This window comes from Mesorhizobium qingshengii, from assembly GCF_027563465.1.
GTDB lineage: Bacteria > Pseudomonadota > Alphaproteobacteria > Rhizobiales > Rhizobiaceae > Mesorhizobium > Mesorhizobium qingshengii_A.
This window is the reverse complement of sequence record NZ_JAPFQA010000028.1, coordinates 1-44147: the sequence shown is the minus strand read 5'-3', so window position 1 is coordinate 44147 and position 44147 is coordinate 1. Positions and strand designations below refer to the sequence as shown.

40 protein-coding genes and 4 pseudogenes are annotated in these 44147 nt (G+C 61.8%); 22 read left to right on the top strand and 22 right to left on the bottom strand.

Going from position 1 to position 44147, the window contains the following annotated elements; genetic code table 11:
• Together OOJ09_RS30385 and OOJ09_RS30380 are read left to right on the top strand one after the other, a co-directional pair.
• The coding region (locus OOJ09_RS30385) for a GGDEF domain-containing protein (protein WP_269908739.1) at positions 1–872 on the top strand (872 nt) is incomplete at its 5' end.
• Between the two features lie 1012 nt (positions 873–1884).
• Complete coding sequence (locus OOJ09_RS30380; RefSeq protein ID WP_269908738.1) at positions 1885–2799, top strand: glycoside hydrolase family 26 protein; 915 nt, start codon at positions 1885–1887, stop codon at positions 2797–2799.
• 126 nt (positions 2800–2925) lie between these two features.
• Here OOJ09_RS30380 and OOJ09_RS30375 read toward each other — a convergent pair whose 3' ends face one another.
• The 8 genes and pseudogenes from OOJ09_RS30375 to OOJ09_RS30340 form a co-directional block, all read right to left on the bottom strand.
• Positions 2926–3894 carry a glycoside hydrolase family 26 protein gene (locus tag OOJ09_RS30375; protein ID WP_269908737.1) on the bottom strand — a complete coding sequence of 323 codons (969 nt, stop codon included), beginning with the start codon at positions 3892–3894 and terminating at the stop codon, positions 2926–2928.
• Positions 3891–4472, bottom strand: a complete 582-nt coding sequence (locus OOJ09_RS30370) for a DUF995 domain-containing protein (RefSeq protein WP_269908736.1) — start codon at positions 4470–4472, stop codon at positions 3891–3893. Before OOJ09_RS30370 ends, OOJ09_RS30375 begins: the two co-directional genes overlap by 4 nt.
• 83 nt (positions 4473–4555) lie before the next feature.
• The gene (locus OOJ09_RS30365) at positions 4556–6394 is read right to left on the bottom strand and encodes a glycosyltransferase family 2 protein (protein WP_269908735.1); all 1839 of its coding nucleotides are present in this window, start codon (positions 6392–6394) and stop codon (positions 4556–4558) included.
• Positions 6391–6798, bottom strand: a pseudogene (locus tag OOJ09_RS30360) (NAD-dependent epimerase/dehydratase family protein); the annotation flags it as partial. The gene OOJ09_RS30365 and the pseudogene OOJ09_RS30360, both read right to left, overlap by 4 nt.
• Positions 6799–6974: 176 nt before the next feature.
• Positions 6975–7424, bottom strand: a pseudogene (locus tag OOJ09_RS30355) (ParB/RepB/Spo0J family partition protein); the annotation flags it as partial.
• 178 nt (positions 7425–7602) lie between these two features.
• A pseudogene (locus OOJ09_RS30350) lies at positions 7603–7972 on the bottom strand (DUF2958 domain-containing protein); the annotation flags it as partial.
• Positions 7969–8931 carry an ArdC family protein gene (locus OOJ09_RS30345; protein ID WP_269908734.1) on the bottom strand — a complete coding sequence of 321 codons (963 nt, stop codon included), beginning with the start codon at positions 8929–8931 and terminating at the stop codon, positions 7969–7971. The pseudogene OOJ09_RS30350 and the gene OOJ09_RS30345, both read right to left, overlap by 4 nt.
• A 461-nt stretch (positions 8932–9392) precedes the next feature.
• Positions 9393–9713: a hypothetical protein gene (locus OOJ09_RS30340; RefSeq protein ID WP_269908733.1), complete on the bottom strand. Its 321-nt coding sequence runs from the start codon at positions 9711–9713 to the stop codon at positions 9393–9395.
• A 307-nt stretch (positions 9714–10020) separates the two neighbouring features.
• Here OOJ09_RS30340 and OOJ09_RS30335 point away from each other — a divergent pair, with 307 nt between their 5' ends.
• Positions 10021–10764, top strand: a complete 744-nt coding sequence (locus tag OOJ09_RS30335; RefSeq protein ID WP_269908732.1) for a hypothetical protein — start codon at positions 10021–10023, stop codon at positions 10762–10764.
• A 382-nt stretch (positions 10765–11146) separates the two neighbouring features.
• Here OOJ09_RS30335 and OOJ09_RS30330 read toward each other — a convergent pair whose 3' ends face one another.
• Both OOJ09_RS30330 and OOJ09_RS30325 read right to left on the bottom strand, forming a co-directional pair.
• Positions 11147–11740, bottom strand: a complete 594-nt coding sequence (locus OOJ09_RS30330) for an SOS response-associated peptidase (RefSeq protein WP_269908745.1) — start codon at positions 11738–11740, stop codon at positions 11147–11149.
• Positions 11741–11811: 71 nt separating this feature from the next.
• A complete protein-coding gene (locus OOJ09_RS30325) occupies positions 11812–12042 on the bottom strand; it encodes a DUF982 domain-containing protein (RefSeq protein WP_269908744.1) in 231 nt (76 codons plus the stop codon).
• 358 nt (positions 12043–12400) lie between these two features.
• Between OOJ09_RS30325 and OOJ09_RS30320 the strand changes: the two genes are divergently transcribed.
• From OOJ09_RS30320 to OOJ09_RS30290, 7 genes are all read left to right on the top strand, one after another.
• Positions 12401–13180, top strand: coding sequence for a FadR/GntR family transcriptional regulator (locus OOJ09_RS30320; RefSeq protein WP_269908731.1), 780 nt, complete (start codon positions 12401–12403; stop codon positions 13178–13180).
• Positions 13180–14730 carry a sugar ABC transporter ATP-binding protein gene (locus OOJ09_RS30315; protein WP_269908730.1) on the top strand — a complete coding sequence of 517 codons (1551 nt, stop codon included), beginning with the start codon at positions 13180–13182 and terminating at the stop codon, positions 14728–14730. Before OOJ09_RS30320 ends, OOJ09_RS30315 begins: the two co-directional genes overlap by 1 nt.
• Entirely contained in the window at positions 14727–15710 is a 984-nt protein-coding gene (locus OOJ09_RS30310; RefSeq protein WP_269908729.1) for an ABC transporter permease, read from the top strand. The genes OOJ09_RS30315 and OOJ09_RS30310 overlap by 4 nt, the downstream gene beginning before the upstream one ends.
• An 81-nt stretch (positions 15711–15791) precedes the next feature.
• Positions 15792–16763, top strand: coding sequence for a sugar ABC transporter substrate-binding protein (locus tag OOJ09_RS30305; RefSeq protein WP_269908728.1), 972 nt, complete (start codon positions 15792–15794; stop codon positions 16761–16763).
• A 56-nt stretch (positions 16764–16819) separates the two neighbouring features.
• The gene (locus tag OOJ09_RS30300) at positions 16820–18001 is read left to right on the top strand and encodes an iron-containing alcohol dehydrogenase family protein (protein WP_269908727.1); all 1182 of its coding nucleotides are present in this window, start codon (positions 16820–16822) and stop codon (positions 17999–18001) included.
• 11 nt (positions 18002–18012) lie between these two features.
• Complete coding sequence (locus OOJ09_RS30295; protein WP_269908726.1) at positions 18013–19554, top strand: aldehyde dehydrogenase family protein; 1542 nt, start codon at positions 18013–18015, stop codon at positions 19552–19554.
• Positions 19555–19567: 13 nt separating this feature from the next.
• Positions 19568–20875, top strand: a complete 1308-nt coding sequence (locus OOJ09_RS30290; protein ID WP_269908725.1) for an amidohydrolase — start codon at positions 19568–19570, stop codon at positions 20873–20875.
• Between the two features lie 176 nt (positions 20876–21051).
• Here OOJ09_RS30290 and OOJ09_RS30285 read toward each other — a convergent pair whose 3' ends face one another.
• Positions 21052–21282, bottom strand: coding sequence for a hypothetical protein (locus tag OOJ09_RS30285; RefSeq protein WP_269908724.1), 231 nt, complete (start codon positions 21280–21282; stop codon positions 21052–21054).
• A 202-nt stretch (positions 21283–21484) separates the two neighbouring features.
• Here OOJ09_RS30285 and OOJ09_RS30280 point away from each other — a divergent pair, with 202 nt between their 5' ends.
• On the top strand, positions 21485–22306 hold the full coding sequence (locus OOJ09_RS30280) for a thermonuclease family protein (RefSeq protein ID WP_269908723.1): 822 nt from the start codon (positions 21485–21487) through the stop codon (positions 22304–22306).
• Between the two features lie 461 nt (positions 22307–22767).
• On the opposite strand, the gene OOJ09_RS30275 is transcribed toward OOJ09_RS30280, so the two are convergent.
• From OOJ09_RS30275 to OOJ09_RS30255, 5 genes are all read right to left on the bottom strand, one after another.
• Positions 22768–23451, bottom strand: a complete 684-nt coding sequence (locus OOJ09_RS30275) for an SGNH/GDSL hydrolase family protein (RefSeq protein WP_269908722.1) — start codon at positions 23449–23451, stop codon at positions 22768–22770.
• A 95-nt stretch (positions 23452–23546) separates the two neighbouring features.
• Positions 23547–24500 (bottom strand): ABC transporter permease, encoded by a 954-nt coding sequence (locus OOJ09_RS30270; RefSeq protein ID WP_269908721.1) that lies wholly within the window; start codon positions 24498–24500, stop codon positions 23547–23549.
• A gap of 3 nt (positions 24501–24503) precedes the next feature.
• Positions 24504–25466, bottom strand: coding sequence for an ABC transporter permease (locus OOJ09_RS30265; protein WP_269908720.1), 963 nt, complete (start codon positions 25464–25466; stop codon positions 24504–24506).
• 8 nt (positions 25467–25474) lie between these two features.
• A complete protein-coding gene (locus tag OOJ09_RS30260) occupies positions 25475–26986 on the bottom strand; it encodes a sugar ABC transporter ATP-binding protein (protein ID WP_269908719.1) in 1512 nt (503 codons plus the stop codon).
• Between the two features lie 87 nt (positions 26987–27073).
• Complete coding sequence (locus tag OOJ09_RS30255; protein WP_420107572.1) at positions 27074–28120, bottom strand: substrate-binding domain-containing protein; 1047 nt, start codon at positions 28118–28120, stop codon at positions 27074–27076.
• Between the two features lie 359 nt (positions 28121–28479).
• Between OOJ09_RS30255 and OOJ09_RS30250 the strand changes: the two genes are divergently transcribed.
• From OOJ09_RS30250 to OOJ09_RS30210, 9 genes and pseudogenes are all read left to right on the top strand, one after another.
• Entirely contained in the window at positions 28480–29130 is a 651-nt protein-coding gene (locus OOJ09_RS30250) for an SGNH/GDSL hydrolase family protein (RefSeq protein ID WP_269908717.1), read from the top strand.
• 57 nt (positions 29131–29187) lie between these two features.
• Positions 29188–30282, top strand: coding sequence for an ROK family transcriptional regulator (locus OOJ09_RS30245; RefSeq protein ID WP_269908743.1), 1095 nt, complete (start codon positions 29188–29190; stop codon positions 30280–30282).
• A gap of 462 nt (positions 30283–30744) precedes the next feature.
• Entirely contained in the window at positions 30745–31767 is a 1023-nt protein-coding gene (locus OOJ09_RS30240; protein WP_269908742.1) for an aminopeptidase, read from the top strand.
• A gap of 2 nt (positions 31768–31769) precedes the next feature.
• Positions 31770–32090: pseudogene (locus OOJ09_RS30235) on the top strand (helix-turn-helix domain-containing protein); the annotation flags it as partial.
• Between the two features lie 1362 nt (positions 32091–33452).
• Complete coding sequence (gene repA, locus OOJ09_RS30230; protein WP_269908716.1) at positions 33453–34655, top strand: plasmid partitioning protein RepA; 1203 nt, start codon at positions 33453–33455, stop codon at positions 34653–34655.
• A 76-nt stretch (positions 34656–34731) separates the two neighbouring features.
• Positions 34732–35697 carry a plasmid partitioning protein RepB gene (gene repB, locus OOJ09_RS30225; RefSeq protein WP_269908715.1) on the top strand — a complete coding sequence of 322 codons (966 nt, stop codon included), beginning with the start codon at positions 34732–34734 and terminating at the stop codon, positions 35695–35697.
• Between the two features lie 155 nt (positions 35698–35852).
• The gene (repC, locus tag OOJ09_RS30220; RefSeq protein ID WP_269908714.1) at positions 35853–37073 is read left to right on the top strand and encodes a plasmid replication protein RepC; all 1221 of its coding nucleotides are present in this window, start codon (positions 35853–35855) and stop codon (positions 37071–37073) included.
• Positions 37074–37229: 156 nt separating this feature from the next.
• Entirely contained in the window at positions 37230–37619 is a 390-nt protein-coding gene (locus OOJ09_RS30215) for an antitoxin Xre/MbcA/ParS toxin-binding domain-containing protein (protein ID WP_269908741.1), read from the top strand.
• Positions 37616–38134 carry an RES family NAD+ phosphorylase gene (locus OOJ09_RS30210; RefSeq protein ID WP_269908713.1) on the top strand — a complete coding sequence of 173 codons (519 nt, stop codon included), beginning with the start codon at positions 37616–37618 and terminating at the stop codon, positions 38132–38134. Before OOJ09_RS30215 ends, OOJ09_RS30210 begins: the two co-directional genes overlap by 4 nt.
• Positions 38135–38294: 160 nt before the next feature.
• Here the strand turns inward: OOJ09_RS30210 and OOJ09_RS30205 are convergent, their stop codons facing one another.
• From OOJ09_RS30205 to OOJ09_RS30190, 4 genes are read right to left on the bottom strand one after another with little or no spacing between them, the layout of a single operon-like run.
• Entirely contained in the window at positions 38295–39464 is a 1170-nt protein-coding gene (locus tag OOJ09_RS30205; protein WP_269908712.1) for a site-specific integrase, read from the bottom strand.
• Entirely contained in the window at positions 39464–39859 is a 396-nt protein-coding gene (locus tag OOJ09_RS30200; protein ID WP_269908711.1) for a type II toxin-antitoxin system VapC family toxin, read from the bottom strand. The genes OOJ09_RS30205 and OOJ09_RS30200 overlap by 1 nt, the downstream gene beginning before the upstream one ends.
• Entirely contained in the window at positions 39859–40098 is a 240-nt protein-coding gene (locus OOJ09_RS30195) for a type II toxin-antitoxin system VapB family antitoxin (protein ID WP_269908710.1), read from the bottom strand. The genes OOJ09_RS30200 and OOJ09_RS30195 overlap by 1 nt, the downstream gene beginning before the upstream one ends.
• Before the next feature lie 24 nt (positions 40099–40122).
• Complete coding sequence (locus tag OOJ09_RS30190) at positions 40123–40476, bottom strand: hypothetical protein (RefSeq protein WP_269908709.1); 354 nt, start codon at positions 40474–40476, stop codon at positions 40123–40125.
• A gap of 17 nt (positions 40477–40493) precedes the next feature.
• Here OOJ09_RS30190 and OOJ09_RS30185 point away from each other — a divergent pair, with 17 nt between their 5' ends.
• Positions 40494–41510, top strand: coding sequence for a DUF1403 family protein (locus OOJ09_RS30185; RefSeq protein WP_269908740.1), 1017 nt, complete (start codon positions 40494–40496; stop codon positions 41508–41510).
• Positions 41511–41515: 5 nt separating this feature from the next.
• Entirely contained in the window at positions 41516–42226 is a 711-nt protein-coding gene (gene scpB, locus OOJ09_RS30180) for an SMC-Scp complex subunit ScpB (RefSeq protein ID WP_269908708.1), read from the top strand.
• 527 nt (positions 42227–42753) lie between these two features.
• Here scpB and OOJ09_RS30175 read toward each other — a convergent pair.
• Together OOJ09_RS30175 and OOJ09_RS30170 are read right to left on the bottom strand one after the other, a co-directional pair.
• The gene (locus tag OOJ09_RS30175; protein ID WP_269908707.1) at positions 42754–43158 is read right to left on the bottom strand and encodes a DUF6527 family protein; all 405 of its coding nucleotides are present in this window, start codon (positions 43156–43158) and stop codon (positions 42754–42756) included.
• Positions 43155–44147 (bottom strand): ThiF family adenylyltransferase (locus OOJ09_RS30170; RefSeq protein WP_269908706.1); only part of this gene is annotated, 993 nt, incomplete at its 5' end. The genes OOJ09_RS30170 and OOJ09_RS30175, both read right to left, overlap by 4 nt.

The following is a 44147-nucleotide window of genomic DNA, read 5'->3' as shown; positions in this document are numbered from 1 at the left end:
CTCTACTGACCGTGTTAGGCAGTCATGCCAACCTCATACGGCAGCTGCAGTTGGCCATTGTGGCGACACTGTTCTTCATATCTGCTTTTGTCCTGTGGCGAGGGAGGCATGAAACGCTCGCTGCTAGATTGCCTCTGGCTGTGTTGATGTTTCTGCATGGCTTGACGAACACCGTTGGCTTGACTGAACAGGTCTTGCGGCAATCGTTGCCCTCCGGGGTGCCCTCATTCTCGCAGTGGTTCGGTCTGATACATATCGAATCCATGGTGTACTTCATCGGAACGGCGCTGTTCATGGTTGCCATGCTCAAGGAGCGGAGCGAGGCTCGTCATAAGATCGCTTCGCTGACCGATCCGTTGACTGGACTGTCAAATCGCCGTGCCTTCTTTTTTGCGAGCGACAGGATGCTCGAGCGCTGCCGCCGCACGGGTGCCCCCTGTACCTTGCTTGCCGTCGATTTGGATCGGTTCAAAGCGGTGAACGATACATTCGGGCATGGCGTTGGCGATACCGTCTTGCGGGTGTTTGCTGAAGTGGCGCGGAAGCAACTGAGGTCTTTCGACATCGTAGGGCGGCTCGGTGGCGAGGAGTTCGCAGTGCTACTCCCCCGTACTCATAGCCGCGAGGCGGCGCAGATCGCGAACCGTCTCAGGGAGGCGTTCTCTTCATCGGCCAACCAAGTCAACGATCAGGACGTTCACGCAACATTGAGCATAGGAGTGGCGGTGGTGCTGGGCGGGGAGACCACGATCTCCGAGGCCTTGGAAAGGGCCGATGCTGCCCTCTACCACGCCAAGTTGAATGGTCGTGATCGCGTCGAAGTCGATGCCGGTATTCATAAGATTCACCTGGCAAAGGCGTCACGTTGTTAGTTGTCGCTGCGAACTGCCCGGTCGAAAAGGAGCTTCCCATCGCAATGTGACGCATGATCGAATTGCACCGCCAGGGTTTATCGGAGGCTCCAATTCCTGACAACGTGTCACCTGGGAAGACGTTGTCACGCGAACCGAGGCGACATGCCCATCGACCCAGAACGCAATTTAGGCATCGCGACACGTCCACGGAGGTATTTGCAGCTGACCGCTTCCATTCGAATTCTGGAGACTGCTCCTCTCGCGAGTTGCAAGGCGCCGTGCACCGCGAGGCGGACCGCCAACGCTCCTCAAGGAAATAGGAGAAGTCTTCGCTGCCGGGGATCAACTGGGACACCGACACCTTGTCCTCGCCAGCAAGTCCAATGGCGACATCGGTCGCCAAGGGCGTCTGTGAGTTCCGCTGCCCTTGCCGGCTTCTCCGGCCGGCTGGAAGAGGAAGCCTTTTTGTCACAGTGCTTGTCGTGGGACCAGTGACTTTTAGGTTGCAGTCAGTACGTGCATTTTTGGAGACCCGTTAAGCGCAATTAAATAGGTTTCATTTATAGAAATGTGAAGCGTAGGGGAAATCTTGTTATGCCGTGCAAAAGATCGTCACACCGGTTGCGAAGCAATGTGGTTTCGTTCGTAAAATTGTTCTCTGGCATTCACCTCTATAATTTTCTAAAGCACGTCCTGACAGCGTCAGCATTCTCGTTGCTCGTTTCTGGCTGTGCCCTGGCGCCTGATACGGCGACTGTGTCGTCGATATCGACAGGATCGCGGCACCCGGTTATGTTCCCCGGCAAAAGGACGATGAAAGTGCCCGAAAAGGTTTCCGCAAGCTTGCTTCCCGTACGAGTTGCGAGCTACGGTTTTCTCGGCCGGGCGCCCTATATCTGCACACCGAGCGGCTTCGGGAGGACGTCGGGCTGCTTTCTACGTAAGGGATAGCTGCAAATATACGGCATAGGCAGGCCCCATGCCTCGTGGAAGTATCTTGGCCTTGTGGCTTGTGTTTCTTCAACTGGCCTTGCCGGGCGCCGCGGCCGCAGGGTTACGCTCGGATATGGCAGAAACCAAAGCCGCTTCGATCGAGCCGCACCTTTTTGATGACGGACAGTCCGCTCTCCAGACGGTGACGTTCGGCGCCTACGATCCGCATGACCTGCTGCGAAACTCCGACCAGTCCAGCATCGAGCATGTCTTTCTCTATTGGCAGGCGGTGGATGAGCCGATGCTCGCCGCCAAGATGCACCTCGCCCGGATGAAGGGGCGCACGCTCATGGTTACGGTCGAACCCTATACGAAAGCAGCGAATTGGCGCGATGGCGGGGACCTTCTGTTCACGGACATCAGGAACGGCGAATTCGACCGGCAAATCGCCGCCGTCTGCGGCGCCGTCGCGAGCTTTCCGGGCGTTACCTGGGTTCGCTGGGGTCATGAAATGGAACGGCCGTCGGGCCGCTACCCTTGGGCGCGCGGCGATGCGCCCGGCTACATCGCCGCGTACCGGTACTTTGTGGAGGCGTGCCGGAAAATAGCTCCGCGAACGCGCTACGTCTGGTCGCCAAAGGGTGAGCGCGAGCTTACCGACTATTATCCGGGCGACGCCTATGTCGATCTCGTCGGCGTGTCTGTCTGGGGATTGGAAAAGCAGGATCGGCAACAATACGGCAGGCCGCGCGGTTTTGCCGAGACGTTCGGCGAGAAGTATCGGCGCGTCGAAAAATTCGGCAAGCCCGTCATCATCGCGGAATTGGGAGTGGCCGGGCGCAAGCGCTACCGGCAAGCCTGGATGTCGGCTATCTCGGCGCTCTCGACAGGCAGCGGCCCCTTCCCGCTCCTGACGTGCGCTGTCTATTTCAATGACAGGGAACCATCCCATTGGCCGAATGGATATGGCTCTCCGGATTGGCGCATGACGGCATCGGATCTCGCCCCCTGAAGCAATTGGCGTTCCGGCGACGGTCGTCGGAGCGGCTTCGGCGCTTGCCTGGAACCGGCAGGCCGCTCCAAATTTTGTTTTGCCGCATTGATTGCGAAGACCGGATCACCCCGCGGCGACGATGCTTCAGTTCGTAACCGGTCCGGCGACGACCCGCCAATTGGGCCGGCCATAGCCATTCGGCCAGGGATAGATCTCGCGATCATTGAAGTAGACGACGGCAGTCAGGTGCGGGAACTCCGGATGCGTCTGCGCGACGGTCTCGGCCCAGTTCGTCACATAAGTCTGATCGCCTTCATAGCCGAGTTCGGCCACCATGACGGGCTTGCCGAAGCGTTCGGCAAGCCGGTATCCGGGTTCCAGCGCCTCCATGAACGTCCGGTCCTTTCCGAAATGGTCGCGATCGTATTTCTGGTAACCGAACACGGACAGGCCCACGACGTCCACATCGTCGTCGCCCGGATAGAAGTTGGCCAGGGCAGGATTACCTTTTGGTGACCACATGAATTTGGCCGTCTTCAGATGTTGGCGGCATACCCCAACCATCCGGCGATAGGCGGCGATATAGCTTTCCGGCTTCCAGTGTGCCCAGCTGAACTGGTTGTCGGTCTCGTCCATCTCCTGCGCCCACCGGATGATTACCGGGCTCTTGAGCGCGGCGGCGGCAGAACAAACAGACGCCATGTTGGCATCATAGCGGCCACTCAGGATTCCGTTCAGGAGCTGGTCCGGGCTCACCCGCCAGCCAACCGACCAGGACCAGGGCTCGACCGTAATCAGAAGCGTGCGCTTGCGCTGAAGGGCATATTCGTCGGCAATGGACAGCGTTGAGAGGTCGACGTCTTCCCAGGGAAGGAAGAGGTGTTCGATGCTGACGTTCTGGTCGCTGCCGAAGTCGCCGTGTGGGTCATAGGCGCCGAAGTCGATCGACGTCTCGGTGATGAGGGGCCGCTTGTCGGTAACGTGCTCGTTTGCCGGCGTGCCCGCTGCGGGAACGCCGAGCGGGAAGTTGGCAGCCAGCACGGCTCCGGTTAGCGCAAGTATGCCGAGCGAAAATACGCTTACTCGCACGGCCTTCCTGGTGAAGGTCTTCATGGCTTTGTCCTCATATTGGAATGGATTGGGGGAGCGGGCTGAAGGTCAGCCTTGATCCGCTCGAGATTGTTGGAGACCAGATCCCGGTCGGCCAACTTGCTGAACTCATCGTCAGCAGGTTCGGCATGTTTGAAGACATACCAGTCTCCCGATGGCTGCCTTTTCTGATAAACAATGTTGCCGAGCTTCTTGTGGATGAAGCAGGTGGTGTTCGGATACGCCCCCGACACAGTGTGCCATTGGGCCTTGAAACACAGACGGCCTTGATCGCTTACGGTCCATCGTCCGACCGCCCAGCTGGCCTTGTCACCCGAGCCCGACCAGGCAGTGAAGCGGCGTCCGTCGGTCTGCAGCCGGCCCGCTCCGTCCGGCCATGGCCACGACTTGTCGCGGTAGAGCATGTAGAGCTCGGCGCCGGTCATGGGACGGGCATTCGCAGGAGGTGTGGGATCACCGGAGCCGATATCAATCGGGCTGCCGGATGCAAAGGTCGACAGGAGGCAGGACGCCGTTAGAAGGCAGGCCAGCCCCGCCTTCATAACCGTCATCTTACGGCTGACGTCAGGTGACTTTTCCATGATTTCAGTTCTCGTTCACAACATCTTTTCCCCGGCAACGGCCCGGAGATGTCCATTGATGGGTGCGGTGGGCGCAGCGATGCTCAGCTAGGCTCGCGTGGAAGCCATCTGGGATGGAATACCATCGTGCTGATCAGCGTCGTTCCGAGCCCGGCACCGGCGACGGAGTATCTTGCATCAAAAAGGCTGACCCGACCTGCGCCCCAGGCCAGTGATTGCAGGCCGTCCTTCCCACGCTCGGTCGTAGCGATGCCGGGCAGCAGGAAGAGCACAAGCAAGCTCGCCGCCATCGCGGTGCGGCTGAACCCGCGGCTACGCCTGACGCGGTTCTCACGGCTGTGCTGGACCACGATAACGAGAAGCAACAGTGCGTACAGCACAGAATTGATGATCGCGAAGACGTAGAATCCGCGGGTCTCGCCGGCGTTGCTTATCAGCAGCACCGGAAATATTGATGCCAGCGACAGAAATGCGTAAGGCGCGAGCACGCGCAACGGCAGCGGGTCAACTTCCGACGTTCCTTTCGGCGTGATGCGAAAGTCGACGAACGAACCCGTAAGCCAGTCGCGAACAGCCGCGATCGTCCCGGCCAACGCCCAGGGCCAGCGCGCGACCAGGAACAGCATGCTCTCCCAGCTCAGGATCTTTGCGTCAAATGGCCGGAAGGTTGCTGTCGCACGCCAACGGAAAGCCAGAGCGATCAGGACCACAGAAAGCGGCGCGAAGTGCGCAAGAAAGCCTGGATAGGTGACCGCGACGAAGTTCTCGTTGCGCAGGAGCGCGATGATCGGCAGCGCGAACATCAGCGCCATGAACACCGCGAAAAGGGGATACCAGAGCTGTGAGAACAGGAATTGAAGCTTCAGTCTGGTCGGCAGACGGGGAACGAAGCTCGGCGAATATTGGAGGAGCAGCATCACGAGGCTGCGCGACCATTGAAATTCCTGGGTTACGAGATCCGCGAAAGTGCGCGGACCGTCGCCATGGGCAATTGCATCCAGCGCGTGGACGCCACGCCACCCATAGGCGTTCATCATCAGGGTCGTGGAGTGATCTTCCGCGAGTTCCGGACCGAGCCCACCAATCTCCTTGAGCGCCGAGCAGCGGACAGCGTAATGCGATCCGATGCAAAGCGGTGCGAGACCACCATTGTAGCCGGCCTGGAGCGATCCATGCATGCTGGCCTCGGCGTGGAGCCGTCCGCGTGCAGACCAGCTCCCGACTGCATTGGCGTCGCATATCGACGGAGCCGACACATAGCCGACTTTCGAGTCTGCAAAGGGCCGGAGTATTTCATAGAGGTAGCCGGGCTCCGGGACATGGTCGGCGTCGAGCTGCGCTACAAAATCGTAGCGTTCATAGCCGTAGCGGTCATAGAAAAAAGCAAGGTTTCCTTCCTTGCAGCGCATACGCCGCGGCCAGGTGGTCCGGTGATAGTCGCTCCTGCCCTTGCGCGTGGAAACGAAGACGCCGTGCTCTTCGCACCAGCGCAATGTTCCCGGGGACGGATCCTCGTCGGCAAGCCATGTGTCATGCGGCACGTCCTGAGCCAGCATCGCGTTGAGCGTCTTGGCCACCACGGAAAACGGCTCGGAAGGGGCTTTGGTCACGACCATCGCAACGCGGTTGCCGGCTGGCAGCCGCAGCGGGCCGTTCGGCTTGCAGGCACGATTGAAGACCGCGAGAAAATAGCCCGGCAAAAAAGTGACCCAGGCAAGCGGCAGCGAAACCGTCAGAAAGCCAAAGAGCCCGAGATAGTGCGATGGATCGATCCACCACGCCCAGAAATAGACAAGCGCCAAAAACCAGACGCAAGCGCCGGCCAGATGTTCGGCGCGGCGATAGCCGTCGAGCAGTGGAACCATCAGCGGTTCGGCGCCGTCATCCATCTCCGGTGCGCGCTTGTCGCGATGCCGTGTCATGCTCGCGGCTCCAGCCCGAAAAACGGCGCGGCGGTCCGCACGATCGTGTCCAGATCGGAGCATTCGGTTGAAAAACCCAAGGTCCGCTGGGCCATGCCCGGATCGGCAAAAAGCGTCGGCGGATCACCGGCACGCCTTGGATGCAACACGATGGGAACCGGCCGTCCCGTGCCCCTGGCAACCGCGTCCAGGATCTCGCGGACGGACGATCCCTTCCCGGTCCCCAGATTGACGGCCAGGTTCTCGCCGCCTGCCTTCAGATGATCGAACGCCAGCAGGTGCGCGCGGGCGAGGTCGTTGACATGGATGTAGTCGCGAACGCAGGTTCCGTCCGACGTCTCGTAGTCATCGCCGAAGACCGGCAGATGCGAGATCCTGCCTCCCGCAGCATGCGCCGGATTTGGTGCGGCTCCTTCGACCACGAATGCTCGAGCCCCGCCCAGACCTGTTCCTGACGGGCGTGATCGTCGGTCACGGTGAAGGCCATGAGCTGATCGAGCTTCATGCCGTCCTGCTCGTAGATATCGTGTAGCCTGGGCGAGACCTTTGCAAGCCGCAGGCGCTGCTGGACAAAGGTGGCGGACACGAAGAAGCGTGCCGCAATCTCCTCATGGCTGGCGCCCTGGTCGTGCAGCGTCTGGAAGGCGCGGAACATATCCAGGGGATGTAAATCCTCGCGCTGAAAATTCTCGGCCAGCGAATCCTCCTCGATCGGGACCTCGCTATTGGCGTCGGTGACGACACAGGGAACGGGCTCGGTCTTGACCATGCGCTTCTGCTTGGCCAGCAGTTCCAGCGCGCGATAGCGGCGCCCACCGGCCGGCACCTCAAACATACCGGTCTCGTTACCCTCCCCATCCAGCACTGGCCGGACGTTGAGGCTCTGGAGCAGGCCGCGCCGTGCGATCGAGGCGGCGAGGTCCTCGATCGTTTCCCCGCGCTTGATGCGCCGGACATTGGACTGGCTCAGCACCAGCTTGTTAAAAGGAATGTCACGCGAGGCGTTGAGGTTGATCTTCTGCTTGGGCATTGCCATGGGGACTATCTCCGTGACGGGCGGCCGAGACTCTCTCGACCTCCAAACCCGTCACAAAGACGGGCGCAGCCCTCTCACTCTGAGGACTGCGCCGCACACGCAAGATCGGGAGGAGCGCAGGGCCGCAGACATGACTTTGCGCATCTGCGGCTCTACGCATTTCAAGCTGGGATCCACGCGCCGTCCCGACAGACTGGGCGGCGCAGTAGAGGGCGCGTTCGGCGTCGCGAATGCTTCCGGTCCGGCGGGCGGCTTGTGCCCAGGCCCAAATCGGCAGGTCGGTGGTAGCGAGAATGTCGCGCTCGATGCCATGCAGAAGGGCAGACGGACCGACGTCATCTCGATGAGCGAGAAACTGCCCAACTCGGGATAGCCGAGATCTACGAGACCGAACATGGCGTCGCCATCGGCATCCAGCTCGGTCGCGAGCCATACTCCTTCGCCAAGCGGATTAAAGAACTTCACGACCGGTATGTGATCGGCGTTGCGCTCGCGGCCATTGGCGAGCAGGCGCTCGCGCAGTTCCTCGTGAGGAGGATCATGCAGCCCTCCTGTCGATCTCGGGCTGGCCGGCCTCGACCATGGCGTCGGTTTCCGGAAGGAGGGCGAGCAGCCAGTCGGCAGCCTTGCTCGCCTGGCTGGCGGCCCGCACGATGGCGCGGTTGTCCTCGCGCAGCACCTCGAGCCAGGAGCCGAGATAGTCTGCATGGCGCACCGTCGGCACGATGCCGAGCGAGGCGCAGCAGAAGGCCGCGTTCATCTCTGCGACCAGTTCCTCGAACGCATATTTCTTGGTGCCGAACGAACCGCCGAGATCCCGGCCGAGCCGCGAGGCATGGCCGGTGGCGTGCCCCATCTCGTGCAGCGCCGTGCGGTGCCAGTTGATAGGCTCGAAATAGGCGGCCGGCGGCGGCACCCGCACATAGTCCTGTGCCGGATCATAAAACGCCCGGTCGCCACCGATGCGGAACGCAATGCCGGTCGTCTTGATGAGGGCCTCCACCTGGGGCTCGATCTGGCCGGCCGGCGGCGGTGGCGCGGCGACCGCTACGTCCCTCGGCAAACCCTCGCACTGTGCGGCATTGAAGACGGTGTAGCGCTTGAGGAACGGGATGGCCGCCGCTTCGTCGCCGGTCTCCGCGGCGCGCTTCTTTTCATCGTCGGGGACAAAACGATCGGCATAGACGATGGTCGTGCCGTGCTCGCCCTTCATGACGTTGCCGCCGAGCGACAGAGCCTGTCGGAAGGTGAGCCAGCCCTGGCTTGGAAAGCCGTGCTCGACCACGGCGCCCCAGAGAAGGAGGACGTTGATGCCGGTGTAGGCTCGGCCCGTGGCGGCGTTTTTCGGCATGGCGAGCGGCGCCCTCGCTGCCGCGGTGCCCCAGGGCTGAACCCATGGGAAGCGGCCGGCCTCCAACTCGGCGATGATCTTGCTGGTGATATCGTCATAAAGGGTCGTCCGGTCCGCGCCGGCGCGAGCGTTGCGGTGGTTTCTGGACATCGCGGTTCTCCGCGACGGGCGCCGGAGGCCTCTCCTCCAGCCCTCAACCCGTCACGACAAACACCCCCCCACTCTCACTCCGGGGCTCCTGCTGAAAGGGGACACCAGCCGCGCCGGCGCTCGGCGGCGCTCTAAGGAAGAACGGCGTATAAACCGCAGTCCTGCGCGCGTCCGCAACAGTGACGGTTGTCGTGCGCAGGACGGAGGAAATTCGCCCCCGCCGCGGACGGTGAACGGGACAGCCGTAGGAGCGTCAGCATAGCGCCGGCCGCAGGACGGGACGCGGGACCGACGGTCCCCGTCCGCGGCGGTCCGCATGTTTTTGCGTCAGGATGGGCGAACGGGCCGCGACCCCCCCTTTCTCGACAGTCCGGCCGCTTATCGGCGACGATAGGATCGGCCAGTGCAGCCCCGAGTTGGCCTGGAAGAAATCGATCGGATCGTGCATCCCTTCAACTCCCTCAATTGCGTGGCAGCTCGTGAATTTCCAGCCTGACAGGCCCGCCCCTGTCGCAACTGGTGCAAAAAAGCGCGCGCTCGACCGAACTGAATAGAGCGCCTTTGCCATAGCGCTGGATGAGCCCGGCAGGCTTTACCGTTGCATGGTGCGAACAGGACCTGCACCAGGCCCGCAGCACATGCCATTCGCGAAGGTCTCCAAGCGCCACATCGAGACCGGCGTGAACACTACCGTCGATGATGGTCTGTGGCGGGATCTTCACCTCGCCTGGCGTCAGGATCTTCTCCATCACATGCCGACTGTTGTAGTGGATCAGCAACATGCCTGGCCGGCGCCGAATGGCAGCCTGCCAGGCTGCCTGGCTCACCGTGGAATCGGGGGACCGCGAAATGGTTTCCGACAGGGCCTGCTCCTCGCAATCCCAGACCTCGATCCGAAAATTGTCTTCCGCCGTTATTGCCATAGCTTCGCTGGCCAGCGCGATTGACGCCGAGCCATGGTCCCTTGCTGCTCCAGATCACGCTGAAATAAGGAACATATTCCTCTCTCGTCAAGGGTGCGCTTGACACTTTGTTCTTATTTTGTTCCCATAACAGGATCAGTCATGGAGGCGAATGATGGAACTTCGCTTGAACATCGGGAACGCAACACCCCAAGAGCTCGCACGCGGCGTCGCGGCGGCTGAGGCGGTGTTTGCACGCTCCGGCATAACGGCCTTGCAAGGCGCGGAAGGCCTGTTTGCGTTGGAAGGCTGGGATATCAAGGGCTTTCCCGACGACGACAAGCCTACCGAGGACGAGAACCGAGCTGCGGCCGCCTGGATGGAAGCCGACAAGGCCGCGGCGGCAGCCTGTTGTGCGGGCTGGCCGGAGGCCAAGGTTCCGCGCCATCAAATCATGGAACTGATCAACGTTGCCCGCACGAAGTTGCAGGCCGAGGCGATCCCGGACACCTGGCCGCAGCGGAGGCAACTCTATCCTGACGTCGTCAGACGGCTGGAGATCACGACCGGCCCGGACCGCCAGATCGATTTCGATATTGCCTTCGTTCTGGGCTGGGTTCCCGAGCGGCCGACGCTGGATCGGGTCGAGCCGCTTTCGGAAGATGGAGACCGTATCCCTTTCTTCACCAGCGATCTCGCCCAGGTCGAAGAGATGGCCCGCAAGGCACTCAAGGACTGGACGATCGAGATTGACCGAAATCCCTGTGATGCCCGCGTTTTCGACCCGGCGGCCGGCGATGACGATGACGCATTGCGCATGGCGGCGTGGCGTGATTTCGACGGCTCGTTGCACATGGAGAAGCCGCCGGCCAATCCTGCAATCGCGCTGACGCTGGCAATGATGCGCGGCCAGTCGATGCATTTCGAATAGTGGTCAAACGCAGTCGAGGCTCACCAACGCCATCGGTCATCGACCGCGACTGGCCACACCAGGTTGCGCTGCCGGATGACCTCTGCACGAACCGGAACTTCACCACAATCGCGACGTTCTGTCAGGAAAGAGGGCTCAAGCATCAGACGCGGCATGTGCAGGCGATATGGCCGAACGGCAAATATGAATCCTATCGGCTCCATTGCTTCAGCGATGCCGGGTCGGCGGAGGCGTTTCTTGATCACTTCGAAGGGCTGAGGTTCGATCCAAGGCGGGATCGGGAGAACGGAAAGGTGCGAGGCGTCTGGCGCCGCACGGGCGAATACACGCCAGTTCTCGATCTCGGGCCGCTCAGCGTGCCGGAGATCCTGCGCAGCTAAAGTCACGAACTTTCGGGGCGAACGGTCTCGACCGAGAGCGACCCGGCGGGAAGCGGCCGCAACAGCTTGGCCTCAGGCTTTGTTAAATTGATCCAGGCCCCCCAGTCTTCCGGCTGAAGGACCACAACCTGCCGATTGTGATACGGCGCGACATCTGCTCCCGGATCGGTCGTCAGCATTGTGAAGGTGGGTGGTTTGTTGCCGATGGCTTCGCGCCAGAGCCCTGCGATGGCCATGAACGGCGAGCCGTTGAGTGTGAACCGATGCTTCGCCTTCGGATATTTCGTGCCTGTGAATTCGAAGAATGCCGACGCGGGAACGAGGCAGCGTTTGCTGTTTCCGAATTGCCGCCCTTCGGAACGGAAGTTGAACACAGGCCCGCCTTTTGGTCCACTCGGTGGAAATCCAAAGTTCATCGATGCAAGTTCGATCGTCTCATCAGCGGCGCGCATTATCGGCGCTGGGTCATTGATCCGAACGTCGTCCGCCCGGGGCAAATCCAGTTCGGTCTGGTGGGTCGGGACTTTAAGCGCCAGTGACGCCATCATCCGGCAATATTCGGCCCAGAGTACGTGCTGTTCGTAATCGTTGCACATGAGAGGCTCCGGATCTGGGCGACCTGTGTAAAGTAAGGCTATCGCGGGCACGATGAAAAGCAGATTGGCGCTCAACTGAACGGATCCCGCTCAACGAGGATGTCTGCCTCCTTCGCTGCCTCAACGAAGGCCTTCCTAGCGTCGCGGGTCTCCTTGAGCCCCTCAAGAACGCCAAGGCAGGCTTTGCGGGCAGCAACATGTTTTCTGCCGGTCATCGTCGGCCATCGGTTCAGCAAGATGTCCGCTGCCTGTGCTACCCGGTCCACGGTGTAGACCAAGTTCCTCGACCTGCCGAGCGCCACGTGCACAGGCTTTTCAAACCGTTGGTCCTGCAAACAACCCTCCCAAACGCGAACACGACTCAATTCGCGATGAGATCATAGGTTCCCGGTCTAGAGGGAGCCGAAGAACCCTGGCAGTGATCGCCCATGACCAAGGGTGGAAAGATATGTGACCCTGCCTCGGAACGCGGCGCGATTTCGCGCCTCGGCAAGTCCGACGGACTTGCTGAACGCCAGAGGTATGACCAACCGCCGCAATAGCCAGTCGTCAAGCCTCGATGCCTCGATGCGGCTCTGAGATTTGTGATTTATTCTGATTGACGACGACCGCTCTATTTAATTATGATCATAATAAGGATAATAGATGGAATAGGCATAGATGGATGTTGCACCGCTCTCGCGGCGAAAGCTCTCCGATCAGGTTGTCGATCGGATCAAGCACTGGTTGATGGCAAAGAACATCAAGCCGGGCGATCGCCTGCCGCAGGAAAAGGAGCTCGTCGAGATTTTCGGCGTCGCGCGCAGCACCATGCGCGAGGCGCTGAAGGCGCTCGAGGTTCAAGGTCTGATCAGCATCGTTGCCGGGCGCTCGGGCGGGGCTATCATCGCCGAGGTCGGCTACGAAACGGCGGCGGGGCTTCTGGGGAACTACTTCTACTTCCAGAATCTGCAGGCCGGCCAGATCTATGATTTGCGCCAGCTTGTCGAGCCGGAAATGGCCGTGTCGGTGGTCGATCTTTTGACCGAAGACGATTTCGACCGGTTGCAGCATCTCATCGAAGCCTGCGCGCAGGTCGAGGACACGCCCGAATTCCGTCGCCAGCAGCGGCTGGACGAACTGGAATTCCACAACGTTCTCGCCGTCCGCTCGCCGAATTCGCTTTATTCCTTCACCTGCCGCTTCATCAACAAGGTGCTGGCCGACCAGGTCGTTTTCAAGCGCATGTACCAGCAGCGGCAACTGAAGATCGACCGCGAGAACCACACAGCCCATAGCGAACTTCTCGAGGCCTACCGGGCACGTGACAAGGATCGCGTGCACAAGGCCATGACCCGCCATATGCGCGAATGCGCGTGCCACATCGTGGAGTTGGACGCGATCGTCCAGACACGGTTTTTCAGCGACTCGCCCAATCCGGTGAGGCAGCGGACCGCGTGATGATCGCCGCGACCTTGCCCCTGGACGATCGCGTGGAAGCCGACGAGATCCTGTCGATCAGGGGGCTGCGCAAATCGTTCCCCGGCGTCGTGGCGCTTGCCGGCGTCGATTTCGATGTCCGCAAAGGCGAGGTGCATGCGCTTCTTGGCGCGAACGGTGCGGGCAAGAGCACGCTGATCAAGATCGTGGCCGGGCTCTACCAGCGCGACAGCGGCAATATCCTGCTGAACGGCTCGCCTGTGGCTTTTGCGGATACAGCCGCGGCGATGCGGGCCGGCATCAGCGTCATCTACCAGGATTTTGCGCTGGTCCCGCATCTGAGCGTCGCTGACAATATCTTTCTCGGCAGCGAAACGACGAAAACGCCGGGCGTTCTCGATCGCCGCGCCATGCATGCCCAGGCCCGCCGCCTGCTCGATCTGGTTGGCGCTTCGTTTCCGGTCACCGTCCTGGTGTCGGAATTGGGCTCCGGGCAGAGACAGATGGTCGAGATCGCCAAGGCCTTGCGCGGCAATGCCAGGATCCTGATCCTCGACGAACCGACGGCTTCGCTGAGCCATGCCGAGTCCGAGCGGCTGTTCGGGCTCATCCGCAAACTGGCGGCAGACGGTGTCGGCATTGTCTACGTCAGCCATCGCCTCGAAGAGATCGCGCCGCTGGTCCAGCGCGTTACGGTGCTGCGCGACGGCGTTTCCGCAGGTACGTTCCCGATCGCGCATATCGACCGTTCAAAGATAATCCAGTTGATCACGGGCCACGAGCGCGGTGCTGCCAAACGGGACCGTCACGTTTCCGGGGGGCGCGTTTCCAGGCAAGCTGCGCCCGCGCTTGAGATATCGGGGCTGACGCGCAGCGGGGAATTCCAGGATATCACCCTCACACTGCGCAAGGGCGAAGTCGTCGTCTTGACCGGACTGGTCGGTTCCGGACGCACCGAACTGCTCGAAACGCTGTTCGGCCTGCGTCAGGCCGAACAGGGCGAAATCAGGATGGATGGCCAGATCTTTGCGCCGAAAACACCCATGCAGGCCATCGGCGCCGGCTTGGCCCTGATTCCAGAGGACCGGCGTGGACAGGGCATGTCGGTCGTGATGCCGGTCTACGAAAACATGGCGTTGCCAATCCTGAGTCGGTTTGTCGCGCGCTTCGGGCTTTCCCTCAGCCGGCAGATCGCGCATGCCGAAACGCTGATCGGCCGCCTCAACATCCGCCCTCCAGACCCGCGTGCCGTTGCCGGGAAGCTGTCGGGCGGCAACCAGCAGAAGGTCGTCCTGGCGAAATGGCTTTCGACCAATGCGACGATCTTCCTGTTCGATGAGCCGACGCAGGGCGTCGATGTCGGCGCCAAGGACGAGATATACGGCCTCATCGACCAGCTGGCGGCGCAGGGGCGCACGGTCCTGGTCGTGTCGTCCGACCTGGAGGAGGTGCTCGCCATCGGTGACCGGGTACTCGCCATGCATGCGGGACGGATCGTCGCCGAATTCCAGGCCGAGACCATTTCAGCAAGCCGCATTGTCGAGGCGGTAACACTTGGACACCAACAATGACCGTCACCAGTAGTCTCGCCGTCGGTCGCCGGACGCGCAGGCTGAATTTCGACCCGGCGCTTTTTGGTCCGACCCTTGCGCTCGTGCTCATGTTCGTCATCTATTCGGTGGCGAGCCCGCATTTCCTGACGCCCGGCAACATCACCAACGTGCTCGTGCAGAGCGCGCCGCTCCTCATCCTGGCCAGCGGACAGACCTTCGCGCTTCTGATGGGTGGCCTGGATCTCTCGCAGGGCTCGATCATCAGCCTGGTCAGCGTCGTCACCGCCACGATCATGATGAATTACGGCATCGTGCCGGCTGCCGTGATCGGGCTCGCCTCGGGCATCCTCGTCGGGCTCGCCAACGGCCTGCTGATCGGCCGCGCCAGGATCCAGCCGTTCATCGTCACCCTCGGCATGCTCTACATGATCGCCGGCGCCGCCCTCGTCGTCTCGGGCGGTTCGACCGTCTTTGGCTTGCCGCAGCCGGACGTCGACATCTTCTTCTGGTTCGGCGGCGGCTTCATCGGTCCGTTTCCGGTGCCGCTGATCATTGCCTTCATCCTGGTGGCGATCGCCTATTTCGTCCTTACCCGGACGCCCGTCGGGCGCCACATCTACGCGATCGGCGGCTCCGAGCAGGTCGCCCTGATGTCCGGCATCAATGTCGCGCGCACGAAGATCTTCATTTACGTCATGAGCGGGACTTTTGCGGCCATAGCCGGCTTCCTGCTCAGCGGCCGCGTCATCTCGGGCCAGCCGCTGCTCGGCTCCGGCGATCTGCTGCTTCAATCGATCGGCGCCGTGATCATCGGCGGCACCAGCATTTTTGGCGGCCGTGGCGGCGTGCTTCGCACCGTGCTCGGCGTCCTTGTCATCGCCTTCATGGTGAACGGCCTTAACCTCCTCGCCATCTCCACCTTCACCCAGCAGGTGATCGTTGGCGCCATCATCATCCTGTCGGCCTGGGCGAACGCCTTGCGTCGCGAAACTGGCTGACAGTATCCGCAATCCCCGCATCCGGCGGAACCGGAGCGGGGTGTTTGATGTGAAAAACGTCCAGAGAAGAGGAACAGTAAAATGAGTTATCGATCTCTAATCCGAGGGGCCTTGTTCGGCCTGACCGCCACAGTCGCAATTGGTGGCGCAATCGCTTCCGCCGCCGCCCAGGAGAAGGAAATCGCGGTCATGCTGCCGGCGGCAGGCGACCCCTATTTCAAGCTGAAGGCTTTCGGCTACACCGACGAAGGCAAGAAGCTGGGCTACAAGGTGACGATCTACGATGCCGGCGGCTACGGCAACCTGCAGAAGCAGGTCTCGCAGATCGAGGACGTGATCACGCGCAAGGTTTCCGGCATCGTGCTGGTTCCTTCGAGCTCGGAGGGCACTGCCCCCGTCGTGGAGAAGGCTGTCGCAGCCGGCATCCCCGTCGTCAACGACGGCATTGCAACGAAAACCGACAAGGTCACCGGCTTCGTCGGCGAACCCTCCTATGTCATGACCGAACTGCTTGCCGCCTATGCGGCGGACAAACTCGGCGGCAAGGGCGATGTCGCCATGCTCTCCGGCCCGAGCGGGCTTGATCTGACGCTTTTCCGCGTCAACGGCTTCAAGGACTACCTGTCAAAATATCCAGGCATGAAGGTCGTCGCCGAAAAATTCACCTCGACGTCCTCGGCCGACGCGCTGACCACCATGCAGGATTTTCTGCAGGCGCAGCCCGATCTCAAGGCCGTCTATGCCTTCAATGGTCCGATCGCGATCGGCGCCGTGCAGGCGCTGCGCGCCGCCGGCAAGAATCCCGGCGACGTTCTGGTCCTGACCACCGACATGGAGAGTGAGACCAAGCGCCTGATCGATGAAGGATGGATCCAGGCCACCATCGTCAGCCAGCCGGTGACGATGGCCCGCCTTGCCGTCCAGCGCGCCGTCGAGGCCGCCGAGGGCAAGACCATCCCCAAGGAAACCCTGACCCAGGCGACCATGATCACCAAGGCCACCGTGGACGGCGTCGATCTCTCCGGTCAGACCGTGCCGGCGGATTGGAAATAATTGAAATCACGGCGGTGGCTGTACGGCCGCCGCCGTCTGCTTCGTTTGGAAAAGATATGACCCTTCACCGCTTCAACGGGATGGCAATTCCCAGGACCATCATCAGCGGACCGGGCTGCCGATCTCAAATACCAGTTGAACTCGAGCGGATCGGCGCCCGCCGTGTCGTTGTAGTCTGCGGCGCGGGCCTCAAGGCAAACACACCTTTCATTGACGAATTGACTGCCGCGCTCGGCCAGAAGCTTGCCGGGCTGTTCGATCGTCTGGAACCGAATGCCCCGGTCGCCTCGATCAAGCAGATGGTCGATCAGGTCGCTCCGCTATCGCCCGACGCTGTCATCTCGATCGGTGGCGGTGTCGCGCATGATGTCGCAAAGGCCATTGCTGTCATGGTTCCAAGTGGCCGCAGCGTCGTCGATTTCGTCAGTCGTTTCGAGCCGCCATCGACGTTCCACAGCGTCGATGTCGATGTCGAGCCGCTCCCCGTCTTCACGGTCCCCAGCACTTTTTCCGCGGCGGACGTGGTCGGCGGCGGCGCGGTGACCGACACGCAACGCGGCGAGAAACTGATCTTCGTGCATCCCAAACTGACGCCTCTCGCCGTGTTTCTCGACGGCGAGGTCATCGCAACCACGCCCCGCCCGATCCTGGCAGCAAGCGGCATGAACGCGGTGCACCATTGTCTCGAGGCGTTCTATTCCAAAGGCGCCCAGCCGATCACGGATGCCTTCGCGGTCTCGGCCCTGCGAAGCCTGCTGCGCGTCTTGCCAGCCTTTGCGCAGTCGCTTTCCGGACCGTCGATCGAAACCTGTCAAACGGCAATCGACGCGGCTTCGATGTCCGGTCTCACCTATGCCAATTCCTGGCTGGGAATCGGCCATTCAGTTTGCCACAGTTTGGGTGGCCGGTACGGCCTCTCCCATGGCGCCGCCAATTCCGTGATGGTCCTGCACAGCCTTCGCTTCAACCTCGAGGCCGCCCGCGATCGTCTTGCCGAGATCGCCCGCGCAACCGGTATTGCAAGCGAAGGTGACACCGATCCGTCGCGGATGCTGATCGCCGAGGTCGAACGCCTGGCCGACAGACTGGGTACGCCCAGAACCCTCTCCGCGATCGGCCTGCCGGCGGGACAGTTCGCGCGGATCGCCCAGGATGTGCTGGCCGATCCTCAGACATATTGGAACCCTCGCCCGGTGACGCAGACCGAGATCGTCGCCTGGCTCCAGTCAGCTTGGTAGGATTACCTAAAATGCCCAGAAGCATCAAACCGGCCAGCCCAGCGATCCCGCTTGCCTTGCGAAAAGAGCGCCTTTCGGCCTGCTGGCCGGAGGGCTTCGGATCTGTCGCGCCGCTTTGGATCGATGGCGCCTGGCACGCACCCTCAGCCGGCACCACCATGCCGTGCGTCGACCCGACTGTCGGCGAGGTCTTGATCGATGTGGTGGTTGCGTCGACGCAAGATCTGGAGGCCGCCGTCGAAGCCGCCCGGCGTGCGCAGCTCGCCTGGTGGCAGTCCGATGGTCAGGACCGGGCCCGGATACTGCGCAGGATCGCCGACGAGATAAGGCTGCATGCGAAGGCGCTCGGTACGCTGGACACGCTGGATTCAGGGCGGCCCATTCGCGACACCGCGACGCGTGACGTGGAGCGTGCCGCCCGGATCTTCGAATTCTTTGCCGGAACCACCGATCGTTTGCGGGGCGCTGTCGTTCCCGTTCAACCCAACCGCACCAACCTCGTCGAATACGAACCGATGGGGATCGTCGGCGCGATAACGCCATGGAACTACCCACTGACCAATGCCGCAGGCAAGATCGCGCCGGCATTGGCCACCGGCAACGCCGTCATCCTCAAGCCGGCGGAGGAATCTCCGCTGTCGGCTTTGCTTCTGGCCTGGATCGCGCACAAGGCGGGATTGCCGGCCGGATTGCTGAATGTGCTCAACGGCAGTGGATCCGCCATAGGCGACGCCATCGTCCGCCATCCGGATATCGAAAAGATCACCTTCACGGGCTCCACCACCATCGGCCGCCGGATCGGTGCGATCACCGGCGATCTGCTAAAATCGGTTACCCTCGAACTTGGTGGAAAGACCGGCTTCATGGTTTTCGCCGATGCCGACCTTGACCGGGCGGCCGACGCCCTTGTTTTTTCGGCGTTCAACAATGCCGGACAGACCTGCACTGCCGGCTCGCGCCTGCTTGTCGAGGCCTCGATCGCCGGGGAATTCGTCGCCAAGGTCGCCGATCGTCTCAAGGACATTGTCATTGGCGATCCGCTTGATCACGATACCCGGATCGGGCCGCTTATATCGGCTCGCCATCGTAACAGGGTGCTTGCTCACCTGGCGGCGGCTTCCAGTTCGGGCATGAAGCGCTTCGAGCTTCCGCCCAGGTCACTTCCCGATGCCGGATTCTATATCGGGCCATCGATCTTCCTCGACGTGAGCCCGGCCGCCGCAATTGCCCAGGAAGAGGTGTTTGGTCCCATGATAACGGTGACCTCGTTCAGCAGCGAAGACGAAGCCATCGAGATCGCCAACGCCACCCGCTACGGCCTGGCCACGACGGTGTGGACAAACAGTTTTCAACGCGCGCGCCGCGTTTCGCGGGAGGCCCGGTCAGGACTGATCTGGATCAACACGGCGCACAGCCTGCATCCCGGTTCGCCCTATGGGGGTTACAAGCAGAGCGGTGTTGGGCTGGAGATGGGCTCCGAAGCCATACAGCAGCACATGAAAATCAAAAGCGTCTGGATGGAAGACCATGCCTGGCAAAGCCCGTGGGCATGAAGGACAGCCAGCAATGAGCGAGGATGTTCTCGCACAGCCAGGTCCCGCGTTGGCCGATCGCCTGCAACGCGACGTGCGTGCCATCTCTCCTTGGCTGGTGCGCGTGCGCCGTGAATTTCACGCTCATCCCGAATTGGGCTGGCGTGAGATCGAAACCACTCGACGCATCTGCTCGGAACTCAAGGCGCTCGGATACAAGGTCGTCACGGGTGGCGACATGCTGCGCGGCGCATCCAGATTGGGCATGAGTAGCCATCCGATCCCAGGCGAAGGCGACACCGGCTGCATGGCCGTCTTCGACGGCGGACGCGCCGGCCCGACGGTATGCCTGCGCGTCGACATCGATGCGCTGCCCATCAACGAGGCGGATTCCGGTCATCGGCCGGCGTCGAAAGGTTTTGCATCCACCACGCCCTCGGTGATGCATGCATGCGGCCATGACGGCCATATCGCGATAGGACTTGGCGTGGCTCGAATCCTCCAGCCCCTTCTCGGGCACGCAGCGGGGAAGCTCCTCATTCTCTTCCAGCCCGCAGAGGAAGGTGGACGCGGCGCACGCGCCGTGGTCGAAGCCGGCTGGATGGCCGATGTCGATCTGTTTGTCGCCATCCACATTGGCCTGGGAGTTCCGTCGGGCAGCCTTGCGCTCGACGTCGGTGGGTTCCTGGCGACGCGCAAGTTCACGGTCATGTTTTCTGGATTGGCCGCACATGCCGGGAAATCGCCGGAGCAAGGGCGGAACGCACTGCTCGCTGCGTGTCAGGCCGCGCTTGGTCTGCACAGCCTCGCCCAGTCGGGCGAACCCGGCGTCAGGGTCAATGTAGGAACATTGCACGCCGGCAAGACCCTGAACGTCGTGGCGGACGAGGCGGTTCTGGAGTTTGAGATCCGCGCCGCCGCGATGCCGGCGCTACAATTGCTCGACAAACGATGCCGTCGAATGATCGAGGCGAGCGCCGCCGCTTACGAAGTCACGACGGGTATCGAGCCTCGCGGCGAAGCATCGGATTGGCGCAACCCATCGGGAATCGTCGACTGGGCCAAATCGGCAAACAGCAAACTTGGCGCCTTTCCCAACGTCGTGGACGCCCACTCCTTCGGAGCGAGCGAGGACGCAACTCTTCTCGCTTCAGCTGTTGCCGACCGAGGCGGGATAGCCGGTATCTTCGTTCTAGGCGCTGATATTGCGGACGGCCATCACACGCCTCATTTCGACTTTGACGAAACAGTGCTTGCGGGTGGCACTCTCTTGTTGAGCGGCTTGATTGCGGCCGCGCTTTCGACTGGCAAGGAGTCTTCCGCGCAGGCGCCACGCCTGTAAAGGCCGACCGGCGTGCGAAGGTCGCGCCACGCGAGCAGCCGGGGCATGGACCGATTCATAGAAAGCTGGCGATGGCCCTCATTGGCATCGTAAGGCCGACAAATCCGTCGTCGCTGTGCTGAACCATTATTCCGCCGGACGCGTGTCGCGATTGGCTTTGCTCTGGCGCAGGAAAGTCAAAAGCCAAGTACGAGCCACGGATCGGAGTCGTTGTATCCGAGACGTGGCTTTGCCGGCGGTGTGGCAGTTCCGGTCAAACTGCAGTCCAGCTCTGGAACGGGCTTCTTCGCCGAATGTTTGGAGGAGCATAGGGCAGCAGCGTCACTGATCGCCACCTTCTTTTCCTTGGCAATAGCGACACCAGTCGCGGCAAAGACGATAGCCGCACAAAATATAGCCATTCTCATTGGGATCGCCTCCCTTGCGCACTCCCAAACGCATGACATAACATCATTTTTATATTAGAAACAACGCAGATATAAGATGGTACCGTCTCAGTCAAAAGCGGTAGCTTGCAACCGACTGGCGGACCCGCAATCAGTTGGCATAGCCAGCGCTTATGGACGCCGAGCGGAGCCAGTGGCATACTGCCCTCGGGAAGTGAGGGGCGTGGACAAATACCCACAAGACAATTGGTCTGACGACAAGCGCAAACGGAGAGGCGTACAGCGGCAGCGTGCACTTCTGCCGGGAGCCATTCCAAAGCGGCTCGTGTTCATGGCGGTGGCGGCGATGGCCGCGTACGTGACGCAAGTCGTCGTGCAGCATAGCGAAAGCGCCACCGACCTGAATGCATCCCCCTGGGTGGGACGCACGCCCGAGCCGATCGTCGGCGTCGCCTCAGTCATCGACGGCGACACGATCGAGGTCCGCGGACAGCGCATCCGCTTCAACGGCATCGACGCTCCCGAGTCCGCCCAGCAATGCGAACACGCCAACGGCGTTCGCTACCAATGCGGCGCGAAGGCCGCGGCTGTCCTCGACGCCTTCCTGGCCGCGTCGAGGCCGCTCCACTGCGAGTTCGTCAGCTGGGATCGCTACGGCCGCTTTGTCGGTGACTGCCGGCGCGCGGATGGCGCCAGCGTTGCCGTTTGGATGGTCGAGCATGGCCAGGCTCTGGACTGGCCCCGCTACAGCCATGGCGCCTATGCAGCGCAGCAATCGAAGGCGGAAGCGGCGAAGGTCGGTCTGTGGGCCGGGACCTCTCAGGCCCCGTGGGATTGGCGCGCGGGGCAAGTGGATGGCACCCCGTCGCGTCAGCGTCTCGGCCTCGTCGGCCGGCAGGTGGCGCAGACCTATTCGTGCCAGCCGCGGCGAACCTGTTCCCAGATCAGCGCGTGCGACGAGGCGAATTGGTATCTCGTGAACTGCCCATGGGGCGGCAAGCTCGACCGCGATAAGGACGGTATCCCGTGTGAGAGCTTGTGTTAGCGTGCCAACAATGGGTGCGCGGCGGAGCGGCGCGGCGCGTCCCGCGGTTTTCGCGTTGCGAAGCGCGCGGGATCGGCACTGATCGGGAGCGGGTCTGGGGAATGACCGGCTGTGCCCCGATCTTGCCGGGGAGGTTTCGCAGGGCGCTGACATCGTAGGCCGATCGGCAAACAGGGCCCCGGGGGCGCGGCCAAGATGTCATGGCTCTGCCCGGCGGCGAGCAGGAACCTGGACGACCGAACGTATCGGCAAGCCCGTGGACTTTGGTGGTCAGTCTGCCCGGAAGCACCCCAGGGCCGAAGGCCATAAGGCCATCCGAGCAAGCGGATCTGTATCCGGAACGCCCTTAATAGAACCACGGGACCCAACTCATGGTTCGGTCCCGTGGTGTGTATCACAGGAGGCATGCGATACACCTGCACCGTCGGGCTGTGTGCCGCAGGCCGACGGGAGTGGCGGCTTCAAACGGCCGTGCTGACCGTGCCCGGCGCAAGGATCGTTTTGACCTTGTCGGCGACCGCGCGCCCCAGATCGGCGTTGTTCGCGGCGGTGAAATGGATGCCATCGACACCGTCCGTGGTGATGAAATCGCCGGCATTCAGGAAATCGATCTTCATGAAATCCGCCATCGCCTTGTACTGCCTGGCCAGATCCCGCGACTTCTCGTGACCGCCGCCAAACATGCCCTCGAACCATGGATCGGGCATCGGGGTCAACGGCGGCGGCGCAATGACCAGCGCCTTTGGGGCCGGATAAGGGGTGCCGATTCCACCGGCGCTGGTCAGGATCTGCCCAACCAGCTTCGCCATTCCATTGGCGATCTCGTGAGGCGTCCGGCGAAAATAGGATTTGGTGTCATTGGTGCCGAGCATCACAATGACGAGATCCAGCGGCAAATGGCTGGCGATGGCCGACGGCAGATAGGTCGCGCCGTTCAGGCGCGGATCATTCGGGTCGTCGAGACAGGTCGTGCGGGCGCTCAAGCCTTCTTCGATGATGTGATGGCCCGCTCCGAGCGCCGCCGCCATGACGCCCGTCCAGCGTTGGCCATAGGGGTATCGGTGGGTCGGCGATCCCTCCTTGACCGGAATCCAGCCCCAGGTCAGCGAGTCGCCGTAGCACATGATGTTTCTTGGCGGTGACATCCATGTTTCTCCATCTCGTTGCAATTGTCTGAACGCATCGGTCTCATCGATCCGGCCAATGCCGATGCGGGCCTGGCTTTCGCTATTTCTTGAAGTCAGGGGGTCCGCACTCGCACTCCGTAGAAGATCGCCGCACCAAGGATGATGACGCCCTGGGCGATGAGTTTCCCAGGTTCATCGACGCCGAGCACCGTCATCACCACGAACAACAGCGCGAAGCACAGCGCACCGAAGAAGGGCCCCCAGACGCCACCGTCACCGCGACCGAAGACGACGCCGCCAAGGATGGTCGCCGCGACGGCCAGGATCGGCAGATCGAGACCCACGCGGACACTGCCGACAGCGATCGAACCGGTCTGCACCAGCGCCGCGATCGCCGCGATCAGGCCGGCGAGCGTGTGCGCCAGAACAACGGTGCGCTGAACCGGTACGCCGGAAAAATGAGCAGCTTCGGCATTCTCCCCGACCGAAGCGATGTAACGGCCAAACACGGTCCGCGACAGAAGCAGCGACACCGCGGCGGTCAGCAGAATCCAGAACAGCACAGGTGTCGGAACCGACAGGAATTTCGTGTTGTAGAGGTCGTTGAACAGTCTCGGCACGTCCCCGGGCGGGTTGCCGCTCGACAGGAACTGGACCAGCCCGACCAGGATGATGCTGACGGCCAGCGTGACAATGACGGCCGACACCCGCCGGTTGCCGATCATCAAGCCGTTGAACAGGCCGATGACCAGCCCGGTGGCGAGCGCCAGCATGATGAAGAACGGCAACCCCGCGCCGGGGAAGCTGCCCGACGAGATGAAATAATTGATCAACAGGATAATGCCGCCGCCGGACAGGTCGATGGACTTGACCCGCATCACCACCAGCTGCCCCAGTACGAGGATGCCAAGCGGCACGATCTGTCTGATGAAGATGCCCATGATGTTGAGGTTGAGCATGTTTGGTCGCGCGATCCACAGCGTGGCAAGGAGCACGATGAAAACAAAATAGGATGGCGGTATGTGACGCAGACGCCGGGCGATCCGATTTGCGAGAACGGCAGCCATCGTTCAGAGTCCCATCTTCTTGCGGGATTGCAGCCCGACCACTGCCAGCAGGATGCCGCCCTTGATCGCGGTCTGGATGAAGGGCGAGACGTTGGCGAGGTTCATGCCGTTGGCCAGCAATGCCATGACAAGAGCGCCGATCACCGTGCCATGCAGGCTGCCTATGCCGCCGGACAGTTGGGTGCCTCCGAGCGCCACGGCAGTGATGGCGTCGAGTTCGAAGAGAAGTCCGACATTCGGGTCGCCCGACACAATGCGCCCGGCCAGGAAGACCCCGGCAACGGCTGCGAAACATGAGCAGACCACGTAAGCCAGAACGATGTCGCGGCGATCGGAGACGCCGAAATTACGTGCCGCGCTTTCGGCGCCGGAAGCGATCCCGCCACCGATCGCAAACAGATACAGCCCGTATCTCGAGCCGTACAGCAGCTTCCACGCCACCAGGATCACGGTGATGCCCCAGAAAACCGGATAGGGAACGCCGAGGAGACTGCCGGAAACCGAATTGATGACAATCTCCGGCACGGTGCCACCTGAAACCGGCCGCAAGATGCGCGTGATGCCGAGCACGATGTACTGCGTCGACAACGTCGTGATGATCGGATGTACGTTGAAGCGGGTGATCGCCAGGCCATTGATCAGCCCAATGAGTGCCGCCAGCACGAAGACCGCGGGGATCAGCACGATCGCAGGCTGGTCCAGCGCCAGCATCGCCGTCGTAAGGCTGATGACCGAGCCGACGGACAGATCAAGCCCGCCGATGAGCACGACGATGAGCTGTCCGATCGCCACGATGATCAGAGGCATTGCCTGGGCAACCAGGTTGAAAAGGTTTTCAGCCGTCGCGAACTGTGTGGTCTGCACAGTCAGCCACAGCGAAATGAGCAAGGCAACCAGCAACGGCAGGCCCCACAGGCCTTGCCGCGTGTTGCGGCCGCTCAGGATGTTGAACAACGAACGGTGCATGGAGGCCTCTAATGCTGGCGCGCGGTGCCGCCCGCCAGGGCCGCGTCGAGGATTTTGTGTTCCGTCGCCTGCTCTGCCGGCATTTCGGCAACGATGGTGTTGTCGTGCACGACGTAGATGCGGTCGCAGAGCCCGATCAATTCGATCGTCTCGCGCGACAGCACTAGCACGGCGCCACCCCTGCGCGTGAAGTCGTGCAGCAGATGGTAGATCTCGGACTTGGCGCCGATGTCGACACCGCGGGTCGGCTCCTCCACCAGGAGAAGATCCAGATCGGCGGCCAGGTAACGGCCTAGCAGAACCTTCTGCTGGTTGCCGCCGGACAGGGAGCCGACCGGGACAGACGGGCCCGACGCCTTGACGTTCATGACCTCCATCATGCGGGCAATGACGCTTCGATACGGTCGCGCCAAGGCAAGTTCCGATTGTCTCGAATGCAGTCCGATAGCGATGTTGTGGGCGATCGGGAGCGTGAGAAAGAGCCCCTCTTCCTTACGATCCTCGGGAACGAAGCCAACGCGCAGCCGCTGCAGATGCCGAACGCCAGAGGATGTCGATAGCGGCATTTTCAGCGCTTTGCCGTTGATGGAAATCGTCCCGGCGAAGGGATGATAGCGGCCGATCAGCGATCTCAGGAAGCGCTGCTGGCCCTGCCCCTCCAGTCCGGCCAGGGCGACGATCTCACCCTTGTGCAATGTCAGCGACAGCGGCTGCGATGTCTCGGTGATCCTGAGGTTCTCGACGCGCAGGATCTCGTCGCCCTTGTCATCCGTGCGATCGGGAAAAAGGTCCTGGAGCTCGCGTCCGACCATCATGGCGATTAGTTCGTCGGTGGCGATCTCGGACACCATTCTTGTGCCGACCAGTGCGCCGTCCTTCAGCACCGTCACCGTGTCGCAGAGCTCGAAGATCTCCTCCATGCGATGCGAGATGTAGACGATGGCCTTTCCCTTATCGCGCAGCCGGCGGATGTTGCGGTTGAGCACATCGACATCGGCCGCGTTGAGCGCCGCCGTCGGCTCGTCGAGGATGAGCACGCTGGCATCGGCCTGGATGCAATGCGCGATCTCGACGAATTGCCGCTCGGCGATGGTCAGGTTGGAAACAAGCTGTGACGGTTCGAGCGCGAGGCCAAGCTCGCCAAGCGCCCTGGCGGTCTCGTCGTTCATCGCGCGATAATCGATCGAGCCAAACCGGGTCGTCGGTTCCCGGCCGAGAAACATATTCTCGGCGATCGACAGGTTGGGCAGCAGCGAGTGCTCCTGGAAAACGGTCGAGATGCCAGCGTCCAGCGCGTCGCGGGGCGATTTCAGGTCGAGCTTTTGCCCGTTCATGAAAATCTCTCCGGTATCGGGCTGATGCACGCCCGCGAGGATCTTCATCAGCGTCGACTTGCCGGCGCCGTTCTCCCCCATCAAGGCATGAACGCTGCCCGCCTTGAGAGCGAGGGAAACGGAGTGCAGCGCCTTGCTGCCTCCGAATGTCTTCGAAATATGCGACATCTCGATAAGATTGGTCACGGAACCCTCGAACGAACCTGCTGCGGCAGATGGAGCGGCCCGCGGGGGAATGCTTGTCCACGCCCCCGCCAGTCACGGCTTTCGCCGTCACTTCTTGCCGTAATACTCCTTGAGCTTGTCCTCGGGCAGTTCGCTCGGCCACCAGACGTTTGCCGTTAGGTCGTCGCGATAGTATTTTGCCGCCTTGTCACGATCCCAGCCGTCGGGATTGTAGACATAGCGCTTGTAGAGCTGTTGACCCTCGAGCAGGGCGACGGCGGCGCGCACGCCGGCGGCTCCCTGGGCAGGGCTGTATTCCGGAGAGATCGACTTGAATCCATCCGTGAGCCACTGGCCGAAATAGCCGTTGTTGCCCTCGCCCGAAATCGGCGGAACGGGAGTGCCGAACTGCTTGAAGACATCGACGCAGGCACGCGTCATGTCGGCGCCGGACGACCAGATGCCGTCGACCTGCGGGTTGTTCAGGTAGAGCGTCTCGCACAGCTTCTTGGCCTTGTCGTACTGCCAGTCGCCATGCTCCTCGGCGATGATCTGCACATGCGTGCCCTTCAGCGCTTCTAGCAGGCCATTGTAGCGGTTGGTGTCTTCCGGGTGACCGGCAAGGCCACGCAGAACCCAGATCTTGCCGTTGTCGCCAACGGTTTTCATCAGCCAGTCGCCCATGACCTTGCCGAAGTGCTCGGCTCCGCCTTGAATTTCGGTGGTGTAGGCGTCGGAATCGATGCGGCCGGTATGCAGAATGACCGGAATGCCGGCGGCGACGGCCTTGGCGATGCTGGCATTCGCCGACGTGCTGGTAACCGGCTGCACGATGATCGCGTCGACATGCTGCGCGATCAGATCCTCGATGTCGGCCACCTGCTTCTTCTGGTCAAAGCCCGCATCAAGCAGGATGAATTTCGAAATGCGTTTGTCCTTCGCGGCGGCGTTGTCGGCCTCATGCGCCACCTGGACTGTCCAGGTGTTCGCATTCACGCCGAAGTCGCTCATTCCAATGACCCAGGGCGGATCCTTCTTGAATGCGCCGGCCGCGGTCATGCGCGTGTCGTCGGGGCGTGGCGTCACGCCGTCCATCAGCTTGACATCTTCCGCATGTGCCAGGGACGTCGCAACGAGCGCGGACGCAACGAACATTCCCAGTCCGGCGGTTTTCAGCAATCCTAACATTGAGCTCCTCCTTGCAGTTGCTTGTGGCCGTACGGACGCGCACGGGCCGCGAGACGCTCTCCCAATGCATGTTCGTCGTCGGCGATCTGCCGACCGATGCACGCAGATCTCCCGCCCCCGAACACATGCGTGTCGAGGCCCAACCGAGGCTGGACGATGATGGCGGTTGAGAACTCCTCCGGGCACGTTAGAAGCACAGCGGATTCGGCCTGTCAATAGTTAGTCATGTTGAATGACTATTCCTTTGCTTGCCTTTCGCCGCTCCGCTATCCATCATGTGCGGCGCTCGTCGGCATCCGGCGCGCGGTCAGCTTCGGCGGAAAAAAATGCGATCAGTCTTGTGCTATGGCGACTCCAACACGCACGGCCAGATCCCCGGCAAGGGGCCGCTCGAGCGCTACGGTCCCGATGAGCGTTGGCCAGGCGTATTGCGCGCCCAGCTGGGCGCCGGCTGGTACGTCATCGAAGAGGGCCTGAGCGGGCGAACCACGGTCCACGACGATCCCATCGAGGGCGCGCACAAAAATGGCCGAACCTATCTTCGACCTTGCCTGCAGAGTCACGCGACGCTCGACTTGGTCATCATCATGCTCGGCACCAACGACCTCAAGATCCGCTTCAACAAGCCGCCGTCGGAAGTGGCGATGGGCATCGGCTGCCTGGTTTACGACATCAAGGAGCTGGCGCCCGGCCCGGGCGGCACCACGCCCGAGATCATGATCGTGGCGCCGCCGCCAATGCAGGACGACGTCAAGGAATGGAAGTCGATCTTCGCCGGCGCGCCGGAGAAATCGCGCCTGCTGGCGCTCGAGTTCGAAGTTCTCGCGGACTCCTTGGAACTGCACTTTTTCGATGCCGGCTCGGTTGTGTCTTGCAGCGAGGCGGACGGGTTTCACATCGATGCGGAAGCCCACAGATTGCTCGGTACCGCACTCGCCCGCGCGGTCGATGCAATCGGCTGGAGCCGCTCGACATGAGCCGCCAGACCGCCGCCAGGCAACGCGTTCTTACCGATGGGGCATCCCTTGCCTGATATGAGGTTCGCCCCCCCCAATCCCTTGCGCATCGCCGATCGAGCGAGCGGGCTCAATGCGTTGAGCGTGCGCAGCTACAATGAGCGGCTGGTGCTGTCCCTGTTGTTGCAGAACGAGGGCATGTCGCGGATGGAAATCGGCGAAAAGACAGGCCTGTCGGCGCAGACCGCCTCGGTTATCGTCCGTTCCCTCGAGCAGGAAGGCCTGGTCTCCCAGGGCGAGGCCCAGCGCGGGCGCGTCGGGCCGCCCACCATCCCGCTTTCGCTTAACCCCGAAGGCGCCTACGCGGTTGGCGTCGGCTTCAGCCGGCGCAGGATCGACGTGGCGCTCATCGACTTCATCGGCACCGTGCGCTTCCACAAGCAGTTGCCGGCTGAGGAGCTGAACCTCTTTCAGCGTGGCGGTGATTTGCTGGCGGCGATCCGGGACGCCATGGGGAGTTTGCCGGCAGGGGCGCGCGGCCGCATCGCCGGCATCGGGCTGGCCGTTCCAGACGAAATCGACGCCATGGCGGCGACCTGCAACGGATCGGGCCACTCCCTCAAGGCCTTGCAGGCCGAGATCGAAGAGCAGATCAAGCTGCCGGTCTTTGTGCAGAACGACATCACCGCGGCGGCCGGCGGCGAAAGCATGTTTGGCGTTGCAAAGCCCCTGAACGACTATCTGTTCTTCTATCTCGGAGCACGGCTGCAGAGCAGGCTCATCCTCAACCACCAGATCTACAAAGGAAACTCCAGCACGAGCTTCGATCACGGCCTGATGCGCCTCGAGAACGCGCTAAACGCACGCAAGCAGCCGTCCGAGATCATCTGGAGCAGCAGCGCCGAGTGGCCCGAGCTCGGTGAAGCCTACAGCGAATGGCTGGGGGAATGTTCGAACCGGCTGAAAGCTTCGATTTCGGCGCTGATCCAGTTCGTTGAGTTCAAGACGGTCGTTCTCTCCAGCCATGCGCCGCAGAGGATCGCCAACTCACTATGCGCCGATATCAACCGGGAATTCGCCAATATCGACGCGCTCCCGGCGCGCGTTACCGTTAGCCCAAAGGCTGTTGGAGCGGCAAGCCTGCCGTTCAGCTCGCGGTTTATGATTCAATGATCGGGACGTCAATGAGCAGAACGCCGCCTGTGGCCGGAGGCACAAATTGCCTGACGTAGAGTTGTTGACCCAAACCCTGCTGTCCCGGGTCAAGAAGGACGCGTGGCTATGGACTGTCCGGTTTCGGTGCGAGACAAGGAAGCGGAGGACGGACAGAGAACCGGCACGGACCCCGCCAGCGCGTTCGAAGCAGCGCAACGGCGTATCGCGTCGGTGTCTGACGGCCGAAAATGACGATAGCGCTAAATGACAGCCGCGATGCCAATTCGCCAACCGGCAATATCGGCGATGACGAATTTTTCAGCGTAGATTTGACTTGTCCCACCCGCTGTCCCCTTCAGTTCTTGACGAGAATTGGTACGCCTGTCTGAGAGCGCGAGATCGAGACATTTGCTGCATGGGAGATGGGCAAGGGGTGGACAAACAGTGAAGCGCGTCCTTCGAATACTTGTCGCGGTAATTATGACGTCCGCGGTAACCGGCTGCACGAGCATTTCCTACTACGCGCAGTCGATCGAGGGTCACGTGCAGATCATGGCGGCGCGCGAAAATGTTGGAAAATTGGTTCATGACCCGTCGACGCCTGAGGCCTTGCGCGTCAAGTTGACGTCGGCGACCACCATAAGACGGTTTGCGACAGATGAACTGGCACTGCCCGAAAACAACAGCTACCGCAGCTATGTTGATATCGGTCGGGACGCTGTGACCTGGGCCGTTTTTGCCGCGCCGCAATTCTCCCTGACGCCACGAACATGGTGCTTTCCGGTTTTTGGCTGCGTTCCCTACCGGGGTTACTTTGCTCGAAGATCCGCGACTGAAAGCGCTGTCGAGCTTCATAGACAGGGGCTGGACGTCTATGTCACCGGCGTCACCGCCTATTCCACACTGGGCTGGTGCAGTGATCCGCTGCTAAGCACCATGCTCCGTCAGGACGACACGTATCTCGCAAGCCTTATTTTTCATGAACTGGCGCATCAGCGCCTCTATGTGGATGACGACTCAGCATTCAATGAGGCTTTTGCAGTTGCCGTTGAAACCACAGGCGTCAGGAAGTGGCTCCGCGTCGCCGGAGATCAGCCCGGATTGCGCCGCTACGAAGCCGATCGCAAGCGCAGATCTGATTTTCTCGGACTGGTGTCGAAGACTCGGGACGAGTTAACACAGGTCTATGAAAGTCCCCGCACCCCGCAGCAGATGGCGGCTGCCAAGGCAGCCACGATCGACAAGCTGCGGATGCGCTACCGGCAGATGCGCGACAGGCGCTGGGCCGGATACCGGGGATACGAAGTCTGGTTCGATAGCCCGATCAACAACGCAAAGCTCGCCGCGACTGCTGTGTACGGGCAACAGGTTCCGGCGTTTCTTCACTTGTTCGATTTGTGTTCCGGCGATTATCCAAGATTCTACGCTTCTGTTCGACGCATCGCGGATTTGCCCAACCCTTCCCGTGCCGAAGCGCTTAAGGCTGCCGACAGGTGCGGTTGACCATACACGACGATCCCGCGCATCGCTGGACCCTGCAAGAGCTGGCGTCACTTGTCGGCATGTCGCGATCGACATTCGCCCTGAAATTTAAGGAGACGGTCGGCACCTCGCTAATCGACTATCTGGCGCAATGGCGCATACTGCTTGCGAGCGACAGACTGAAGAATTCCAAAGATCCGATTTCGGTCATAGCCCCGTCACTCGGCTATGAGTCCGAAACGTCCTTCAGCATGGCTTTCAAGAAGATCATGGGGTCATCACCTCGACGGTATGGACGTCGCCGCAACCCGGTTTCGGTTCCCGGTGTGGCGGAAACCGCTTAGGTTCAGAGACTGCGCAATCCTTCCAGCCACTCACAGCTTGGGGACAAGGCCGCCAAGAATGCCTCGCGGGACGTCTTCTGCGTTTGTCTTCAGCATATCCTTTCCGTTTCAGACCTGGCTGTTCGGTATGGAACAGTCGAGCCGCTTGCCTCTGTGTTAAGCTTGCCGTGGTCTGCTCCTCCGGGTCGACAACCCTGCATCTATCTCGCTATGGCCTGGCGACAGACCCGGGCCGTGCTCTTTGGCTAGATCGTGAGGCGATTGTCGGTCACTTCGGCGCGTCCGTCCGGCCCCCTCCCCAACGCGGACGCGCCGGCACCCCTGTCGCCCCGGCGCGAAGGGCTGAGAGTTTGCGTGGTCGCCCCTGCTCAGTTGCAGCGCTCGGCTGTGGGACCAGGCATCGCCTTTTCCTGCCGCTATGGCACTCGACTGGGAGATCCCCTCCCCGCCGGTGACACCAGGCCGTTGCTCGTGTCTGCAGCCCGAACTGCCCGCGCCCGCCGTTTTGAGGCGGCCATCTTCCCGCATGGTGCGGTGGCCAGAATGTTGATATGCCCTTTAACGCGCCCACGTTAGGGAACGAGACCCGGATGAAGCCTGTCATCCTGGCCTTCGAAGACGCCCGTAAGCATCTCACGGTGATGGGATGCGATCGCCCGGTGCGCCTTGCAGAGGGCCTCCAATCCCATGCGTCATGATGGATAGGTTGGCGAAACGCTCAAGCCGGTCCTTCGCGCGTATGAACTCGGAAACCGCGTGCCCACCGAGAGCGTAGATGCATCAAAAATACGTCGGAGGACGCCTCGCCTGAAACATCCGCGTGGTCCACGTCTCTCCCAGCTCACCCGACCCCCGCTGGCGGGAGCGATTGTTCGACCAGGAGATCGAACGATCGCATCTGACATAGATAGGGGTTGGGGTGCGCGGTTGCCGGCCTCCTGGCGATGTCATCAGCGCTTCTGAGTCCGCTGCCTGGCAGGCCCCCGCCCTTCCACAGGCAAAACCGAGGCGGAAATTCGTCTGGGTGGAGCGATAGGCCCGGGCCGGACTTCCCGCCATGGCGATCGGGGGCATGGCTCGTCGCGCTGTCATGAGGGCATAGAGCCCCTCACCCGGAGCTGCGTCTGCCAGAGCGGTTTACGGCAGTAAAAAAGGGGTGATACGGCTGTGAAAACATGGATTTAGCGATTTTAGGGAGGCCCCGCGGCTGTCACAGTGTGGCCAAGGCTTACAGAAGGGAGCCAGCCAGTTGCGTTAACCTGTTGTTAACCTAAAACTTCTTGCCGGGCTGTCCGAATCGGAGCTTAATGGCGCTTGTTGAGAGGATTGCTCACAAAAAGCGCCAATTCGGGTTCGACGGAAATGAACATTGCCATGCGATTGCCACGCTTCGAGTTCGACGACAAGATCCTCGAGCAGGGCGCGGAGATATCGCGGCGCCTGAACCAGCTCCGCATGGAGAAGTTCCCGCCCAACGCGACAAAGACCCTTCGATCTTTTTCGATGGCGGAAGTCGCCCACTACCTTGGCGTCTCGCAGAACAATCTGAAGCGGCTGCACCTCGAAGGCAAGGGACCGATGCCCGAGCAGGTCCCCTCGGGACGCCGGTCCTACACCGCGGGGCAGATGCTTGAGCTTCGCCACTTCCTGGACCGGCATGGCAGGACCGAGGTCAAGAAATACGTGCCGCACCGCAAATCGGGCGACAAGCTCCAGGTGGTTGCGGTCGTGAACTTCAAGGGTGGAAGTGGCAAGACCACGACCGCGGCCCACCTCGCCCAGCACCTTGCGCTGACCGGGCACCGCGTGCTTGCAATCGATCTCGACCCGCAAGCTTCGCTTTCTGCCCTGCATGGCTTCCAGCCCGAACTCGATCGCAACCTCTCGCTCTACGAGGCGATCCGCTATGACGACGAGCGCAAGCCGATAGCCGATGTGATCATGCCGACGAACTTTCCGGGACTGGATATCGTTCCGGCCAATCTCGAGCTGCAGGAATACGAATACGACACGCCGCTGGCCATGCAGGACAGGTCATCCAGCGCCGGCCGCCAGTTCTTCACCAGGATCGCCCGGGCTCTGACCGAGGTGGACGAGCGCTATGATGTCGTGGTTGTCGATTGCCCGCCGCAGCTTGGCTATCTCACCTTGACGGCGATGTCGGCGGCGACCTCGGTTCTCATCACCGTTCATCCGCAGATGCTCGACCTGATGTCGATGAGCCAGTTCCTGCTGATGCTTGGCGGCATCCTGAAGACCATCAAGGCTGCCGGCGCCTCCATCGAGCTCGACTGGTTTCGCTATCTGATCACGCGTTATGAACCGACAGACATTCCGCAGGCGCAGATGGTCGGCTTCATGCAATCGATGCTCGCTGGCCAGATCCTCGACAATCCGATGCTCAAGTCGACGGCGATTTCCGATGCCGGTCTGACAAAACAGACGCTCTACGAGGTGGAGAAGTCGGCTTTTACCCGTTCAACCTACGACCGCGCGCTCGAATCGCTGGATGCGGTGAATTCGGAGATCGCAACCCTGATCCATCGCGCATGGGGACGGTCATGACGGCGTGTTTTACGGCGGTAAAAAGTGGACATTTCCCTCGTGAAATCAGTCGACTAATCGCGAATCGGAGCGACTAATGGCGCGCAGGGACATATTCGGCAGTGTCATGAGCCCAGCGGCGCCGGTCGCCGACAATCGGGATGTCTCGGGGTATGCGGTTCGCGGCGCGTCGCGATCGATCATGCAGTCATTCGAGGAGCTGTCCAGGAGCTCGGTCGTCGATCTTGATCCGGCTTTGGTCGACACGTCATTCGTCTCGGACCGCATGAACGACGACGACCAGGCCTTTCAGGAGTTGCTGGCGGCGATCCGCGAGCGGGGGCAGGACTCTCCGGTTCTGGTCAGACCTCACCCGGAGATTTCGGGCCGTTTTCAAACCGTCTTTGGCCACAGGCGCGTCAGGGTCGCCCGGCAGCTGGAGAGGCCCGTCCGCGCTGTCGTCAAGAAGATGGACGATGAGGACCATGTCATCGCCCAGGGCCAGGAGAATGCCGCGCGGGCAAACCTGTCCTTCATCGAACGGACGCTGTTTGCGGACCGCATTCTCAAACGGGGGCATTCGCCGGAGACGGTGAAGTCAGCCCTTGCACTCGACGATACGACCTATTCGAAGATGCGCAGCGTCACCAGCAACATTCCCGAGCAGGTGATTGTGGCGGTCGGCGCCGCCAAGACCATTGGCAGGGATCGCTGGTGGCAGCTTGCCAAGCTGATGGAGCATCCTCGCGCCGTGGCGCGTGCGACCGAGTGTGTGACAAGCGCCGATTTCGCCCAGCTGGGCAGTGACGGCCGCTTTGCCCGCCTCTTTGACTGTGTGAGTGCTCCGGTGAAAAGCCCGGGGGCGAAATCGAAGTCCAGGGAAAGGGCCTGGGCGCCGCAGGACAGGTCGGTGCAAGCCAAGATCACGGACACGGGAAAGGTGTATACGCTCGCCCTGAAATCCAGGGAAGCATCGTCCTTTGGCGCATTCATTTCCGAAAGGCTGGATGAACTTTTCGAGGCCTTCCGGGCATCGGAAGCGGAGAAGAAAACAGGAGACTGAAACCGCAAAAGAAAAAGGCCCCCGAACGAAACCGTCGCGGAAGCCCTTCTCATGTCTGTAGCAAGCTGAGAATCGCACTTCCCCGAATCACTGTCAAGAGTCGTTGGCGTCGTTTCGACGAGCAGTTTTCTTTTGCCTGATTGAAGGTGAGGGAAATGGAGAGGCATTATACGACGACGCCCTTTGGGCGGCGGCCGATGACGCTTGGCATGATGGCAGCCCAGGTCGCCGCGAGGGCGGTGGACAAGGATGCCACGGTGCACAAGTGGCATGTATTCCAGCACGTCCGCGAGGCCCGTGACGCGGTCGGCGCAACCGATCGCGCCTTGGCGATTCTCAATGCACTCTTGTCGTTCCATCCCGATACGGCGTTCAATGGCGACAGCGACCTGATCGTCTTTCCGTCAAACGAGCAGCTCATCAGTCGGGCCAATGGCATGTCGCCGGCGACGCTGCGGCGGCATCTTGCTGTCCTGGTGCAGTGCGGACTGGTCATTCGCAGAGACAGTCCCAACGGCAAGCGTTTCGCGCGCAAGGGACCGAGCGGGGAGATCGAGCAGGCCTATGGCTTCGACCTGGCGCCGATGGTGGTGCGGGCGCAGGAATTCAAGGAACTCGCCGAGGCCGTCGTGGCCGAGCGGCGGGCTCTCAAGCTGGCCAAGGAGCGGATCACTCTGTGCCGACGCGATATCGTCAAGATGATCGCCACGGGCATAGACGAGGCAATCCCGGCCGATTGGAGAGGGTTCCAGCGCGCGTATGAGGGGATTGCCGGCCGGATTCCGCGTACGGCACCGCGCCAGTCGTACGACGCCATAGCAGGGGAGCTCGAGGCGCTGTGGCTGGAGGTGCAGAACACACTGGAAACGTTCGTCAATTCACACAATAAGAACGCCAATGAGTCTCATTCTGAGCGCCACATACAGAATTCAAATCCAGACTCTAATATTGAAATTGAACAAAGCTCTGGAAAAGAGCAAGAAGCGAGCGCCAGCGCGGCGGAAACCGACAATGTGCGGCACTTGCCCAGGCGCGAGCTGCCATTGGGGATCGTGTTGGACGCCTGCCCGGACATTGTGGCCCTCGCCAAGGGCGGCGAAATCCGGACATGGCGGGATTTGATGGCCGCGGCCGCCACGGGCAGGGCGTATCTCGGGATCAGCCCCAGCGCCTACCAGGAAGCATGCGAGGTGATGGGCGAGGACCAGGCCGCGACCGTGATTGCTGCGATCCAGCAGCGTTTCGAGCATATCTCCAGCCCTGGCGGCTATCTGCGGAGCCTGACAACACGGGCCAGGGATGGGAAGTTTTCGGTCTGGCCGATGATCATGGCGCTGCTGCGGGCAAAACTCGAGAAGAGGAAGCAGCTGTTGTGACGCCGGCGGGGCGGCCCAATGCCGTTATCGGCCTGGTGCGCCAGCGAGGTTTTGGGCTGGACGTCTGAACGCAACGCGACGCGTCCTTGTAAGAAACTGGAATATGCCATATCTTATGCACAAGAAATGCGTCCGTGGATATGGCAAGGTGGCGTTATGACCCAAGTTCTGAAACTCTCGCCGGCGATGCAGCCATTGGTGCTGTCTTATATGGATAGGGGCGGAAAGATTGCGATCGACCAGGTGGCGGCCGGATTTGGCATGTCCAAGGGCCAGCTCGCGGAGACTGCGGGATTGGCTCGCGAAACCATCTACCGCGCTGAACGCAGTGGCGCCGCCAGAACGCAGGGTCGCCTGCGCGAGATGCTCGAAATCATCAGCCGGATCACCGAATGGTCGGGGGGCAAGGAACAGGCAATGGCCTGGTATCGCGCCCAACCCCTGCCAGCCTTCGGAGGACGTACCGCCGAAGCGCTCGTCAAGGATGGCAAGGCGGGTGCCGTTCGGGATTATCTCGACCATATGGCCCTCGGAGGCTTTGCTTGAGGTTCGTGGGGACCTGCTACCGGGCACACGATCCACGCTGGGCATTCAAACCAACATCGGGCGAGGGGGCTGCGATCAGGGGGGGCCGCTTCAATCCCAAAGGCGTGCCGGCGCTCTATCTGGGTTTGAGCGTCATGACCGCGGTCAAGGAGGCCAATCAGGGCTTTGCGCATCGCATCGATCCCTGCGTCTTGTGCTCTTACGAAGTCGACTGTGCGGATATCGTCGACCTCACGTCCGAGGCAGCGAGGGCCGAGTTCTCGATCACGACAGATGACATGAATTGTGCCTGGGCAATGGCTCTGGCAAAGGGCGAACGACCGGCGTCATGGACCATCCATGACCGCCTTGCCGGACAGGGCATGGCCGCAATCCTGGTGCCGAGCTTTGCTCCGGGCGCCGAGCCGGAGGATCGCAATCTCGTGCTTTGGAAGTGGGGACCTGACCTGCCTCATCAGGTGGTTGTGTTCGACCCAAGCGGCCGACTGCCCAAGGACCAACTGTCCTGGCGTTAATGGTCGGGCTGAGGCTCGGCGATCTTGTGGGATCCCGCAAGCCATCGGCCGATCTCGAAACGCGTGTCCGTCGTTGAGACTGACCATGCTCGCCCCTTGACGGAACAGAACTTGCGTTGCTTTCAAACCGGGGGCAGGGGAGGGGGCTTCTTCCCGATTGCTACAGGCCACTCGCCTTGGTGAGATTGACGCGGAATCGATCCCTTCGGCGCTGATACCGGCGGGTCATTTCGGCCGAGGCATGGCCGAGCTGCCTTTGCACATAGCGCTCTTCGACCTCGGCTGACGAGGCAAGGCCCGCGCGCAACGAGTGACCGGCGAACTTCTCCTTCCGTTCGCCTTCTGACAGGTCGCCTCGGACGCCAGCAGATAGCGCGGCGCGTTTGACCAGCCGTGCCACCTCCTGGTCGTTCAGCCGCTCGGAGCCAACCGCCTTGCCTTGCCCGATGACGCGCCGGAACAGCGGCCCATGGCCGATCCTGGCCAGTTTCAGCCAGGTCTGCACGGCGACAGCCGGGCAGGTGGCATCGGAAGAGCCGCGGCCGATCTCGACCTCGCGCCAGCCGGTCTTTCCGCGCAGTGTGACGAGAACGCCTTTGTCCAACACCTCGATCCAGCCGCGGCCGTCCTCGGTTTGATCCCTGGCAACGTCGAGACCGACAATTTCGGAACGGCGCAGGCCTCCGGCGAAACCCAACAGCAGCATGGCGCGGTCGCGCAGGCCACGCAGCGTGCCGCGGTCAAGCGTCTCGAGCATGGCAATCAGATCTTCCGGAACAATGGCTTCTTTCTGCCGGGGAGGGGAGGCGTGGCTGTTGCGAATGCCGGCCAGCACCGTGGCGATGTGTCGATCCTTTCTGTCCAGCGGCTGGCCACGCTGAGAATAATTCCAGGTCAGCGACGAAAGGCGGCGTTCGATCGTGGCCACGGAGTTCGGTTTCCTGTCGCCCGCTGCCATGCCGGACGCGCAAGCCGTGATGTAGAGGCCGACGACCTGCGGATCCGGCGGCAACACCTCGAGATGCTGGCGGCGCGCCCAGGCACGGAAATGTTTCCAGTCAGCGGCGTAGGCGCGACGGGTGTTGGCCGAGCTTGCTGCCTCGACGTAATCGCGAGCGCGCTCGGCGAGCCCTTCCAGATGAGCCGGAAAGCCAGGCGTTGGCTCCAAACCGGACGGGGGCCGCGACCCGTACGTCGTCTGCGGAGGAGGCAAGGCCGGATCGGCGGGTGCCTGGCTCATTTCCATCACCACGCCGATGATGTCCGGCAGGTCGTCGGCGCTTGCCTTGTCTTGTCGGGCGATAGGTCGCTCCTCGGCTTTCCGGTCCATCAGGCCACCTCGATGTCGGTGTGCACGAAATCATTGCCCTTGAACAGCAGCGGGATGTCATAGAGCTTGGCACAAGCGTAGGCGAAGCAATCGCCCATATTCAGATCCGCCTTGTGCCGGCCCTTGCCGAACCGATGGAACGCCCGGATTGCTTCGCCTCCGATCGCGCCATTGATCTCGATCATTTGTGCAGGAATCTCGTCCAGCATGAGGGTGACGAGTTCCTCCGCCTCTTCGATCGGGCAGGCACGTCTGCGCGCCAGGCCGGCGACGGCCTCATACACAACGATCGGCGAGACGCGGACACTTGCGGCCTGACCAAGGCGAGCCGCAAGCGCCAAGCCATCGTCTTCGTCGCCGATGATCGCAATGATGGCCGAAGCGTCGACAAACATCAGCTGTTGCCCGACAGGTCATCGAAAAAAGCCTTGTCGGCTTGGGCACCGGTTTCGGGAAAGGCGCGATAGCGCTCGGCGAGCGCCTGCAGCCGCTGGGCCAGGGGGATTGCGCCGCGGCTGCGCTGATACTCCTGTTCCACGGCGTCGCGGATCGTCTCGGTAAGGCTCATGTTCTTGAGTTTGGCCAGTCTGCGAACCGCCGCATCGGTGCGGTCGTCCTTGACGGAAAACGCCATCCCCATACTCCTTGGTCTATACTGCTATACGATCATATATAGACGATCAGCCTGTCCTCCGGCAAGGGAATCCTTGCCTGGCGACTGGACGACGGGAGCGCCGCGGAGGCGCGGCGACGCTTTCGGGAAAGCCACAATGTGCACGCCGATGCCGGCCACGCTGGGCGAACTGCATCGCGCGACGAAATTGTCGCCCACGGCCGTGCTGTGGGACGGCGCGGGACCGTCCCGAGGACCTTTTTCGGGTTTTTGCTTGACGAGAAAGGACATTTCCCCTTGAGAGACCAGAACAACTGATAATGCAAGATTATCGTTCGTTGCTTCTGCATGACAGCCACAGCGCTTTTTGTCAACTTTTGTTGCCAAAAGCGCCGCCATGATTCATCGTGTTTTCGATGATTCTGCGTCCCAAGCCCTCTCAACGCCACCACGCCTCGCTTGCCGGTGCCCCTTCGACCGCGCCGATGGCGACGGTGCCAGCCTGGCTGCGCAGGGCCATCCCGGATGCGCAAAGCCTTGCGGGAAAAGAAATTGAAGACCTCGCGCACACAGCAGGCGCCACCATTGGTGCGCTCGATGCGGTGGTCCGCCGGCAGGAGCGGTGGGCCGGCGCTTGGCGGCTGCGGCTGGCGCTTGTTGCGGCCGGCGTGACGGCACGGCAGGCTGGCCGCGTCGAGGATGAAAGCGCGCTGCGCGACGCCGTGCTGCTCACGCGACCCGGTGACAATGTCGGGCCCGCCGGCCTTTTGCTCCTCGCCTGGCGCCGGCTGGTCGCCCGGCCCGCAGAGGAGCTTCTGACGAGGAGAAATCTGGCCGCGGTATTGGAGGAATTCGGCTATGCTCCCGACGACGAGGGCGTGAGCGCCCTCACGGACGATCTTCGACAGCTGGCCGCCAGTGACGGGACGGTGGGAATAATGACCGGCGCCATAGCGATCGCCGAACGCTACGGTTTTGCGCGCGCCCTCGGAGCCTGGCTCGCCGACGCCATCCTGGCGCAACGACTGGGCTGGGCACATGCTTTGCCGCTGCTGGGTGCCGAAGCAGCCTTGGGCACAAGCGCCCGGCCGCATCGATCGGGAGCCAGCTCTGTGGCGACAAGCATTGAGACAGATCCTGAGCGTGTGAAAGGTCTGCTTGCCGCGCAGGCGCGCGCCGCGCTGCGCGCGATTGATCTTTCCGCCGAGCTCGAGCGCCGCGCGGACCGACTGCTTGCAGTTGCGCCAAAACTCAGGGCCAAGGCGGCGGACATGGTCGTCGAAAGACTCCTGTCCGACGACGCGATCGTCGCATCCGAAAAGATCGCTGGCATGAGCGACCGCGGATTGCGCCGCCTGTTCGACCGGCTGGTCGAGCTCGGCGCTGTGCGCGAACTGTCCGGCCGCGCGACCTTCCGCATCTACGGGATCTGAAAGCGATGGCAGAAGCAACGCGCAGACAAGGGAAGGGGCGGTCAGATGACGGTCGATCAGCTGACCAGCTGTTTGACCGAGAGCTGGATCACCTGCCGCCGGAGGTGCGCTGGCGCGAATGGATGCACCGCGTCGAAGCGACGATCTTTGCAGCCAGCGAGCCGGTCGGCCGCGAGACGCTGGCGCGGATCGTCGGCAAAAGCTGCAGCATCGACCTCTTGATCGACGACATCCGTGAAGAACTGCGCGGCCGGCCCTATGATCTGGTCGCCGTCGCCGGCGGTTTTCGGCACCTGACACGGCCGGCCTACGGTGATGCCATTCGCGCAGCGTTTGGCACGCTCGAGCAGGAGCAAAAAACCCTCTCGCAGTCGGAGGTGCTGGTGCTGATGTGCATCGCCTATTTCCAGCCGATCACCCGTACCGACCTCTCGGCCTTCTTCGGTAAGGAGATTTCTCGCGACCTGATCGGTCGACTGCGCGGCGCCGGCATGCTCGCCTCCGGTCCGCGCAGCCCGACGCCGGGTGCACCTTACACCTACGTCACGACAAAAGAATTCCTGCTGGAGTTCGGCCTCGACACGCTGCGAGACCTGCCGGATTTCGAGGCGCTCGAGGATGCCGGGTTGCTGTCGAAGGAGAAATTACTGGCTGGTGACATCATGCCAGAGCTGGCTGGCGCCCACGAGAATGCCGGAGTCGATATGGAGGAATAGCTCGGCGCTGCCGACACTATGGCTGTGCTTTGCGGGTGCGTCCCGCTTTCCATAGCCAATCTGCCGCCCAGGGCGTCGATGTCCGAAAATGTGTAGGCAGATTTCGGACATAGATCCGGTCAGTGGCGTCAAGCGGCGATATGCGACCTCTGCCGCCGCCCAAAAATTCGTGGTCACGCGCAAGCCCAACTTGAAACCCCGAGGGACAACACCTTGTTGCTCGTGGCCGACGCAGGGGAGACCGTTCGGATCTCAAGAGGGAACATGACGAGGCGCAGATCTTCTTTGGAAACGGTGTTTTGGTCCGAAACTTGATGCAGATCGGCCCGATCGCGTTGGGTGTGGGGCTTCAGAGTCCTCGAGGACGCGCTTTTCACAGAGTTAACGCCAGCGACGAACTTGTGCGTCGTTGGTCGAAAATTACAAATTCGACAGTTGGCACGATTAGTCGAGCTGCAATTGTCGGCACCATCGATGTGGGCGTGGCGGAGCAGGCAGGCAAGAAGCGCTATGCCTTAGCCGACCACCTAGCCGAGGCCGAACAGGCCGAGCATTCCCTTCCAGAGCCGGACCCACCAGCGGGGTTTGCGGTTCAGGTCGCGGTAGTAGGCCTCGCGCCGGCCGTGGTCCGAGTTAAGGGCTGCCACGGTCTGTGCGGCACTCATGGCGCGGAGCCAATCGACACGGCCGTCGGTGATGAAATAATGCGAACGGCATGGCAGCTGTCCGCTGCCGATCGAGGGCCGGATTGTGGGCCTGCCGTTGCGTTCCGTGACCGTCCACCCGGCGGGACCGAGCGAGACCGGCACCTTGCTGCCGCAGCCGCAGGCGCAGAGGTGCATGGCGATCTTGTACTCCTCGGAGACGTACAGGACGCCCGGCTCCGGCGCCGCAGGCACATAGTGGACCTTCGCCAGCCGGAAGTCCGTCACGCTTCAGGTTCCACAAAGAGGCGGGGCAAGGCGGTGTTCATCAGCAGATGGTACGCTGGCAGCGCCTGGGCGTAAAACCCGCAATGCTGCTTGTAGCAGAGCATGGCCATGCTCGCATTCAGGGCGTTCAGCTCGGCGATCTGGATGTTGGCCCGGTATTCGTCGCCGGGCGGGTCGGTTAGGGGCACCAGTCCCTTGGCGCGGATTTCCGCGGCATTTTCTGGCTTCAGCACGGTCGTGCGAACCATGCCGGCGAGCGAGCCGCTTTGGCGGACGAGGCCCATCCCGACGTCGACGAAGGGAATGCCCAGGCGGATAAGAAGGTCGAAGATCTCGGCACGGGCTGTCCCGCTGTCGACGCAGACGAACGCGAAGGTCACGCCCGCGAAATCGGCCTCGCAGCCGCCGTCGATGGCTTTCGCCTCAAGGCGCAGCCCCTTGCGAAAGTTTTCGTAGCGGGTCTGATAGACCTCGGCCTTGGACTTGCCGAGCTCGTCGCGCGACAACCGCCCAGGCGAACGGAATGCGTTGTGGACATGGAAGGGTTTTGGGTCATACCCCCTGATCTCGAGAACATTGGTCTTGACGAGATAATCCAGAACATAGGCACCGGTGCCGCCCAGGCCGATAACCGCGACGATCTCGCTGGCGAACTTGGCGGCGAGATCCCCGATCAGCGCCCGGCTCGTCAGCGTGTCGCGGAAATGAAAGACGCTGTCGGTGCCGGCGTCTTCATCGACATTGAAGGTGAAGGGGTCGGCATCTGGATACCGATGGCGGGCAGGGCCGGAAAGGATCGACAGATAGTGCTCGATCTTGGTGAAGAAGTCCGGGAATCCTCCCGGCGGCTTGTTCGAGAACGACCGCTGCACCACGACGTCGGTCTTGGCAAGCGTCACGTTGGCGGCACCGCCGCCGAGGGAGGGTATCGGCTTGCCGTCGAGGCCGTACGGCACGCCGCCGGCGAAGAAGACCTGGTGGTCGACGGG

Excerpts from the sequence above, each read along its gene's own strand:
- OOJ09_RS30375 (WP_269908737.1), bottom strand. The coding sequence starts at position 3,894 with ATGAAGACCTTCACCAGGAAGGCCGTGCGAGTAAGCGTATTTTCGCTC.
- OOJ09_RS30370 (WP_269908736.1), bottom strand. The coding sequence starts at position 4,472 with ATGGAAAAGTCACCTGACGTCAGCCGTAAGATGACGGTTATGAAGGCG.
- OOJ09_RS30365 (WP_269908735.1), bottom strand. The coding sequence starts at position 6,394 with ATGACACGGCATCGCGACAAGCGCGCACCGGAGATGGATGACGGCGCC.
- OOJ09_RS30345 (WP_269908734.1), bottom strand. The coding sequence starts at position 8,931 with ATGTCCAGAAACCACCGCAACGCTCGCGCCGGCGCGGACCGGACGACC.
- OOJ09_RS30340 (WP_269908733.1), bottom strand. The coding sequence starts at position 9,713 with ATGTTGCTGATCCACTACAACAGTCGGCATGTGATGGAGAAGATCCTG.
- OOJ09_RS30330 (WP_269908745.1), bottom strand. The coding sequence starts at position 11,740 with ATGTGCAACGATTACGAACAGCACGTACTCTGGGCCGAATATTGCCGG.
- OOJ09_RS30320 (WP_269908731.1), top strand. The coding sequence starts at position 12,401 with ATGGATGTTGCACCGCTCTCGCGGCGAAAGCTCTCCGATCAGGTTGTC.
- OOJ09_RS30315 (WP_269908730.1), top strand. The coding sequence starts at position 13,180 with ATGATCGCCGCGACCTTGCCCCTGGACGATCGCGTGGAAGCCGACGAG.
- OOJ09_RS30310 (WP_269908729.1), top strand. The coding sequence starts at position 14,727 with ATGACCGTCACCAGTAGTCTCGCCGTCGGTCGCCGGACGCGCAGGCTG.
- OOJ09_RS30305 (WP_269908728.1), top strand. The coding sequence starts at position 15,792 with ATGAGTTATCGATCTCTAATCCGAGGGGCCTTGTTCGGCCTGACCGCC.
- OOJ09_RS30300 (WP_269908727.1), top strand. The coding sequence starts at position 16,820 with ATGACCCTTCACCGCTTCAACGGGATGGCAATTCCCAGGACCATCATC.
- OOJ09_RS30295 (WP_269908726.1), top strand. The coding sequence starts at position 18,013 with ATGCCCAGAAGCATCAAACCGGCCAGCCCAGCGATCCCGCTTGCCTTG.
- OOJ09_RS30290 (WP_269908725.1), top strand. The coding sequence starts at position 19,568 with ATGAGCGAGGATGTTCTCGCACAGCCAGGTCCCGCGTTGGCCGATCGC.
- OOJ09_RS30285 (WP_269908724.1), bottom strand. The coding sequence starts at position 21,282 with ATGAGAATGGCTATATTTTGTGCGGCTATCGTCTTTGCCGCGACTGGT.
- OOJ09_RS30275 (WP_269908722.1), bottom strand. The coding sequence starts at position 23,451 with ATGTCACCGCCAAGAAACATCATGTGCTACGGCGACTCGCTGACCTGG.
- OOJ09_RS30270 (WP_269908721.1), bottom strand. The coding sequence starts at position 24,500 with ATGGCTGCCGTTCTCGCAAATCGGATCGCCCGGCGTCTGCGTCACATA.
- OOJ09_RS30265 (WP_269908720.1), bottom strand. The coding sequence starts at position 25,466 with ATGCACCGTTCGTTGTTCAACATCCTGAGCGGCCGCAACACGCGGCAA.
- OOJ09_RS30255 (WP_420107572.1), bottom strand. The coding sequence starts at position 28,120 with ATGTTCGTTGCGTCCGCGCTCGTTGCGACGTCCCTGGCACATGCGGAA.
- OOJ09_RS30250 (WP_269908717.1), top strand. The coding sequence starts at position 28,480 with ATGCGATCAGTCTTGTGCTATGGCGACTCCAACACGCACGGCCAGATC.
- OOJ09_RS30245 (WP_269908743.1), top strand. The coding sequence starts at position 29,188 with ATGAGGTTCGCCCCCCCCAATCCCTTGCGCATCGCCGATCGAGCGAGC.
- OOJ09_RS30240 (WP_269908742.1), top strand. The coding sequence starts at position 30,745 with ATGACGTCCGCGGTAACCGGCTGCACGAGCATTTCCTACTACGCGCAG.
- repA (WP_269908716.1), top strand. The coding sequence starts at position 33,453 with ATGAACATTGCCATGCGATTGCCACGCTTCGAGTTCGACGACAAGATC.
- repB (WP_269908715.1), top strand. The coding sequence starts at position 34,732 with ATGGCGCGCAGGGACATATTCGGCAGTGTCATGAGCCCAGCGGCGCCG.
- repC (WP_269908714.1), top strand. The coding sequence starts at position 35,853 with ATGGAGAGGCATTATACGACGACGCCCTTTGGGCGGCGGCCGATGACG.
- OOJ09_RS30215 (WP_269908741.1), top strand. The coding sequence starts at position 37,230 with ATGACCCAAGTTCTGAAACTCTCGCCGGCGATGCAGCCATTGGTGCTG.
- OOJ09_RS30205 (WP_269908712.1), bottom strand. The coding sequence starts at position 39,464 with ATGGACCGGAAAGCCGAGGAGCGACCTATCGCCCGACAAGACAAGGCA.
- OOJ09_RS30200 (WP_269908711.1), bottom strand. The coding sequence starts at position 39,859 with ATGTTTGTCGACGCTTCGGCCATCATTGCGATCATCGGCGACGAAGAC.
- OOJ09_RS30195 (WP_269908710.1), bottom strand. The coding sequence starts at position 40,098 with ATGGCGTTTTCCGTCAAGGACGACCGCACCGATGCGGCGGTTCGCAGA.
- OOJ09_RS30190 (WP_269908709.1), bottom strand. The coding sequence starts at position 40,476 with ATGGCGGCGCTTTTGGCAACAAAAGTTGACAAAAAGCGCTGTGGCTGT.
- OOJ09_RS30185 (WP_269908740.1), top strand. The coding sequence starts at position 40,494 with ATGATTCTGCGTCCCAAGCCCTCTCAACGCCACCACGCCTCGCTTGCC.
- scpB (WP_269908708.1), top strand. The coding sequence starts at position 41,516 with ATGGCAGAAGCAACGCGCAGACAAGGGAAGGGGCGGTCAGATGACGGT.